Here is a 57,671-nt window from a genome sequence, read left to right as displayed (position 1 = left end):
GAAATGGCAGCTGCCGCTCTTCCCGACTACAACGATCGGAAGCTTCCCGCAAACGTCTGAAGTACGGAAAGCACGCCAGCAATGGCGTAAAAACGAACTGAGCAATGAACAGTATGCTTCCTTTATCCGTGATCAGATTGACAGCTGGATTAACATCCAAGAAGAAATCGGCATTGACGTGTTGGTTCATGGTGAGTTCGAGCGTACCGACATGGTTGAGTTTTTCGGAGAGAAGCTCGCAGGGTTTGCCTTTACGCAATATGGCTGGGTGCAGTCCTATGGATCACGCTGCGTGAAACCGCCGGTTATTTTCGGGGATGTCGAATTTATAGGTGAAATGACGGTGGAGGAAACCAAATATGCACAGTCGAAAACAGATCGTCCTGTAAAAGGCATGCTGACCGGACCGATCACCATCATGAACTGGTCTTTTGTACGGGAAGATGTTGAACGGGAGACGATCGCTTATCAGCTGGCTTATGCACTTAGACAAGAGGTTGAAGCTCTTGAAAAAGCAGGCATCGGCATGATTCAAGTCGATGAACCTGCCGTTCGGGAAGGCCTGCCGCTTAAGGAGCATAAACAAGCTGATTATCTGGATTGGGCTGTCAAAGCATTCCGCATCTCGACATGCACCGTACAGGAAACAACCCAAATTCATACGCATATGTGCTATTGCGAATTCCACGATATGATTGATTCCATTGAAGCGATGGATGCAGACGTTATCTCGATCGAAACATCCCGCAGCCACGGTGAGCTGATTCACAGCTTCGAGGAGAATACCTATGAGCTCGGTATTGGACTTGGCGTATATGACATCCACAGCCCGCGTGTGCCAAGCGTGGAAGAAATGAGCAGCATGATCGACCGTGCGCTGCGTGTGCTTGATCCGAAACTGTTCTGGATCAATCCGGACTGCGGTTTGAAAACCCGTGGACAGGAAGAAACCGTTGCTTCCCTGAAAAATATGGTCGAGGCTGCACGGATTGCGCGAGCAAAGAATGCTGCGGCTCCGGTACTGAAATAACCTGGAGAATCACCTGTCATACATTAAGCAGAATTGTTTTAAAAAGCCGGAATCCTGGTATCATGCAGGATTCCGGCCTTTTTGTTCACTTTATTTTATAAGCGATCCCATCACATGCTCTCTTTCAGCCATTGCTGCAGGGGAATGTCCTCTGTCAGTTCACCGAGCAAAATATGGCGGAACTGCCCCGAGCGATCAATGACCATTGTGGCTGGCAGACCCGTAATACGATACAGACTCGATACCTTACCCGCTGCATCAATGATTACCGGGAAATCGAACTGATGGCTTTTCATAAACTCGTTGATGGTACCTTTGCTCTCCCCCACATTGACAAATAGTGTCTCTACGTTATTTGCGTTCTGCTGTGCTAAATCATGAACTAGCGGCATTTCTCTTACACAAGGTGTGCACCAGGATGCCCAGAAGTTGATCATCACGGCTCGGCCCCGGTAATCGGATAACCGTACCTGCTCTCCTTTGGAATTCACCGCTGTAAAATCAGGAGCTTCGGCTCCTGTCCGGATGGGATTGCTGCGTTTCGACTCGGAATCGGACCAATTCGTCGTAACGGCCCATATGCCAGCCGACAATGCTGCAATTATAGTCACAATCGTTAATATACGTTTGACTTGAAATCCACGCTTTTTCCTGATCACTGGCTCATTCTGCTGCGATTTGTTTTCCATAACTTCACCTTCACTTTATTCCGAGACTCTGATGAAAAGCAGCATGAAGCGAACCATACTGCTCCCGAATGGCATCCGCAGTACCTTCCCCGACATTCCGTCCCTGATTCATAAACAGCACCTGATCTGCGATGTCATTGGCCACTTCCAACTGATGTGTGGAGAACACGACCATGTGCCCTTCCTGCTTGATATCTCGCAGCAAATGCACAAACTCCTGCATCCAGAAGGGATCTAACCCATTGGTAGGCTCGTCCATGATCAGCAGCGCAGGCCTCGCAAGCATCGCCTGAGCAAACAGCACACGCTGCCGCATCCCTTTGGAGAAAGTCGTAACGCGTTTATGTTTTTGCTGGTCGAGTCCAACCATAACTAACACTTCCCGCACCCTCTCTCGAGGAAGTTTGCGCAGAGAAGCCCAAAATAATAAAGCTTCCTCGGCTGTCAGTCCTTGGCTGAATTGATAATCATCCGGCATATAACCGATCTGGTTCGCATACCGTTTTCGATCCTGTGACCAGCTCACGTTATTCACCATAATCTCCCCTGAGGTTGGCCTCAGAATGCCTGCAAGCATACGCAGCAGGGTACTTTTGCCTGCACCGTTCCCGCCGCATACGGCGAGCACATGACCAGATCCCAGACGAAAGGTGATATCATCCACAATGGTTTGATTTTTAATTCGTTTGCCCAGTTCGTTCACGCTTACTTCCGGTTTATGCACGAGAGCGCCCCCTTTCCCATATTGCGTAAACCACGAGGATGGAGAGGCTTATCCATAACAGACATATCCCGATAAATATGACGCTGCCGCTCGGCTGCTGCACCCAGGTCACCCATTGATAATACTCCGGTCCCAGGATAGAACCTCCGCCAAGCTTGATTACAACATACAGACGCACAAGTTCCGCCGGGTTCAGAAAGGTCAGTACGACAAGAAGCGGTTTGATCCACAGATAAGGCATGAGTCCTAATACCGCAAGTAATAATGCAGGCCAGCCAATAATGGCGAAGAACCAGATCGATACGGAAATCGTCAAAGCCTGCCAGCGATTGCGTGATAACGAGCCAACGAGCAGCGCTATACTTAGAAATAACAGGACAAGTCCGCAGGAAAAAGCCAGGAACAGAACATAGGTCAGCAGATCCATCGGATTGCCAAGCAGCCCGCTGATCAATCCCATCAGTCCGTACCCAAAGGCCACAATCGTCAGCAGTACGGCTGCCAGTCCAACATATTTACCTGTAATGAAGGATAACGTACCTATGGAATAAGTCGATAGAAGCTGCCAGCTGCCGTCTTCCTTCTCAGAGGTCAAAGAGAATGAACCCAGGAACAGCGTCATCAGCGGTAAAAGATAAAGAATGAGATTCAGCATGGAACCCGTTGCACCCGAATAACCTTCAACCGGATTCTGTGCATTGAGGAGCAATAAACTTAGACTGAATGTGCAAAAAAGAACTAAAAATGAATACGCCCAAGGATTGCGAAATCCCATTTTCAACTCTCTTCTGGCGATGTGTATCATATCAGACATTGGCTTCACCATTCCTTATCCGCATCAGTGGCTGCCTGATCCTTCTTCCGATTCACCTTCTTGATGCATGCCTTCGCCCATATCATGATCCGAACCTTGATCCGCCTCATCTTGATCGTGGCCATGCCCATGTCCTTCCATATTCATGTTATCCATATTCTGAGTCCACTCATGAGAGGCAAGTTCATCTGCGTTCATCATTTTGCCTACTCCCTGCTCCGTCACGAATGCTTCAGCAGATGCCTTATCCTTGAAGTTCACTATGCCGTAGGCCATAGGTGTTCTCAGCGAAGAATCGTACACATAGGTTGCTTTGTTAAATTCGATCCATTCTTTATCGTTATAATCACGCACATAATCCATACCAATATTGTCGGTGCCATTTTCTTTTTTCCATTGGTTCATACAGCCGAGGTCATCGAATTTGAGCGTTTTACCGTCCTTCGTTATGAGCTGTGTGGCAAACGCATCATCCTTCACCTGCATGTTACAAACAGCACAGATATCCACGTCCTCGTTAATCGGCACCGCCGCATACTTTTGGCCGCAAGCCGTTAACATTACTGTACCTAACAGAAGTATCATCGCCAAAATCCATCGTTTATTCCTCATTTTCTCCATACCCCCATATAAATCATCGTACCTGCAGATAAACCGAGTAAAAGTACACCGATCATTGAAACCAGACTTGAACCGTTTGTCCCGGCTGATCCAGATGATGCAGGCTGCTCCTGCCCGAGATTCATCTGCGGTGATTCATCCGTTGTCCAGCTGCTCTTCCCTTCCGAATGCAGATCACTCAGAAAAACCATGCCTGGTGATTGAAAAAACAGCTGATATGCAGCGTTGCGGCTCACCAGTTGTTCATAAAACGGATTGATCGCATAGGAAATATCGCTTACACCATCCCGATTCAGATCCAGTCCCTGAAACGAATCCCAGTAGTTTTGCTTCAACCTGTTATCCTTACTGTCCACGGCAGAAGCATCAATGACGTTAGAAATAAAGCGATTATGCGTAAATTCATTTCCCTCTGCCAGCACCATCTGGATTCCAACGAAATTACGAAGCAATTCGTTATCAGCGATCTCGTTGTCCGAGGATTCGGCGATATTCATGCCCACACGGTTGCCTTCAACCGTATTGCTGTGAATCCTGGACTCATGCACGTCATATAACAACATACCTTGGGAATGAACATTCGTGCTTTGTTTGCGAAAGGTATTGCCGGATACTGTGGTCTTTTTGACCCCCATGATCATGGCACCTGTCATATTCTCTTCCCCCGTGTTATTCAACACTGACGATCCATCAATATACATACAGTGAATGCCGTACCTTGTCCGAATCATGCGGTTATCGTTCACCGCAGCATTGCGGCTGTTCTCCAGATAAATTCCGTCGAGTACTCCCTGAATTCTATTGCCTTCAATTCGGCTGTTATCGGAATTGTAGAGATCGATGCCATTGCCTTTCTGACTGCTGGAGGCGGTGCTGGCTCCTGCCCACTCAACCGTGTTACGACGAATCACTGCGGCGGCTGCTTCACGCAGGAGCAATCCGGCTCCTTTGGTGTGAATGGTAAGCCCCGATATTTCGTTATCCCTTCCTGTGACCTGCACGGCTGCACTTGGCTGGCTGCCGTTATGCTCAATTGTAAATCCGCTCAGCTTCACATTTTCGCTCTGGATCGATACTGCAGCTTGATCCTGCTCATTCACAATCGTCACTGACTTATCCCCAACCAATGTTAACGGCTGCGTAATCACAACAGGACCTGAGTAGCTTCCAGCTTCTAGATCAATGACCGCTCCAGCAGGCGCCTGGTCTATAATCGGCTGCAGCGGTACATTCTCCCGAATTCCAGCTGCGGCCCCGGCGGTATGAAGCGCAGTCAGCAGTCCCAGTATGAACGTAAACAAACCGACGAGCGCAAGCCAGATATTTTTTATTTGCTTGGTTTCACTACCATGTTGGTTGGGATTGCTCTCCCTCCCATGACTTACATTCAGAATGTGTACGCCCCCAATTCCTGTACATTTTTCGTCCATATTCTTTTCATTTCCCTCCTTTCCTGCTCTATGGCGTTACAGGAAAGCGTTATCCCAGTCCTTCACACAGTGTATCGAAAATGAACAATTTCCCATATAGCCCCATCAGGCTATAGCTTGATTGCTTTTGTGTCCAATTTGTGATTGAATCAAAAAAACCGCCAATTTGGCGGTTTTAAGAACACGCGTGCCGGGAACGGCAAACGGTGCGAAAATTCAGTATGTGAAAATCGTTATGCCAACGGATAGGTCCAGAACCGCTCACGGCCAAAACGAGACTGAAGCTCTTCATCGTTCAGTTTGCGATTACCAAGCAGCTCAGCTGCCTGGAACTGCGAACGATGAGCGCGAATGGAAGCCAGCTTTTGCTCCAAAAACTCGCTTACGTCTACGGTTACATCTGGCTTGCCAATATGCTGCTCATGATTATTAGAAAAAGCTACGCAGTGAACGACAGGACGCTCTTCCAGCGGAAGACGACTGACCGCTCTGATCACGGCAGCTCCAGTCGCATCATGATCAGGGTGTACGCTGAATCCAGGATAGAACGTAAAGACCAGTGAAGGCTTAATCTCTTCCAGAAGAGCCATAATGCTGCCATCCAGCAATTGAGGATCTTCAAACTCTACCATTTTATCATGAAAACCCAGCATCCTTAGATCCTGAATACCTATTGCACTAGCTGCTTCAATAAGCTCTTCTTTGCGGATCGATGGCAGGGTCACACGGTTTGCAAATGGCGGAATACCCATGTTGCGTCCCATCTCACCCAAGGTCAGACAAGCATATGTAACATGTGCTCCACCATTAATGTATTTGGCTAACGTGCCTGATACCGAGAATGCTTCGTCGTCCGGATGGGGATAAACCACCAGGATGCGCTGATGCTCATCATGTGCATTCTTTGTCATATGTTGTTCCTCCACTTCCATTAGAACTTCTCCCGGCTCAGCTGCAGCGCAACAACCAGTTTGCCTTGGCTGTCATGGCCGGCCATAATCAGTCTTTCTTGTTCCTGCTCATCAATATGGGTAAGCCCTTCTGCATATACCCAGCCATCTGTCGTCTTCAGACCGACTCGGTATGGTCCTTCACCTGAAATGGAGCCTTGTGTATATCGAATGGCCGCATTGGTGATAAATGCCGAAGCCGGATGCCGTGAACTATCGTAATGTTGAGCATAAGCGCCCGTCGTCATTTCAAGATGCATATATATATCCTGATTGACAAGGCGATCGAGCCGAAGCTGGATATCTTGTGGTTGTATCAGTTGCATGACGGCCTCCCTGTTTCTTGTAAAGTGTGAACTCTATTTTAGCATATGCAAGAAAGAATATACATTCAAAGCTCTGCAGTGCGTCGAATGAGGGCAATAACAGGAACTTTCTTCGGCGATTTTTTCTCTTTTTCAATGTAGAGCTGATATATTACATTATATATCATACCGCATAATCAAACTTACTTATGAATCGTTGTCTTAAAGGAGATGCTCTCGATGAAACCGATCATCCAACTATTACACTTCGGCTATCACCAAGCCATGAGCTGCATCTTTCCTGTGGCCATATTTGGTACACTGGCTCTTTCAAGTGTCTTCCAATTCCCTTATATCTATCGTTATGATGCGATCCTGTTCATCCTGCTCGCCATCCAATGTATAATGCTGCGCAGCGGACTGGAGACATGGGACGAAATCAAGGTGATCTGCCTGTTTCACTTGATCGGTCTGATGTTGGAAATCTACAAAGTACATATGGGATCTTGGTCTTACCCTGAACCGGGATATACTAAAATACTTGGCGTCCCGCTCTACAGCGGATTTATGTATGCCAGTGTAGCGAGCTTCATGTGTCAAATCTGGCGCAGGCTGCGTATGGATATGACCGGCTGGCCTGGCATGGTTCCGTCTTTTCTGCTCGGCGGAGCCATCTATCTTAATTTTTTCACTCATCACTTTATTCCGGATTTTCGCTGGTGGCTGACAGCGCTCGTATTTATTGTCTTCTGGAAAACATGGATTATCTACCGGGTACGCTCTGCGACATACCGGATGCCGCTGTCCCTTGCTTTCATTATAGTCGGTTTCTTTATCTGGCTGGCGGAGAACATCGCCACCTTCTTTAATGGCTGGAAATATCCGGATCAGCATGACAGCTGGCAGCTCGTGAGCTTCAGCAAGATCAGTTCCTGGTTCTTGCTGGTCATTATCAGTGTGATTATCGTGGCTCAGCTCAAATATGTGAAAGCGAACCGCGCAGTGAAATAGCTTGGCGTTATCGAGTTGGGGCATACCGAGTATACACGGATCACATGGAGGCTGGTCTTTTTCCCAGCGTTAGTGATCCGGTATCACTCGCCATTTCAACTCGTTTCCTGCCCACCTGTTTACCTTCTTCATCATATACTTTGATTGTGTAGGGTGCATCCTCCGAGACCGGCAGCATCGCAAACCAGATATACTCTTCGATATCCACTTTAATCAGCTTGGCTTCCGCTGCATTGATAGAGCCATTCTGTTCTGTTTCAGCGATGACACGCTGGATTGCCGGGTGTTCAATCGTACCAAACACCATTGGAAACGGGGTCTTGATCTCCTCCAGCTTAGGCATGTTCATATAATACAAAGCAAACTCCGACGGATCAATTTCATCAGTTCCGTAACCTCCGCCCCATACCCATTTCCAGCCAAACCAATTTTTACGTACATACTCCAGCTGCAGATTACTGGATGTTTCACTGTTTGTTCGTTGTGCAAATAAGATCATTCCGCCATCAACAGGCTCTTGATGAACAATTTGGGTCGCCTCGGATGGGCCTCTGAACTGCTCAAGGGCTTCCTCAGGTGTGCTGGCGTTAGGAATACGTAATATGCTGTCCTGCATGCCTAATGCTTTCGACATCATGCGATCAGCAAGACCGCCAGGGCTTTCTTTTACATAGATATATGCAAAAAATGTTAAGACAGCGAGTGTTAAGAATATTACCGACATAGTCATAATCTTGAGCATGTTCCTTTTTTTCTTATGCATCTGTCGACTCCCCCTCTTGAAGATAGATGAACTGCATAAACGAAGTTCACAAACACATCTAATATTACCATAATTATGGTATTCGTTCTTTTGTTTCAGTAATTCGTTATTCCACTTCGATAATTCATCGCCAAAAAAGCCGCCATACGGCGGCTTCATCTTGTTTGCGGTGACTGGTCATGCTCTATGCATGCACCATGCTCCACTGTTATATATCCTATTCAACATTAATATTCTCCAAGGAATATTACTTCGGTTTCCAATTCAACCTGGAACGTGTCCCACACTTTTTTCTGAATAAACTGAATCAGGTCCTCGTAGTCTTTGGCTGTGGCATGGTCCACATTAACGATAAACCCTGCATGCTTCATGGAGATTTCAGCTCCTCCGATACGCGTGCCCTGCAGCTGACAGTCCTGAATCAGTTTACCGGCAAAATATCCTTCCGGACGTTTGAACACACTACCGCAAGAAGGGTATTCCAGCGGCTGTTTCGATTCTCTAAGGAAAGTTAGCTCCTTCATCTTGCTGGAGATCTGCTCCTTGTCACCGATGTTAAGCGTAAATTCGGCATCCAGAATAATATAATGATCCATCTTGAAGAGACTGTTGCGATAGCTCAGCTTCATCTCTTCACGAGGGATCACTGCAATGCTGCCATCACGCGTAATGACCGTTGCTTTTTCGATAACATCAGCGATCTGCCCGCCATAGGCACCGGCATTCATATATAGAGCGCCTCCCGTGCTGCCAGGGATGCCGCAGGCGAACTCCAGCCCGGTCAAACTGTAATCCAAAGCAGTTCTGGATACGTCAATAATATCGGAACCGCTCTGAGCCATGATGCGGGTACCATCAACCTTGATTTGGTCAAAACGACTGAGCGATATCGTTACCCCCCGGATGCCTCCATCTTTGATAATGACGTTAGAGCCTTTGCCAATGACAGTCAGCGGAAGCTGATGGCTGTTTGCAATTTCAACGACTTTGGTGATCTCCTCCACCGTGGTCGGATGAACGAGAATATCCGCTTTGCCTCCAATTTGAATAAACGTATGGTTTTTTAGCGGTTCATTAAATTTCACTTTTTCCTCAGGTATGTGGTTCTCAAAAATGTTCATGATTTTCTCTCCCTGCGTTCTTCAAAAAGAACATGATTCCTACATTGTAAATCGAAACACACTCCAATGACAATCTATCCTCATAATTCCCTCTATAGATCGATGAAATTCACCCTATACTCCATGATATTCGCCTGTTTGCCGAATAGGCACTCGGGTACAAGCCAAAATCAATCCATCAGCATATTTATACTCTGTTTAGAAGAGCAAAACGAAAAAACACTGCGGAGGCAGTGTCCGCAGCGCTGAATTTACATTGAGTATATTTTGCAATTTTCCCGATTCCATAAAATAAGTTTCAACTTACTCCCGCCCGCTTACCGGAATATCCGTGTTAGTCAGTTCGGCAGATAATGCCCATAGGCGCTCCGCCTGCTCTGCATCAATAGCGTAAGGTTTCACACCGTAAAATCCACCGTCTTCGGGAGCCATTTCACTGATGTTACAGTCTTCACAGTACACACCGCCGAAGCCTTCAAGCTCGGGAGATGCGGCAGCCCAGACTTGGGTTGCCGCACCCTGCTCAGGTGATTTGAATGCCGGATTCGCCACGCTGCCCGATTCATCAATCCATCCGAGAGCAACCATCTCCTCCTTGGGCATATGGCGCTGCAGCGGAGTCATAATTCCGCCCGGATGTACGGCAAACGCACGAACTCCATACGGCTTGCCAAGTCTGTCGAGTTCCACCGTAAACAAGCTGACCGCTGTTTTGGACTGACCGTAGGCGGGGAACTTCTCGTATCCCTGTTCAAAATGAATATCATGCCAGCGGATCGGTGAGAAATGATGCCCTGCCGAGGAAAGGGAAACGACACGAGCGCCGCCTTCGTGAACCAAAGCAGGCCATAACAGATTCGTGAGTGCAAAATGTCCAAGATGGTTTACAGCAAATTGGGCTTCCCATCCCGGACCGACACGAGTTTCTGGACAAGCCATAATGCCTGCATTCAAGATTAACATGTCGATACTGCGACCGGCTGCCAGAAAACGTGCAGCAAAGGCACGAATACTGGATAGATCAGCAAGGTCCAGCTCGTCCACTTCGACATGTTCAAGATCGGCCAAAGCTTCACGCGCTGCGTCTGGTCTGCGTGCAGTGACGACAACATGTGCTCCTGCACGAACCAGAGCACGCGTGGTCTCGAGTCCCAGACCGGAATAACCACCTGTCACGACAGCGAGACGCCCGGACAAATCTAATCCATGCAGGACCTCATCCGCCGTACTGTTCTTATCAAAACCTGAATCAATCCCATGCTGCTGCGTTCTTGTTTCATGATCAATGTTCATATGATTCAGCTCCTTCGTACTCTCACTGTAACTGCTTATACTATTAAGCCCTGATGGGACTCTTATAATCAGTCTACACCTTAGAGCAAACTCGAAGTCAAATCATTTCGGCTTGACCGGACCTTCCAATAAATATTTTTTCACAGCAGTCTGCCAGGTCCAGCGATAACTGATCTAAGTTTATTCAGATGCACAAAAAGCCGCCATGCGGCAGCCCTTTGCTTTGGAACGCTATACCCAAACCGTGTCTCTTTATTTTAGATGAATTTGAAAAATGTCACCAGCGCTGCCGCCAAACACGATAAACCCGTTCTTCGGAAGTTTGGTCGTCTGCTCGCCAGTTGCGATGGAGAAATGCAATACTTCACCTTTGTCACTATATACCGCATACCCTCCTTGCGCAGGAGAATCCACTGTGATCGTCTTTTCAGCCGATTTTCCGCCAACAGCATACCAGCGCGCTTGGCCACTCGCCGGGATGGTTGCAATTCCTGATTTTCCGCCAAATATAGGCTTGATATTCTTTTCAGAGATGTATTCCAGTCCGTTCTGGGTGAGAATTTCAGCCCCTTGTTTCTTCATCAATTGCAAATCAAAAGCGTCTCGGCCGTTCATAATCGGGATTTCGGCCACATTAACGGCATGATTCTCGTCTGTAATTTTCGTCCCGTTCACATAACCGTGCTCTGTGCTGACGTTAAAGTTTTTAATCAGCTGCGATGGAACCAGATAGAAAATGGATGTGATTTTTTCGTCCAGTGCAAAATAATTCACGCCGTTCCGTGCAGACCACTTCTCCTGGGTAACCGCATCCAGCTTGTTATGTTCCAGCTTCTGATAATCATACGTGCTCATCCCCATCTGTCCAAGTCCCGGCAGGTTAAGATATCCTTGAACTTTCACATAGGTCTTGGCATTGCGTTCCTTCACAAAACTCACTTTCACGCTTCCGTCCTTGCTTGTGAAGTACCCGTCACCTGTATACACATAAGGTTGTTCAGCGATCAGTCCGCCCAGCATAGCTGGCAGTGTGAATACTCCATTCTGAATATCAATTTTTGTAACTGCACCAACGGTTCCATACAATCCGGAGTAATTTTTCATCTCAGCAGGCATCTTGGTCTGGACTGGTGCGGAGAAGGTGCGATCCGGTTTAATGCTGTCAATAATGCCCTGCTCCTTCAATACCTCCAGCAATACTTTAGCGGCAAACATCTGGTCAAAAACGGAAGATCCGCCTGAAGATAACACTGCCATGGATATGTCGTGCTCCGGGATTGCGATCAACGAGGCGTGATACATCATGGTATCTCCGCCTTTGGTCAGTGCCTTGATCCCATATTCGCTGAACGGAGCAAGCTCTACGGCATCCCAGCCGAGTCCATAGTTAAATGAATTGATCTCATCAGTCACCCATATACCTTTGCGATACTCTGGACGCTGCATAGCCTGGACGGAAGCTTCCGACAGGATATCCGGATGATTGCCCATCAGCACTTCGGCAAATGCAGCTAACTCCTCGGAAGTGGAATAAATGCCGCCAGTACCGATAATATTCGCATTTTCAACAGGCATCTTCGGTTTAAACGTTGGCCAATAGGTCTCAGCTAACCTGTCTCTATCAAAAGAATCCATTGGCGTCTTCGTTGAATTCAGCTGCAGCGGCTTGCTGATGAATTGTTCCACATATTTGCTGTAACTTTGTCCGCTCATGCGTTCCACCAAAATCTCCAGCAGTTGAAACCCATCGTTACAATAAACGGAGTATTCACCAGGCTCAGACTTAAGACGTTCAGCCTGGAGTTTGATCAGCAGTTCATCATGATTGCGTGTGTCGTTATCATCAAACAGCATGCTGTTTCCGTACTGCGAACCATACAAGCCGGATGAATGATTCATTAACATGCGCGGCGTGATTTGCTTATAGCGGGGATCTGCCATTTTGAAATCGGTAATATATGTGGTAAGCGGCTGATCCAGATCAACCTTACCCTTATCCACGAGCATCATCACTGCAGATGTCACCACCATTTTGCTTACGGAGCCTATGCCGTACATGGTGTCTTTATCCACGGCTTTCTGGCTTGCTTTGTCGTGGAATCCTGCACCGTCCGATATAACCACTTTTCCTTTGTCCATAACGGCATACTGCACACTCGTAACACCATAATTTTGAACCAGCATTTCAGCTAATTGTTTGGCTTTTCCTTCGATCGTCTGCTTCTCATTCGCCTGGGCTTTAACATCTGTTACAGGCATAATAACAAGCATGAGGGCACATAGAACGGTGATTATTCTTTTCATTCAGACTTCCTCCTTGTGATGGATATACATGAATGCATTCATCATATCCGGTAAAGGCGCTGCCTGCGGTAAAGAACCCTGAGTGGAAAAAAACAACCCCTGAACGACAGTTCAGACGTTGTCTGTATTGAATGGAAGAACAACCATGTTATTAAACGAGCCCTGTCCCTGCTCAATCGTCATATGTCCTCCATATTTGCTGCAGATCCTCGATATGTTGGTTAGACCAAAGCCATGAAATTCCGAATCCGACTTATCACTCCTCAAGCCCGGTGCGGGTTGTACTGCGTGATTCATAACCTGAATTACCAGAGCTGAAGCTGTAGAATGGATAGATATTAACATATAGCGATCTTCGGCAATTCGCACTTTCTTGGATGCTTCAACAGCATTGTCCAGGATGTTTCCAAGCACAACACACAGGTCGTATCGTTCAATGCCTACATGCTGGGAATGGAGCTGAATGCGCGTATCGACTCGAATTCCGTTTGCCTGTCCAACAGCCAGTGTATTGGTAACCAAAGCATCAATAACCAGATTACCACTATTCACGCGTTGGTAAGCATGCTCGATGGTGTTCAAGGTAACGTGCATATGCTCTGTTGCTGCTGCCAATTCATTACGCTGCACACATTCTTCAATATATAGAAACTGCTGATTGATATCGTGAATAATGCTTTTAATACTCTTGAAACTGTGTACGGTCTTCTCATAATTGGCATCCTGATAATCCATCTGCCGCTGCAGTTGTTCATTCTCGTGCGCAAGCTGGGCTTTCTCTACGATATTATCGAATACATAGACAATGAATACATTGAGAAAGAGCGAGCCCAACACTGAAAAAATGTAATAAATATTTTTCTCGCTGTAGATCGAAATGACATTAATCTGGTACACCGTAATCGCCGTTACGATTAGAAACAACAAATATGACCGATAATGCACCGCAAAGCTCATGCGTTTGGCAATCAGATGAACAATGGGAATAACAATAAACATGATACTGCATCCGAGCAGTAGAACTTTGGAGAACAGCCATATAGCTTCCGTGCCATAGACAGCCTCTTTCAGGTAATCAATGCCGTCAATCACGCTGAAAACATAAATTGAAATGATATTCACCGTGGTCAGCAGTGCTGCATACATCACCGTAAACATGATCTTCAATTTTAATTCTGCCCGGTAGGATTGCGCCAAAGTAAAGATAAAGATCAATGCTATTACAGTCGAAAAAACAGAAGGTAATCGCACAGCCAAATAAAAGAAATCCAGCAGCATAAACACAGTGAAATAGATCGTTCTGCGAGGTTTGCGCCGGGACTTCCCCAGTACAGAATCAAAATAATAATTCGCTTGAAAGGTCATGAGCAGCGTCAACAAAAGGACGGGCACCAGATGCAGGAAGTTCATCTTACTGCACCCTCATAATCATATATTTGGTGTACGTATCCTTAACTTCTTTGATTTTGGAACGACCTATGGGTAATGAGGTCCCATCCAGCATCGTGACTTGTGTACCCGTGAACTTGTGTACATGCATCAGATTGATCAGGACGGATCGGTGAATCTGCATAAAACCGTGCTCTTTCAGCGCTGCAGCGTAGGCCGATATAATACCTTTTGTTTCATAAGAGTTATCATGAGTGATCACCTTTAGCTTATTTTTAACCGTAAGGCTTTTGATGACCTCAATCCATAAAATATCTTCATATTTCAGCATCAAATCATCGTAATCCGATTTAATTACCATATACTTTTTATCCATAGCTTGAAAATACTGATGGAGCTTGATCAGCTTCTCTTCCAGGATGCTTGTCTGGATCGGCTTAATCAAATATTGAAACGTCATGACATCAAAACTTTGAACCATATACTCGGGATAACTAGTTAGAAACATGATCTGTACATCCAAGATCTTTAATTTTCTGATTTCATTGGCCGTCTGTATCCCATTTAACCCACCCATCTCTACATCCAGAATGATGAGGTGAAACGCCTCTCTCTGATCCTCATAGTGTGCCAAAAGTTGTTCTCCTGAACTGAACATGGTGATCTGAAACTCGATATTGGTTTTGAGCGAGAACGAAGTCAGCATATGCCTTACCAATTCTCGCTGCTGCTCGTCGTCATCACATATCGCTGCATGATACATCCCATCCCGCCTTTCCTGCGCGCAAGCCTTTATTTATTTTTCTAATATACTATCTTATCAAGTAAAGCTGTATAGAAATGGGTTGAAATGCTCTTACAGCGCCTTGAAATGCATCCAAATCTGTTATCCTATCCACTGGATGTTTTGAATGGACCCAACTTTCTGGAAATGTGAAGACCGATTGATGCTGATTCAAGCATCTCCTGTAATTCAAAAAAACGACTGACCAAGAATGGTCAGTCGTTTCATAAGTGTAGATTCTCTACAGCTATTCTATTAGTGCCGCTTTGATCAACGCATTTACTCTGGAGTTAAACAGCAGCCCAATATGCGTTACCAGATTAACAGAAATATTGTTTGCCCCGTCTAAACGGGACAAAACCGGTAAGACAATGGTATCACTTGTTGAATAGATCGAAGTAACTGTAACGCCGCTCGGCGCTCTGCTTGTTGTCAAGCGATTAGCCCCACCCAGCGTAATGAGCTTATCTACTTTGTCAGCGCCTCCACGGTTCAATATGTAATACAGGCTGTTCGCACCGCCCATACTGTGTGCGACGATATGGACTTTGGAATGACCCGTTTGGCGAAGTACATCATCCACAAAGCGACTGATCGCTGCGGAATTCAACAGTTGATTCCCTGCCTTGCTTGGAAGATCGATGGCGAACAACTCTTCCCTTGACCATCCCTCACCGCGCAGATATCTCTCAATGGCCAAAAAATTGCTGTCCGAACCTGTTAATCCATGAACAAATACGATTGGAGTGCGTGCCGTTGCAGCAGAAGCCTTCATATTCTGCCCAATGCCAGGTAAAGTAAAAGCAAGGATCATACTCATGAAAACCATCAGCAGCAGCCTAGACTTTCTCAAATCAAATCATCCTCCTGTAAAATGAGATATCCATATTCTACAAGGTATAATTTGGAAATAAAATGGAGCTTTAGTCTCATTTTCCCAGAAGAATCATTTGGAGTAATTATTATTATTGTGACAGTCTAAATCGATTCCGCCTTCTTTTCTTCATGCCTTCTGAAGGCTGCCTATCCCTCCACGATATCGCCATGCAGGTGAGAAGCTGCTTCCATCATCACTGGAACGATGGCCTCATTTGAAATCGCAGCGTATAACTCTCCCATATATAAACGAAACGGAAATTGCTGTCCTTCATGCTCCCACATAAAGAAATCTCCTTGAATGGTCATCGTACTCTCCGCTCTAACGATATGAAGTTCCGTGGAATACGTAAAATCTGGTCTGGATGTAAAATAAGCTTTGCATTCCTCTAATGAAATGCTCTGTTCGGGGTTATTCTCCTGCATGGATCTGGTAATTTTGAAGCGCTGATTCATTTTTCAAACCTCCAACATCGATTGTTTAGTACTCTTCATGCTGCGACAACATATTTTCTCATTCCATCCCCCTCATGTCAAAGGACTGAAACTCAACCTGCTCTCTGATGCAGTCTCTTAATTTTTTCTGTGCTAAGCGCTCGTCCATGCGAACCAGTGAATGTTGAATATAGTATCCTATCTGATCGCTTAGGAGGGATTTATATGACCAAGCTTCTTGATGCAAGGGTATCGCTGAATGCCGCTCTGTTCAATTCCATTGCTATCCCTATTCCAGTCATTAATACACCTCAATTATTTGCTCAGATCGGGTTAATCACTGCGGGTGCAGGCCCTAATCCGAGAGTGTCTTTGAAAGGCACAATTACGGTGCAGCTTCCACTGGCTCTTTTCCAAGTCAGAATTACGATTGTAAGAGGTACACTCCCGACTGATCCACTCGTTTATTCCGCCAACCATACTTATGGTCTGGGCGGATTGCTTGTACCGGAAGTCATCATGTTTTCTGCCAATGATTATAATCCGCCTGTAACTCCGCAGATAACCTATACTGCATTTATCACCACCAATCTGCTGGGTACCGTCCGGGTCGGTCCTGAAAGTTTCGACGGATTTATCGTTTCGGATTAAACAAATGCGTACACGGCCTAATCCCCATACCTGTGACCCGTACTTTGAACAAGAACAGGTATGGGGTTAGTTCGTTAGTAGGGATGATGTTAATTCCCGAAATAAACATCCAGCTTGCCCGTCGGTGGCGTGGTTGCCATCCATACCGCAGCCAGATTATCCGGAGCATATGTAGCGGCTGTAATGTAATCGCCAATGAGAACGGTCGGCACTGGAGATATACCGTTAGGATTGAAGGACGTCGTTGTTAGACGCCGGTTGCTGAAGCTCGCCCCTCCATCAAAGGACTCTGCAGCGAATACATCCAACAGAAACCCGTCAATTCGATTGCTGTAATAGATTACCCGAATCGTTCCCGCGAATGGAGAAACGGTGATGGCCGGAAAAAAGTTCTGCGTACCTGGCGGTGCTGCCGTAATGCTTATCGGATCAGACCACAGAAGCCCATCGGGAGATTCACACAGAAGTACGTCGGTATACCCAGCGCGAGCGTCATTCCACACCGCATACAAAGTTCCGCTGTTTGGACCAATGGATATATCGGCAGCCAAACTCAGATTGGTCTGCACTCGGAAATTATAATTAGGCACAGGCAGAGGTGATGGCGAAGGCACAACGGAGCTAATAAAGGTGGACTGTCGTTCGATCGGCGGCTGATAATTGATTCCTCCATCGTAAGATATACGCAGTAATGCTGAAGGGCTGGCTGGTCCTGTAATGATATAACCCGCATAGACCTCGCCAGAGAAACCAACCGCCAAGGCTGCGCGATCATGGATACCTCGGGGATTCGATTGTCGATCGGGGGGTTCCCACGTGATTCCTTGATCTACAGATCTTTGAGTGAAAATAGCAGAAGAAGTTGTAGCAAGCGGGGTATAGCCTACATACGCATGACCCCGATATGGACTGCCAGGGGAGCGGTCTACAGCAATGAAAGGTTCATCATTATGCACGATGGTTCCAAACCCCAGCTGCACAATGACCGGAGGCTGAAACGTAGCCCCATCATCGAAGGAAGTATAGCTCACAATCGTTCCGTCATTGATTCCGTTAAATGCATGGACTGTAACGATAAATGTACTTGGAAACGTATAGTCGATGGTAGGAGCTTCCGCTCCTGAATAGCCTGCGGGTTGAGGAAGAACAGTAGTTGACCAGCTATTCCCCCCGTCGATAGAACGATAAAAACCTGTTAATGTTGGTCCGGTGCTTGTATCCACAGCAACAACACACATGATATTCGGATTTAAAATATTGACTGCGATAGAAGGTTCGAATTGATTGCCACCCAAAGCACCGGTAATATTCACAACGACCAAACGACTTCACCTCTATTCTTTTATGGAATGTTTGTGAAACGGTCTATTAATGTCATCTCTGATTGAAGAACTCGCTGTATAATCTGGCCTGTAGAATCCACGCCATAAACATGAATCACGGTACTGGTCGCACTGAAATAATCACTCTGCACCTCGAAAAATGCAGCATTAACCAGTGGATAGATGAGCGTTCTCGTGGCTTGCGGTAAAATCTCAAATAAATCATGACCTATTGGAACTCGAGTCAATTGGGTTGTATCCCACCTGAAAACCTCCAACTCTACACTGACAGGAGCATTGAGCGAATCGTTAATGCAGGTGACAATAAGCTGCGTAGATTGTGTCGGACCCGAAGTCGGGTTGTAAATAAAACCGGTGGAGTTCGGCAAAAAGACACACTCCTTTCGCACAATATACTCCACTATATTTAAGATTAAGCTTGTGTTATGCCTACTCTCTGCTTTCTCGTATTGGAACAATATGAAAATTTTGTTATGATAGATTTGCTTTATTTTGAATGATAGATTACTAGATTTCTGGAGGTAACTTACGATGTTCATACAGCGTACTGGAAAAATCGCGGCAGCGGCCGTCATGGCATTGTCCATGATGAGCAGCATGCCTGCAGCCCAAACAAGCAGTCTATATGCAGCGCCTGCCATCTCCGTGCAGTTGGATCATGTTCCCCTAAAGTTTGATGCAGAACCGCGAATCGATCAGGGCGTCACCTATGTTCCCTTCCGTACCGTCGGAGAAGCACTTGGCATTGATATCAGCTGGAACAGCAAGACACAGACCGTAACCGCAGTTCATACGTCCATGGGAAAAACAACGAAAGTAACGCTTCAGGTGGGGAGTACAACAGCGACTGTCAATGGTGCCAAAGTAAAGCTTGCTGCGGCTCCGGTACAGCGGGAAGGACGTGTGCTCATTCCTCTCAGTTCGTTCAGCAGCCAGTTTGGTGTACGCACCGGATGGGATCAAAACTCCAAGACAGTCTCCATGGTGTCACCACAACGGGAGATGCATCTCCGTGCATTCTATGCGGTAAAAGCCTATCACGAGATTGATCTGCTGCCCTCGATGAATTCCGTTGCTTTTGGCTGGAGCCGGATTGATCGGGACGGTCGATTCACGCTTGAAGGAAAAGAATACCAGGTTCCAGCTGCCGCTGGTGAAGTAACGCCCAAATCCATCGTGGCTGACGCGGCCAGTCAGCACATCCAGCCCAGTCTGATGGTGTATGCTCTGGATGGCAATGGCGAATTAACCAAAGTGCTTAGTGACGGCAGTTTACGACAACAATCCATAGAGGGGATTAAAGCGGCCGTTCAGGATTACGGTTTTGGCGGTGTGGTGCTTGACTTTGAAGGACTCGGTTTCAAACTGGATGCGGCACAGCAGCAGCAGCAGCTGAATCAGTATGTGAGACAGCTTCGGGAATCACTGCCTCAACAGATTCAAATCTCACTAGCGGTTCCTCCGCTCAACAGCGCATACAAAGGATATGATTACAAAACACTTTCTTCCATAGCGGACGATCTTATTATTATGGCCTACCAGTATAATCCGGCAGGAACGAAAGCGCAGAATGCCGAACCAAACAGCTTGGTTGATCAGGCTGTTCAGCTTGCGCTGCAGACAGGTGCACCCAAAGAGAAATTACTGCTTGGCATCAGCATAAATAGTGAGACCCCTGCATCAGTCGGGGACAAGCTCGGACTTGCTAAACGATACGATCTGAAGGGAGCAGCCTTCTGGCGGCTGGGTCTGTTCCGTACGTACACCAACGAAATGGAGTCCGCTGTACGTGCATCGGTAGTGAAGGAATAAGAGGCAGGTTCATCTCTGTTCGCTTTTTCTGAGTCTTGAATATGTATGCGGCAGGTGAATATGTATTCGGCCAATAGACATGTAATGAACATGTGTAGATGAAAATCAAGCACGTGCCCTTAACCATATGGGGTACGTGCTTGTTTGGTCCTGCCAGGATTTATATCATCCTCTTCATCTGTCTATTGTCTAATGTAACGTTACGATATCTACTGTAACTCCTCGTATTTTCTTACGTTTTCTTCACGATTTGTATTTCTACTCCTTGGTCTTCTTTCCCCTGCTGCCCTGATTCTCGCTACTTCATGACTTTATCGACACTGCCAAACAGAAGCTTGATCAGCTCACTTGGTCCTGGCAAACTGGGATCAATCAGCAGTAAGATGCCGATGACTGCACTTGCTGCGGTAATTCCGGCCAAGATGATCCGAGTTTTCTTCTCTCTGTACTGCTTCCATTCTACATATATGATCGCTGCAGCAAGCATCAGAATCCCCAGCATAGACGCTATTTTCACGACTTATGACCTTCCTTCTATTCATCATTCCATCTCTGTTCTCCCCAGACTATAAAATGGAATTTGCATCCTGACCTTTCACTTCATCCGGTGATGGGTTACTTCCCCTGCTCATCCGGGATTCCTTGAGGTCCCGCCGACTTGCCTGTACGCACAACCTGCGCATGAACCTGAACGTCCACGTCCAGTTCCGAATACAGCTGCTCCCAATTTTTTTCTTGTGCCTTCCACTGTTTCGGATAGTATCTGCGAAACTCCACGCCAAACTTAAACAAGTCTGTACGCATCTCTTGTTGGGACAGGTGAAGTGCTGATTTTGCCATATGCAGCAGCTGTGCTGCCCAGGCCTCCTCCAGCTTTTTCATCACAACCGGGTCGGTGAGATCTAGGTCTGTTGTATTTAACATGACCTCCCCCCGAGTCTGTACATCCACCTTCATTCTCCAATGTCCTCCCGAAATATTCGGCTTCAGATTCGTCTTCACCTCAAGCGGCTGAATGGAGAATGAACCTTTTTCCGGCTCCACATCGACAGGCATAATAATGTTATTCAGCTCGTTGGCGAGCATCAAAATACCCACAGTTAACGGTTCCTGCACACTACGAATGTAAGTATCGCCTTTATAGAGACTCAACCCTTTCACATAAGGTGTCGTGGTCAATTGGTCCTGACCTTCATCCGGCGGAAGTGTCAGCATGCGGGACAGAATCACCGACTGGTTAGGCCCTTCAATAGATTGCGCGAGTTCCAGGACGGTAGTCCGTGTTCCGAGCTTCATATTGGCCATCTCACGCAAAGACTCGGCAGAGCTTCTTTCCAATGGATCAAGCAGGTCAAGAATGTTTTTGGCAGGCTCAGGCGTGGAGAAAATGTAGGCATGTTCCCTGATCTGAGGATATCGGAGGAAAAAATCGATATATTCACGTATGCCTTTTTTTCCGGCATCTTCACTTATTACAATCACTTCACAGTGTCCCCAGAACATGTTCCGCGGAACTTTGCGCTGCAAACGATTAAGAGCCTCTGCGATGGTACGCCCTTCTGCTGATCGTGTCAGTGTTACTCCGCTCGGGCTGCCTCCACTGCCAGCGCTGTCGCCTCCTCCTGCCTTACGAGGAACAAATATTTGCGATGTCAGTTCGACTTGATCATTGTGGTAGTCCACTCCGGTAGCCAGCACGATGGCGAGATCATTAATCTCGATTCGATCCCAGCATCCACTGAGCAGTATGCAGCATAAGAAACTCAGGAGTAATGTTCTGCATCCTGAAGTCCTTTTTGTTTTCATGGAATCAGGCATCCGCACGTTTTTTCCGCACATAAGCCCACCCCTTCTTCGCCCACGCAATGCCATAGGTTAACCCTGGGAGAATGAGCAAAATGGTAATCGTATAAAAGTTAGCCGAAGGACTCACAAGGCTGGATAACCCCGACCCGCCCGAGGCTACCCAGAACGAAAAGACCATGCATAGAAAGGAAAGCGGACTAACCAGAGGTTTGTAGTCGTTCAAGCCGCACCATTCTGCTGTAGAAGTCACAAATATATAGAAAAACACTGAAATCTTCACAAAAATCCCGAAGATCCACACGGCAATGATAATGGCTTCAATATGCTGTAAAAAGTCCGCGATTGTTATATACCTTGCCGCAATCATGACCGGAAATACAAACGTGTCTGTCAAATCTCCGATTAAAAACAAACAAACGACGTTAATCACGGTCATGACAATCGTAGTCGTAAACAAGGAACCCAGCATCACACGTGCGGTACGCCTCTTCCGATTCACATAAGGCAGCAGAAATGCAATCACGATATATTCACTGAACCACGCCGCAGGCGCGAGTGCTCCTTTGACGGCAGGCATCGGGCCATCTTCCATAAAAGGAAACAGCTCGGGCGGATGCAGATCCCCAATAAGCAGCACAAAGACGAGACCCAGCATAACCATCACTAGTGTCACAAAAATCTGAGCGGTTCTTCCGACGACTTCAATGCCAAGTCTGACATTAATCGCACACACCAGCATCATCGTACCCATGATTATGAACATCGGTGTACGAGGCAGCGCGTTGTTCGCAATAAATTCTCCATATTCTCGAATAACCAGCCCGGTGAGATGAGGCATGAAAAAAATATAGACAAGTCCCAATATTTTGCCCGGTATACGGCCAGTAACGAGGACACTGGATTGGATGAGTGATTTCCCCGGGTACATACGCCCCAGTCCAAGTGATATACCAATCGTCGCAAGTCCAATCACCGATCCAATAATTGGAGATAACCACATGTCATGACCGGCATAATGCATCGTAATTCCAGGTACAGACAGGATCGCAGTGGCAATGACGGCCGGGAAGATCATGAACGCCAGCTGTGTCTCGGATATTCGTCCTTGGTCAGTTAACATGAATTGCGACTCCCCTTTCCCGGATCATGAATGCATTGACTTCTTAACGCGGCTTATTCCAAGGTGCTGGACGCCACCATAAATCTTTGAGACCTTTGGCATTGGTTGGTGCAGCTGGAGACAGATATGGCGCCCCGAAGGAGCGAAGACTGCTTAGATGAATGACGATCAGGATGACGCCAAGCATGACCCCGATCAACCCCAACGTTCCAGCCAGAATCATAATGGGAAAACGGAGCAGGCGCGTTGCAATGCTGGCGGAGTAACGCGGAATCATAAAAGACGCGATCCCTGTAATCGCAACGATAATAATCATCGGCGCAGAGACGATGCCGGCAGTCGTAGCAGCTTGTCCTATGATCAGCGCACCGACGATGCTGACAGCGGAACCCACCTGCTTGGGCAGGCGAACACCGGCTTCCCGAAGTGCTTCAAACGCAATCTCCATAATCAGTGCTTCGACGAGTGCAGGAAAAGGAATTTCCTCTCTTGCTCTGGCTATGCTCAGAAGCAGCACCGTAGGAATCATCTCCTGGTGATACGTTGTGATAGCGACATAGGCAGACGGCAGGAGCAGGGACAGCACATAGAACACGTATCGCAGCCAGCGCAGAAATACGCTCATAAACACATATTGATAATAATCCTCTGGAGACTGCAGCATTGAAACCAGCGTTACAGGTGCCACCAGCGTGAATGGTGTACCATCGACCAGTATGGCAAATCGTCCTTCCATCAGATTGGAAGCCACAACGTCTGGGCGTTCTGTCGCAATCATCTGTGGAAAAGGAGAGAAACGCTGATCAATGATATCCTCCTCAATGTATTGACTTTCCAGAATGTCACGAACTCTTAGCCGATCGAGCCGCTGTTCAACTTCTTTCAGCAGTGAAGCATCCGTGATACCTTCCATATAAGCAAGTACAATACTGGTATTCGAGCTTTCACCAACGGTGCGTGTACGAAACTTCAGCGCTGGTGTTTTGAGACGTTTGCGGACTAAAGAAAGATTAGTTGCGAGCGACTCGGTGAAGCCGTCTCTTGCGCCGCGCACAGTGGATTCTGCCAAAGGTTCTTCCGTTGAACGGTTGGCGGCTTTGTAGAGCGGATACGCTGTCGCAACATTAGATCCTTCTAGGAACAGAAGGGCTTCGCCTTCAAGTATGGCTTCTGCCGCCTGTTTGGACGTTTCCACCGTTTTCACAGAAGATAAGGGAACTTGAGCCGCTTCGATCCCAATCTCCTGAACAGGCGTTAATACCTGGCGTTCGAGCCGTTCTGTGTCACATAAACCAAGACAGTATATACAAAGAGCCGAAGTGAAGCCCGCTGTCTCAAAGGAATGAAACACTACATCAGAGCAGTCGGTAAATACGGCACGCAGCGTCGCTTCATCCGTGACCAGGCTGCCTGTCAACGGCAGATCTTGATGTTCTCCAGCTGAGTCCTGACCGGATTGCTTCGGGTCTTCTTTCTTTTTTGAATCCTGTTTTGTACTTTTTTTCACATCTTGATCTTTCTGATCTTGTTTTGTGTCTTGTTTTGTGTCCTGTTCAGTATCCTGTTTCGCAATTGACTCCGCTGCATGTTCTGTACTCTGCTTCGATTCCTGCTTCTCCGCTGCGCTTGAATCGGCGTTCTCATTGCTCTCTTTCACGGGCTTCGCCTCCCCTCTTCCGCGGTGTCCAAGTATTCTCAGTAAAAGATATCATTTGCTTGCTTCACCTGAAATATGCAGCAGAAACGACAAAAAGAGCCGCTTTGCGAGCGGCTCTGCTCAAGCGGCATATATGCGTCAAACTATCCTTTGACTGCCCCCAAAGCGACACTTCCGATGATCTGTTTGGAAAACACAGCGAACACAACAATAATCGGCAAAATCGAAATAGCGACTCCTAAATAAAGCAGTCCGTAGTCCATGCCGTAATAACCCTGAACTAGAGCGACCAGCACGGGAAGCGGATATTTATCCAGGGAGAAGAACAGCACGAGCGGTGTCAGGAAGTTATTCCATGATCCGATGAAAGTAAAGATCCCTAGTGCAGAGATGGCTGGCCCAAGAATCGGCAGTACAATCTGATTAAACGTCCTGAACTCATTTGCACCGTCCACGCGGGACGATTCAATAATCTCATCCGGGATACTGCTCTCCATAAATTGTTTGATAAAAAAGACGTTAAAGGCATTGGCCGCTGCAGGTAAAATAATTGCCGCATAACTGTCAAGCAGACCAAGTGTACTGAACAGCCGATAAACCCCGATCAATGCAAGCTGGCCCGGAACCATCATGGTCGCAAGCAGAAACAGAAAGAGTCCGGTGCGGCCTTTAAAATTAAACTTGGCAAAGCCATAGGCCGTTAAAGCCCCAATATAAAGTGAGAGCACTGTAGAGCTTCCGGCGATAAAGAAACTGTTGGCGAAACCTCGCCAGATATTGATTTTGGAAGCCATATTCACGTAATTGTCCACCAGAAACGTTCCTGGAAGAAACGTAAAGCTGGATGCAATCGACGCATTGTTATGTGTGGAATAGATCAGCATCAGGTAGAACGGAATGACACACAAGACAGCGAGGGCGATCAGAAACAGATAAATGAGGATTTTCCCCAATGTCAGCCGCTGGCGGAGCGCATGATGTTGGAGCACGGCATCTCGCTGAACGGCAGCCTTAGCAGTTTGCATACAATCTCTCCCTCCCTATGAACGGCTCTTCCGTTTGGTCATGATGAAGGATGCCACGGATAACAAAATAATGATGATGAACAGGCAGAACGCAATCGCTGCTCCGTAACCAAAACGTGTACTCTGGAACGCCACATTATACAGGTACATAATGCTGGTCATTGCCGCACGGTCCGGACCGCCATTACCATTGGTCAATGTAAACGGCTGGTCGAAAATCTGAATGCCGCCAATGATGGACGTAATGATCTGGAACAAAATAATAGGTTTAAGCATCGGTACGATAATGTGCAGGAAGATATGTTTTTTCTTGGCGCCATCAATCTGGGCGGCTTCCTGCAGTGCGGGATCAATTCCCTGCAGACCGGCCAGATATATAACCATCGAGTAACCAAAGTACTGAAAGAACAGGATAGATGAGACGATCAGCCTCATAAACCAAGGGTCGTTTTTCCAGTTGATTGGATCTTGAATCAAACCTACCTGCATGAGGAAATGGTTCAGTCCCCCCGACTGCCAATCAAATATCAGACTAACCAGCAAACCGAGCGAAGCTGCTGTGACGATATTCGGGAAAAAGTAAACCGCCCGGAATATATCCCGCCCTTTTAACAATTTGTCGTTCAGAATAAAAGCCAGCACAAGGGATACGGTCAGCTGGGGTACAACTGACACGCCCCAGATAAAGAGTGTATTAAACAGTGTTTTGTAGAACAGCGGGTCCTGCAGCACGGCGACGTAGTTACCGATCCCCACAAACTCCGGCGTCGTAATCCCGTCAAAATTCGTGAAGCTGATATACAGCGAGTACAGGATGGGATACAGTCCAAAGATGGCGAACACGATAAAAAAAGGAGCGATAAAGTAGTAGCCGTAATGGTCCTTGCGAATCGTTTTGGCAAACATGCGCTGTCCTCCATTCATCAATATGACCTAAAGTAAACCACGAGGGTTACACAAGCACTCCGATGACAGAACAACCTTTCAATCGCTGTTATCCCCGGATTTCTCTGATTCCCTTTTTAAAAGGGAGAATCCGGTGATAAAGGCGCAGCGTATGCTTTCGATGCAGCTTTCTTTCAGAAAACGTTTAGCTCCGCTTTTCTAGGTTTTTTCTGTCCTCTTCGTTTTTGGTGTAAACGCTTAGTTAACTTCGTAGATTGTTGAGCAATAAACTTACTCCTGCTCAACATCTAGTTCGGGGAATCTTAGGCGCACATCACGTTTGATGCGTTTCACTACATCCTCTTTTGTTTCGATATCACCGTTTAGATACAGCTGCAGCAGATTTCGGTAGATATCCGTGTTGATAATGCCGTCATATTTGGTGCGTTCGTACACGGGAACCTGCTTCGCGGCCTCCGAGAAAAATTCAAAATGCTTCTGTCCGCCTAGATAGGCCGAAGTGAGCGAATCTGCAAGCTGATCATTCACCACCATGTTGCTCGTAAAATAATCCTGATCTTTGGCCAGGCCCGTTAGAAACTCATGATTAAAGTTATAAAATTCAATGAACTTCCAGGCTGCATCTTTCCGGTCACTTTGATTATACATCGCAATGTAAGTTCCCCCTGAACTGAAGGATGAAGGTCCGTGGGCCAAGCCCCATAATCCCTCGGTATCAGGTGCATTCGCTTTGAATGTAAACTGCAGTCCCCAAGTTGCAGCCGGGTAAAACATCACTTCACCTTTTTGCATCGATGCTGCATAACCCGCACTTCCGTCCTCGTATTCAGCCAGCACACGCCGCTGCCTTGCCTCACGCACCAGATCAAGCACCTTCATATAAGTAGGATCAATAACCAGCTTCCCGTCCTTCACCCAGGGAATGCCATCGTACGAGTTGGCGATTCCATTCCAGTTCGCCAGAGCATGCACCTTGTTACCGCTTTGCTCCTGCACCTTCTCTCCTATTGCGAAAATTTTCTCCCATGTATCAATCTGGGCACTCACTTTCTCCGGATCGTCTGTGCCCAGATATTCCTTCGCCAGATCGCGGCGATAATAGATACCGCCCGGCGTACCTTGATAACCGATTGCCCTGACGTTCCCCTCGCTATCCTTCTCATTGGCCTGTACAAACGGATACTGCTCCTTAATTAACTCGTCGGCGTTATACGGCGGAGGTGACAGATTTTCCAGATAGGGCACATCAATCATTTCCCTGATATTTGCGTTCTCGATCATGAACACATCGGGTGCTTTCGAACGGGTCTGAAGTGCTGATTTGAGCTTGGTGAGGTAGAAGTTACCCGGAATATTAACGAAATTCACCTTGATATCCGGATACTTCTCTTCGAATTTCTCAATGGCGTAGCCTGCCTCATCCGTGAAACTCCAGACTGTAATTTCCTGCTGTTTGGACCCATTGGACGTTCCTGTCTGGCAACCTGTCAACAGCATGACTGAGCTTGCAAGCACCATCATTGGTACAGCACATCGCTTAAACCATTTCTTCATAAGTACCCTCCCCAAAAAGGAAACGCTTACAATTTATTTGAGTATATGAATTTGAGCGATCGCTTTCTCCACAAATATTGTCAATCATCCTTGATATTTTGCGATATTGGAACGATGACGTTTGCGAAATTCAGACGGCGTGCAGTTGTTATACTTCTTAAAAAGACGATTATAAGAGTTCACATTGTTGAATCCGTGACTGATGGCAATCTCCAGAATGGAGTCCTGACGAAACAGCAGCGCCCACTCGGACTTGATAATGCGAAAGTGATTCAGGTATTCCATCAGCGTGATGCCTTTGACCTCTTTAAAGAGCTTGCAGATATGGAATTTGCTGAATTTCATATGCTCTGCGACCTGCTCCAGCTTGATCGGCTCGGCATAGTGTTCTTCCAGATATTCGCAGACCGATTCAAGAAATTCGAACTTTTTGGAAGATACGCAGGGCCAGCAGGGTGACATTTTCTCGGATCGTGGTGGTGCGGTGCGCAGCAGCAGAACGATCAGATCATATAACCGGGATACCATCAACCAGCGGTAACCGGGTTTCTGATTTTTTTTCTCAGCAGCAATAGCCTCAATGTAAGGACCGGGATTGTAATCACTGCTGGACGGAATGATTGTTGTTTGATTAAAAAGTGCGCCCAGTTCCTGCATCTCTGCTTCATTCGTGAAGCTTCCGGTAAGCAATTCGAGCCGAAACAGCAGAATCGTCAAACGTTCGGTCCCCGGCATAAAATAATGAACATCCCCTGGCTTGATCAGAATGATATCCCCCTGATTCAGATCAAAAATCTGATCGTTGATACCAATCCGTGCCTGCTTTCCATTCACAACAACAAGTTCTACCTCGTCATGCCAATGTGCGGCATAATTGAATTGTGCACCTGTATAAATCAACCGAATGGGAAACCCGTCGGCCATGTGACCTGTTTCCAGAAAAGTAGGTACGCCCATATCATTCGCCTCCTCTTTTTTCCACACACATCTGCCTCTTGTTTCTATATCTTATGCCTGAATGGACTCACCCTTTTCTCATATTCTAACTAAAATTGGACCAAACATCCAAATAACCGACTCTCTTCAATTAGGGATATCTGAGGCGGACGTGTTAATATAAGCTGTGGACATTCAATGAATCGGAGTGGGATGATATGAAATTCAGCGATTTTGAAGTAGGACAGCGTTATGAAACGAAGTCAGTCATTTTAACGAAGGATGATATCATTCGTTTTGCCGAAATGTATGATCCGCAATATATGCATCTGGACGAGGAAAAAGCCAAGCAGGGGCGTTTCGGAAGCCTGATCGCATCAGGAATGCAGACATTGAACGTCTCATTCAAACTGTGGATCGATGTTGGCGTGTACGGGGACCATATCATCGCTGGAACAGGCATGAACCAGCTTCAATTTCTCAAACCTGTGTATCCGGAGGATGAGCTGCATGTGATAGCCGAGGTTATTGAACTACGGCCCAGACGAGTAGGCAACGGTACGGTAACCGTGCTGCTGAGCACCTACAATCAGAAGGGACAGAATGTATTTCGGGCAGAGCTGAGTGCACTGGTGGGTAATTAAGCCTATAAGTAAAGAAGATAATTAAAGAAGTTTACATGAGGAAACAACGAAAAAGGCCGCCCGAGGGCGGCTTTCGCTAACTTAGATATGAACTATATGATAAAAGCCTTTTAGGAAAACGAAGTCCGTAACACTTGTCCGAGAACCTCTACACCTTTGACAATCTGCTCGTCGGACGGAGTCGAGAAATTCAGCCTAATCGCGTTACATGGGTCCTGCTCATTCACAAGGAACGCATTGCCTGGTACCACAGCTACACCCTGCGCAGCTGCCGTTTTGGCATAATCCATCATCGGTACATGAGCGGGAAGATCACACCACAGAAATAATCCGCCATCCGGCCGGGTATAGGTTACAGCATCGCCCAGATGTTCCTGCAGCTTGTCCATCATCAGTGTGGCCTTTCGGAGGTAAACCTCGCGAATATGGTTAATATGACCTTCATAATCATACTGTGTCATAAACCGATGGGCCAAAATCTGTGGAAGCATTGCCGTATGCACGTCTTCCCCCTGCTTCGCAACAACCATCTTCTCTACCACTTCATGCGGAGCCTGTACAAAGCCAACGCGCAGACCGGCTGACAAAATTTTGGAGAAAGAACCAACATAGATGACCAAGCCTTCCTCGTCCATGGATTTAATCGTTGGCACGTCCTCGCCATTAAATCGAAGCTCCCCGTACGGATTGTCCTCCAAAATCATAACATTATACTTCTTAGCAAGTGTATAGATCGCTTTGCGTTTCTCCAGACTGGTAGTTACACCTGTCGGATTTTGGAAACTAGGAATCACATAGATCATCTTTACATTCTGTTCCGTCTGCAGCGTATGTTCTAACTTATCAATGTCCATGCCATCCATCTCCATCGGCACACCAGCCAGCTTCGCACCGGAAGCACGGAATGAATTCAGGGAACCGATAAAGCTTGGACTCTCGCAAATAATCGTGTCTCCTTCGTTGCACAGCACTTTACATGCAAGCTCAATCCCCTGTTGTGCACCAGACACAATAAAGAGCTGGTCGGATGGCCTGCCTGTGTTGAAATTTTGCTCCAGATGCTGCTGAAGTGCTTCACGCAGCGGAACATAACCTTCCGTAATCCCGTACTGCAGCGCCGTAACCGGGTCCTGTTCCAGGATCGCTTGTGTGAATGTGCGAATAGCTTCAATCGGGAACGTTTCCGGCGCGGGATTACCCGCAGCGAACGGAATGACATTTTGACCTGAGGAAGCCTTCAGAATTTCGCGGATAATGGACGGCTGCAGTGATGCAATCCGGTTGGAAAAGGTATAATTCATCTCTAATACATCCTCTCGGCATCTGATCTCACATCTATCTTTAATCATACAGTAGACTCTATTATACGGACATTTCTTTATTTGCCAAAGAGTCCTGTGAAAATTTGCATTCCGAATGTTATAAACATTCTGTCATACCGGCCCTGAAATCACAAAAAAGCTGCCGTTGGCAGCCTTTTTCTTATCTTATTTCATCTCCGACAGTCTCGTAGCTTTCACCACATATGCCGCCAACCCGGGAAACATTCGAACCAGAGCCGGATAAAAGCGATTTGTTTTGGCAAAAGCGAGATTCTGAATCGTTCTGGCTCTTCGAAGCAGCTGCGCGAACTCGCGATTGGCTTCCAGCGTATACTCGCTCTGCCACGCGGCATAGTCAATCTCGTCTTTCAAGTAAGCACCGCTCCACCGGGCGCACAGGATTGAAGATCGAAGGGCAATAGACATTCCGTCTCCGCACAGAGGCGGGATCATCATCATCGCATCGCCAATATGCGGATAGTCCGACCAGGGTTCGGGGATATTGGACAGCTGCAGCGGAGCAGCAGATACCTGAGTTCCCTCAACAGGCTCACCTGATGCCAGAATGGCTGCAAGACCCGTATTTGTCGCAGCTGCCGCCTTCAAAATCTCCGGTACGGATTTCCCGCTTCCCTGTACCGAATCCAGTGTCAACAATGCCGCCACGTTAACCGTATCCTTTTCAATCGGAGAGATTCCGACGTAGCCGCCATGACAAAAGTACAATTCTACTCTCGCTGGTACGCTGATCCCCTTGTAATGAGATTTGACACCGACATAGATCGTCTCATCTCGAAGCCCTTCTGCACTGCTGGTTCCTCGCAGTTTTTTGGTGCCGTGGGCCGCAATGAGCACCTTGGCCTGATAACGCATCTCCTCATTTTCCCGCTTAATCTCGACATCATAACGATGGTTATCAAGCTGCTGGATGTTCGTTATATTCACCTTGGTCATGATTTCGGCACCGGCAGTCTGCGCCTGCCGATGGAGCAGTTGATCCAGTTCGTATCGACTTATACCGTACGCCGATCCAGGTAGAGGTGCTTCAATCTCCCCCCCGTCCGACATCGTAATTCTGGCATGATCCATGGTGCTTGGTTCCACCTCATGATCAAGCAGATGAATACCCAGATGCTCCAGCATCTCCCTTGTTTCGGGTGACATGAACTCCCCGCATGTTTTGTGCCGCGGAAACTGCTGACGATCCAGCAGCAGCGTTCGATAGCCCTGCCGAGCCAGCTCAATTGCACAGGCGCTTCCTGCAATTCCTGCTCCAATGATGATGACATCCATTGATATTGTCACCTTACTGCACCTCCCATCTGTGGAATTACCACAGAGTAGCGGAATAACGGTTTCCATTCATATGTCATGGTGTCATGATTGAGCTGCCGTTTGAGTTCCTGCCAATCTTGATCCGTAAATCCCTTGGCAACCGACAGCGGCCCATCATGACGAATATAGCGGTTGCGTGAAATTAATCTTGTTGTAATCCACACTGCCTTATAAGACACCGTATGACGATGAATATCATTAATTACGACGCCGTATCGGGAAACTCGAAGCATATGAGTAACCATATCCACAAGCTGCTCGCCTTCAAAATGGTGAATGAACTGTGAGCCCGTCACAATATCCGCAGACGCATCGGGCAGTGAAGTGAGATCCGCTCGCACCACCTGTACACGCGGCTCGTTCCGAAACAGCTGTCTGGCCTCTTCGCAAGCTTCTTCGGTCAGATCTACCAGTGTAATCTGCATCTCAATCCCCTGCTTCGCCGCCCACTGCAGCAGTTTCTGATTTACATCTCCAGATCCGGCGCCGACATCCAAAAGTGAAAGCACAGACGGTCTGCCGATGGAATGCCATAATTTCGCTACACCTGATACGGTAGGACCCGGCGCAGCAAATATTTTGTTCAGCCGCCGCAGATGCCGCAGCGCTTCACGCAATTCCTCCCCGCCCATCGAGAAGTCATCCATCAGCTCATCTTCCTTCGCTCGGCTGCCCAGCGTTCTAAAGAAGGACATGATCCTGATCCTCCGTTACTGGTGTTAAAGCCGGAACATACGTGAATTTCATAAGTTCGGCAGTAAGTCCGGGACCAAAGGCCATCGCTACACCTGATGCGGATGATTCTTCACGTTTTTTCATATCCTGCCGTATCGCCTGAAGCACGAACAGAATGGTATTGGAAGACAAATTACCGTAATCTCTCAAAATATCCCGGCTGTACTTGGTCTGTTCCTGTTTCAGATTCATCACTTCCTGAACAGAGTCTACAATTCCTCTGCCGCCCGGGTGTATCGCCCACAGTTCGGGGAACGGATCACCCTGCAGCAGAAGTCGTAATTCTTCCTCCAAATGTACACCAAGCAGCTTCGGAATTCGGGGAGACAGATACAGATCATAACCGTAATCGGCTACTTCCCAAGTCATATCCTCCGTCGAATCCGGCAGGAGCACGGAATATCCGGTTCCCAGACTCAAGTAGTCTCTATGCTTCGCTTCAGGGGTACCTACTATGGATGCGGATGCCGCATCCCCAAAGAAAGATGCGGCAAACAACGCCTCCCGATCCTGAACCGGCTGGAAATGGAGTGTACATAATTCAACGCAGACGATTAAGACCTGAGATCCCGGAGCACCCTGAACGACATCCCGCGCCATCTGGATTGCTTTCAGTCCTGCTGCACAGCCTTGAAAAATCAGCGGCAGTCGGTTCACTCGTGCAGGTAATCCTAAATGACGAATCAGCTGCACATCCAGTCCCGGCAAGTATTGTCCGGTACAGCTGACGGTAATCATATGTGTGATCCCTTCCGGCGATATTCCCGCATCCTGTATCGCCTGCTCCGCAGCCTTGACCGCCAGCGGAAATGCTTCCCGCTGATATGTATCCATCCGTTCACGGGTTGTCGGAATATTCGTATGTTCAGCGGAGGGCAGATAACGGCATTCCTCCAGTGTACCAAGGTAACTCGGCTCTACCGTGTAACGTGTCTCTACGCCGCAGGATCTGAAAATACGCTTGGCAAAGCGGGCCAAGTCCGGGCGGTCCTGCAGTGAAGCAGCTATAAGCTCTGCGATATCAGGCTGATTGACTGCATGTGCAGGCAGCGCTGTTCCCATGCCAAGAATGGCGATATCACTCGAAAGGTTGTTTGAATTCATATGAACCTCCTGATTTTTGGTTAGGATTTCCTCTAATTAACACCTCTTACCCTTTATGAAAAGGTTGTAATCCTCAAAATGATATTGGTCCATATAAAAAATTCACGTCCTGTTTCTTGATAACGAGCTCTCTCACTGGATTGTATATTTTATTATATTTTATTAAGACGGCTGCGTACTCAGAAGCCCCGTTTGAGGAACTTTTTATAACTTCATAGAAAAAAACACCTTAGGAGATGAATCATTCCGCTGCATGCTGGCGGCTTTCATCCTCCGAAGGTGTTTCATTATATCTTCTATATTTCTGCTGATTGAGCGTACTAAAAATCGATGCTGACCTGATTAATGCTAACTCGATGATGTGAAAACGGTCTGCTAGCGGCTTTCACATGATCGTTCCATGTCAGATACCTGCACGACTAAAAGCGTCCTTCAGCTTGTCGCTCATCAGATACCATGCGTCCTCAGCGATCTGAATATCGCCCTGATGTGTAAAACCGTGTGCTGCACCTTCGTACTCTTTGTGGGTTACCTTCACCCCGCTCGCCTCCAGCTTCGCAGCATATGTACGTGCTTCTTGAGCAAGCGAATCCCTGCCTGCAGTTATAATCAAGGCTTCTGGCAGTCCCGAGAAAGTCTCAGCAAGGATTGGCGAAGCTAGCGGATTCCGGGCATCCTCCGGTTGGTTCAGATACATCGCGTTAAATGTTCTGGCAACCTCTGCTGGAATCGCTTCTGGAAAATCAGGTTTCTCCGCCGGGTCTGAAGCCAGATCGAGCACGGCGTAATCAATAATTTGAAGCCGGATTGGAAGCTGATCTCCACGATCCCGGTTAAGCAAACATACCGCTGCAGCCAGATTTCCTCCCGCACTGTGGCCCCCAACTGCAAACAGATCAGCATTTGCGGAGAACTGACCTGCATGGGTGTGAACCCATTTCACCACGTCATAACACTCATGGACTGCCGTCGGGAATTTGTGCTCAGGAGCCAGCTTATAATCAATATTCACAACCAGACATCCTGCGCGATCTGCAATCAAACGGCACCACGAGTCGTCCCCGTCAGCTTGTCCCAGTACGAATCCGCCCCCATGCATGTTAAAAAAAACAGGCAGCGCTGAAGCTTGTTCCTGCTTCCGGTTAGGCTGATAAATCAGTATCCGCGTCTCTCCAGCGGAGGTAGTGATGTACTGCTCGTTAACGGTCACATCATATGTACTGCTTGGTTGAAGGGATTGATTTCCCCCTGAACTGTGCTGTCGCATTTGTTGAACCATGGCGATCTGCTGCTGTTGGTCCATTCCGAATCACTCCTTTGTCGTTGTTTCCACATGGTAGAAAGCAGCGCTGCTCCATATGCTGCAGGTCTCCCTTATCTTTATTCGCTCAGCGTCTCCTGAATCCTCTTCGGCAGCTTCTGTACGACAAGGTTGTAGGAATGGTCAATCATCGCATAGATATCCTCGCTTGACAGCGTATCGTCCAGCATCACGGTATTCCAGTGCTTTTTGTTCATATGGTAACCCGGCTTAACCGCCTCATGCTGTTCTCTCAGATTTTCGGCTATCACCGGATCACACTTCAGATTCAAGCGGCTGTTCTCTCCATTTCCTTCAAACAGAAGAGCAAACATCTTGTCTGCTACCTTGATGACCGTCGTTTCTGGTCCGAACGGATATTCTTTAACGGCACCTTTTTTGGCAAGGCAGTAGTTCATCATCGTTTCTACCAACTTCTCTCCCCCTTTCAGCCTTTCTCCTCTATCCTCTATATTATCGAATGTATGTTTGTATGTAAATGCAGTTCATTACATAGCAAAAAAACCTTCCCCAAAGATTGGGGAAGGCAGGTTTTTGAAGTACCCATCTGCTTCGCTATATTCATATTACAGCTCTATTGGTCTCTGTAGTTATTGTGATTTTATTAAAATGTATTGAAAATGTTGTCGTCTGACTCCTCTGTTAATTGGCTTGATCACGCTGCGATTTTGCACGGCGCTGCTGGCCCTGATACGAAGAGCGATTGCTGGTTTGGCTGTGATCCGATGTACGCGCTGTACCAGATAAAGGTCGATTTTTGGCATGAGACTGCTCACTTCGTGCCCGGCTTGAACCATTCGTATGGCGATCTCCAGATTTACCAGCAGATGCCGGTTTGTCCCGCTTAGTGAACCACTCCGACTTTGGCTTGCGCGCCGGGTTTTTCTTGGATTTGCCCGGTTTGTCCGCAGCAGGACGATTAAATCCTGAATTTCCGCCGGATGCCGACTTCGAACTCATCTGCGCATACACGGGAGTATTGGTCATCGGGTAAGGATGATCCTTCACTTCAGGAATCGATTTCTTGATAACTTTCTCGATATCTTTCAAGAATGGAAGCTCGTCCTTTTCACAGAACGAAATCGCCATCCCGCTTTTCCCGGCCCGCCCCGTGCGGCCAATACGGTGAACATACGTCTCCGGAATGTTAGGCAGATTGAAGTTAATGACGTGTGTCAGTTCCTCAACATCAATGCCTCTCGCCGCTATATCGGTTGCTACCAGTACACGAGTCACACCACTTTTAAAATTGTTCAGTGCCCGCTGGCGTTCATTTTGCGATTTGTTACCATGGATGGCCTGTGCCGTTACGTTTATTTTCGCCAAATCCCGCGTAACCCGATCAGCTCCACGTTTCGTACGTGTGAACACCAGTGCAGTAGCAATTGAGGTATCCTGCAAAATGTGATTCAGCATGCTCTGTTTCTTGCCCTTCTCCAGCAAATATACCGATTGTTTGATGCGATCCACGGTTGAAGATACTGGCGTAATCTCTACTTTGACAGGGTTCACCAGCAGCGTCTGCACCATCTTGACAATTTCCGGCGGCATCGTTGCCGAGAAAAACAAGGTCTGCTTTTTGTTGGGCATCTTGGCAATAATCCGTTTCACATCGTGGATAAAGCCCATATCCAGCATACGGTCGGCTTCATCGAGCACAAGAATCTCCACATTGCTCAGATTAATCTGCTTCTGATTCACAAGGTCCATCAAGCGTCCAGGCGTAGCAATGACAATATCCGCCCCCTGCTGCAGTGCACGCTCCTGTACTCTCTGAGATACGCCGCCCACAATGGCTGTGGAACGAATATCGGTGTACTTGCTGTACATTTTTATGTTATCTGATATTTGAATGGCAAGCTCTCGGGTCGGGGACAAGATAAGCGAGCGAATCGTACGAACGGATTTGGCCTTTTTATCGAGTGGTGTCCCTTGTTTGCGCTGGCTGCCTTCGCTCAATAACTGAATGATCGGTACTGAAAATGCCGCTGTCTTGCCTGTTCCGGTCTGCGCGCAACCAAGTAAATCCCGGCCCGCAAGCACAGCCGGTATGGACTGCTCCTGAATCGGAGTTGGTTTACTGTAATTTGCTTTTTTCAATCCTTCCAGAATCGGAGGGATGATGTTTAATTCCTGAAATGTCATGTTATCTCCTTCATTTACGCTCATCTATACATAAAACGAATATTTATGTCACACGTAACAGTTAAGGATAACATTAAATAAAGGTTCTGTATACGTCTCTGAAATTCATTTGATTATAAGACCCATTAATCCGACAAAAGATGCTGCTTGGTGGGGTGCAATGGCACAACCGGCCAGATCTTCAAGCGTAAGAAGAAGCGCATCGAAATCACAGTCACTCAAGTCCATGCCCTTCATCGCTGTTCCGGTAAAAATTACCTGATCCATCTTGCACAAGCTCAGTGCGATTTTCTGCAATTTCAGATAGGCGAAATCCGCACCAGCCAAGCTGCACTCGGCATATTCCACCTGCTTGAGATGGGCAAACCTAAAGCTGCTGTAGTCACATATGCTCTGCAAAACGCTGACATTCTGCCATCGACTGCCGGAGAAGTCCGTACCCACGAGTTTGCAATTTAACCACTGGGTGCGATGCATAAACGAATCCTGCAAATTTACATTGGAAAAGTCACAGTGTTCAAACCGAACGTCCGTAAATTCACAATGTTCAAGTGTCGACTCCAGTATAGTCACATGCCGGAATAAGACGTTTTCAAACGATACTTTGCTCACTTCCTGCAGGTCCAGTGCAATATTCTCAATCAACCTGTCCTTGTATTCTGTTTTTGATTCCAAGGCATAGACCGGTTCAGCTTCAAGCAGCTGCTGCTGCAGCTTGGGCTTCTCTATTTTCATGATCTTCTCCTTCGTGCTTGTTTCTGACTTGTTTATGAGTTATTTCAGATTCAAATCGGGACCTTTATCGTCCTTATCTGATTGAGGCGTGTGCAGTCATGCGGCAGCGTCGATCTTTTTTATCATTTGTTATCTATCCTATGAACCCTCTGTAGATTAAACCTTAATCGCAACTGCTCGTAGTCTGGAAATGTCCAAATTCCACTGCCCTCCATGGAAAAGCTGCGGCGCTGCTTTATTTTCGACAACCTCCATGATCGACTCCTGCTCATTTGCTTCAATATCTCGGAGAAGATACGGAGCAAAGCCGCGGAGCCATTGACGGACCCCTTGTTTCAACGGCCTAAGCGAGTCGGTATGCTGTATAAATAACACTCGGAATCCATGCTGCTCCAGCAAACTGGAGAATTCACCCACACTGGGATGATACCACGGGCTCCGACCTTCCCATGTGTATCCCCGAGTAAGCAGCTCATCCCGAAGCGCATGAAGAATGATGGATGTATTACCGTTACCGGCAAATTCGGTGACTAAACGTCCTCCTTGTCTTAATGCCAATTGTATCGTTTTCATGACAGCTGGGGCATCCGCCATCCAATGCAGTGAAGCATGAGAAAAAACAGCATCATAACGCTGCTGCGGGCGATAATGAGCGGCATCTGCTGTCTGAAAATCCAGCTCCGGATATTTTTCTACAGCTTGCACGATGCTTTCTTTTGAAATATCAATTCCGGTGGTCATCGCTCCGGCTGCTGCAATTTTAGCCGTTAGTACGCCATTCCCACATCCCAAATCCAGAATACGTTCTCCTGGAGATGGCTGCAGCAGGGATAAGAGCGGTATGGATGGTGAGGGGAGCATCGCTTGTATGGAATAAATAGATTGTGCGGATTGGATCGTTTGTGAAGTTTTCTTCGGGAAGGGTTGTTCTTCCGTGCTCATAACATCTCTCCTTTATATTAGAGACATAAAGTGTCTATAATAACTTAAATTACTTTGAGCATGATGTCAATCCATGATCTAATAGCCCATTCCGACAACCGCTATTAAGGGACATTTGCTGCTTACTTTTGACGCAAAAATAAAAGGCGTGCCCTACAGGCCGGATATCCCCTGCAAAACACACCTAGATTCTAACCGCATACATCTTCCAGCACGCAGTGCGCTCCTCTTCAATCAGAATTATCGCGAAAGCTGTCATACTCTCCTGCGCTGATCTTGGATAGGATTAGTACTTTTAGCATTTAAACCATCGCCGCTGTCTGTAACTCCGCAAACGGTTCAGCAGCTTCAGCGATTTGAACCTGATTATCATTTTTTTGCAGCAGCTTCACGATATCATGAGTCAGGGCATCCACATTTTCTTGACGGGTCGCCCAACTGGTGCAAAAACGAACTGCACTGCGGGAGTCATCCACCTTTTCCCAGAATGTAAACGTATAGTGCTCGCGAAGCTGTTCCAGCAAGCCGTTAGGCAGGACAGGGAACTGCTGATTCGTTGGAGAAGCGTACAGGAATTCCACCCCTTGCTGCTCAAGGGTATCGTGAATTCTTAAAGCCATATCCACAGCATGACGCGAAATATCCAGATACAGACCATCTTCAAATAACGTCTCAAACTGAATACCAAGCAATCTGCCTTTAGCCAGCAGACCGCCCTTTTGCTTGATAATATAACGGAAATCACGCTTCAGCGCATCTTTCAAAATGACAACCGCCTCGCCCATTAACGCACCAATCTTGGTCCCGCCAATGTAGAACACATCGCACAGGCGTGCGAGATCAGCCATCGTCATATCACAATCTCTAGATGCAAGGGCATAACCCAGGCGTGCTCCATCGATAAAAAATGGCAAATCACATGCTTGACTCACCGCATACAGCGCTTCAAGTTCAGCTTTGCTGTACATCGTACCATTTTCGGTGGGTTGAGATATGTAAACCATGCCGGGTTGAACACTGTGCTCTGGTGATGATTCCTGCGCATGTGCATCATAGACCGCTCTAACCTGTGTTGCGGTGATTTTGCCGTCCAGGCTTGGAACCGTAAGCACTTTATGCCCCGCTGCTTCAATCGCGCCTGTCTCATGAACAGCAATGTGACCGGATACCGCTGCAATGACCCCTTGATGAGGCCGGAGAATGGATGCAATAACCGTTGTATTGGTCTGCGTACCTCCAACGAGAAAATGTACATCCGCCTCTTCATGATCACAAGCCTGTCGAATCAGCATTCGTGCACGCTCGCAATGAGCATCCGTGCCATAACCGCTGGTCTGCTCCAGATTTGTCTCCATCAAACGCTGCAAAATTCGTTCGTGTGCACCTTCATTATAATCACATTCAAATCGTATCATCGTGTTGTCTCTCCTGCCTTCTTGTTCAGCTTCTCTTGGATGTTCATCATGGAGGTATAGACCTCATGAATCTCTTCTTCACTCAGGTTCTGCATTAATTTCAATATCTGCTGATCGGATCGATCATTCAGTTCGGCAAACAGCACCTGTCCTTTGTCCGTCAGACGAATCAGACTAGCCCGGCTGTCCTCAGCAGAATCAGATTTGATCAGCAGCCCTTCTTTGGTCAATTTGTTTACAATTCGGCTCATATAGCTGCGGTCAATCGTGAGTGTATCAACCAGATTGTTCGCGATACTCTCTCCGCGCATGCCAATCTCGATAATGACCCGTGCTTCGGCAAAAGAATACCCTGTCCCGAGAATATGCTTATCAAGCACACCAAGAATATTCGTATAAAAACGGTTAAACCGCCGCATGTCAGCCAATACTTCCGGTTGAATATGCTGAGAGTTCATCGCAAGACCTCCCCTTTAGTGGACATTGTCAACATTATATTAATCAGGATTGTGGACACTGTCAACATTATTTACCTCACAACCTGGAATGCAAAAAAAGCCGCGCAGCTGCGCGGCTCTATACCTTTAATAAAAAAAACCGGAACGAATGAAGTGAAACATTCATCTGACCCATTTCATAGAAGCTTTATCAGACTGAAAGTCAACCTTCTTCCATCACCTGATGTGTCCTGATCACTCAACCATGAATCTTTCCCGCTTGACCTACGAGTGATTATACTGCACTTGATGCAGGCGGCTGTAGATACCTCCGGCAGCAACCAGTTCCTCGTGGTTACCTTGTTCCGCGATTCCATCGGCGTTCACCACAATAATGCGATCCGCATTTTTAATTGTGGTCAGCCGGTGAGCAATCACCAAAGTTGTTCTGCCAACAGACAATTCAGCGAGAGATTGTTGAATCAGCGCTTCGGTCTCGGTATCCAGCGCAGAAGTCGCTTCATCCAGAATCAGAATTGGTGGGTTTTTGAGGAACATACGGGCGATGGACAGCCGCTGCTTTTGCCCACCAGACAGCTTCACTCCTCGTTCCCCAATGATCGTATCCATGCCGTCCGGCAGGCTCAGAATCAGCTCTTCCAACGAAGCGCGGCGGGCCGCTTCCCAGATCTGGTCCTCGGTTGCGGTCAGGTCACCATATGCGATATTTTCTTTAATCGTCCCCGAGAACAGGAACACATCCTGCTGTACGATTCCGATCTGCTTACGCAGCGAATGCAGCTTAATGTCGCGGATGTCCACACCATCTACCGTGATTCTTCCTTCCTGCACCTCATAAAAGCGCGGCAGCAGGCTGCAAATGGTTGTTTTCCCTGCACCGGAAGGCCCCACAAAAGCTACCGTTTCCCCCGGACGAACCGACAAACTGATCTGATTCAGGATGCGCCGACTTGATTCGTAACCAAACGAAACATTTTCGAAGCGGATATCTCCCTTCACCTCATGCAGTTCAACCGCATCTTTGCGGTCCGCAATCTCAGGTTCTGTGTCAATAATCTCCAGATAACGTTTGAAGCCGGCGATGCCCTTCGGGTAGCTCTCAATCACGGCGTTAATTTTCTCGATGGGACGGAAGAAGATATTTGACAGGAGCAGGAACGCCATGAAATCGCCCATGTTGATTCTGCCGTCAATGTAGAACCATGCCCCGCTGATCATCACAAATACGGTTACCAGGCGCATCATCATATAACTGACCGAGATGCTTTTCGCCATCGTTTTGTAAGCGAGCAGCTTGGTAAGACGGAAATTGGCGTTATCTACAGCAAACAGCTTTTTCTCATGTTCTTCGTTGGCAAAAGACTGCACGACACGCATGCCGCCTACGTTGTCTTCAATACGAGCATTGAAGTTACCCACGTCGCCGAAAAGCCTCCGGTACGTCTTGGTCATCCGGCCCCCGAACACAATAATAACCCAGGCCATAATCGGAATGATGATAAAGGTCAGTAAAGCCAGCTCCAGATTAATATTGGCCATCAGCCAGAACGATCCGATCAGTGTCATTACGGCAATGAACACATCCTCGGGTCCATGGTGAGCCACCTCGCCAATATCGTTAAGGTCATTCGTGAGATGACCGATCAGATGCCCTGTTTTGCGGTTATCAAAGAACCGGAAGGAAAGTTTCTGCAGGTGGGCGAACATTTTCTCCCGCATATTCGTTTCGATGTTGATTCCCAGCATATGTCCCCAGTAGGTAACGACATAGTTTAATACCGTATTCAGCGCATAGATGGACAGCAGCACGATACATGCGAGCAGAATCAGCGGCCAATCTTGTCCTGGCAGCAGTTCATTAATAAATTTACTTACGGCGAGCGGGAATGCGAGCTCCAGCAGACCTGCGAATACAGCGCAGCCAAAGTCGATCAGAAACAATTTTTTGTAAGGTCGATAATACGAAAAAAAACGACGAAGCATTCCTATTCACTCTCTCTCTACATTCATATTTAGTTGTGTATGTTCGCTCTGCAGCGTATAGGACATCAATGTTTACAATTGTATACATCCTTCCAAAAGATGTAAACCTGTTATTTCCTTCTTATCAAGAAGAACATTTGCAGCAGCAGCATATCGAATTTGATCATTCTACAGCATCGCGAGAATAAATTTTCAAAATAAATACCCCAAAAGCCTTCTCTAATAATATAGAGAAAGCTTTGAGGTATTTTTTTCAATCTGACTCAATGGCCTCGAGTTAACATTGGCTGAGGTTCTTTTTGAATAACGTTGGTTGAGGATCTATCGTTCAGCGTTTGTTAAAAAAATTTCAAATGCAGCGCCAGAATCTCCTGCAAATGTCACGTGTCCGTTTTCAGGCAAGACCACCTCATTTTTACCACTAACCACCGTATGATTTATACAAACCCCTGTCTGGTCATATACCGCAAAGGCAGCGTTTGCAGGCATCTTTACCGTCATAACTTTACCTTTGGCTGCTGCGGGTACCGAAAACCACCGAGCATAACCATCAGGCTGCACCGTGACCCTCGATTGTTTGCCGCCATACATCGCTTGAACTGTCTCTTCGCTGGCGTATACATGACCTCCTGCTTCGATATACTCGATTCCGTTCTGCCTGGAGAAATGCATATCCATCGTGTCTCTACCTGCCAGACCAGGGATTTGGACTTGGTTCACTGCACGACTGGCTCCAACTATCCGGCTGCTTCCCACATATCCAGGAACCTCCTTGTCTATATGGAAAGGAATGATGGTTGAGGCATGCAGGTATGCTGTGGAAGTATACTTCTCATTGATCAAGTAATACCTATTCCCTTCGCGCTGATCCCACACCGCCTGAATCTCGCTGGACAACTCGTTGTTTTCAAGCTTCTGTGCCGTATATTCGGAGAAAGCGAGCTGTCCTACCTCAGGTATAGACAGATACGATCGAGACCATAAGTAGACATGTCCGTTTGATTCTTCAACAAACTTTAATTTTTTCGTGCCTTCCTTGTTTACAAATGTTCCATCCGATGTGTAGATGTACTCATCAGAAGAACGACCGGAATCGGAAGAAATCAGCAATTGTCCGGCTGCATTCATCTCCACCTTCATTACAGGTTTATTACCACCATAATTCCCGTGTATTTCAATGTCCGCCTTCACGGGTGTGCCAAAGGATTTTGCCGGCTTGCGTTCTTTAATGATATCTTTGGCTTCAAATGCGCTGAGTAATAACTCGCTGGCTATAGTCTGATCGAGTACACTCGTGCCTCCCGAAGAAGTGACAGCTGCGGCCAGATTATATTCTGGAAGAATAACCAAGGAAGAATGGTATGATACCGTATCTCCACCTTTTGTAACCGCCTTGACGCCGTAATCACTGAATGGGTACAGGCTCACACTATCCCATCCTAATCCATAAGATATTGAGGTATCGCTATCCTCCGGCCACAAGACTCGTTTGTATTCGTTTTGCTCCATGGCTTGTGCGGATTGGCTTGAAAGAATCCCCTTAACTTCTCCTGTAAAGATTTGCGAAAATTTCACAAGATCCTCAGCGGTAGAATAGATGCCTCCTGAGGCAATAATATTATAATTCTCTTGTGGAAGCTGCCCTTCAAACAGCGGTGAATAGGTTCCCGCCATGTCTGCCGGGCTGACCCTATCCTGTGGTGTTCTCGTATGCTCCATTTTCAACGGCTCTGTAAAGTGTTTATGGATAAATGCTGTAAAACTCATGCCGCTGACTCTTTCTACCAGAAGTTCAGCTAAAGTAAACCCATCGTTAGTGTACACAGAATAATCACCTGGTTCCGCCTTCAGATGCTGCCCAGCCAATTGTTCCAGAAAGGTATCCTGTGCAAATGTATCATTATCCCGATACAGGGTTGCATTGTGACCTGAAGTACCCAGAAGACCAGCAGAATGATTAAGCAGCATGCGTGGTGTAATTTGCTGGTAACGATGATCTTTCATCTTAAACTCGGGAATATAGTTCGTCACAGGCAGATCCAGATTCACCCTCCCTTCATCAACCAGTTTCATTACTGAAGCTGTAACAACCATTTTGCTGGTCGTCCCGATGCCATAGATTGTATCCGATGTCAGCGGGACCTCTCCCTTCTGATCATTCCTGCCTGTCTGACCCGAAACTACTATTTCCCCATGATCAATGAGACCATACTGCATACTTGTTATCCCATATGTATCGGTAAGCAGACGAGCCTTCTCCATCACCGTTTTCTTGGTTGGTTCATACATCCGCTCACTGCTATTAAGAACAGCTGGTGCGGCGATGGCTGTCCAAGGTGTTAACAAGGTGATCACCAGACTCAACGTTGCGATTGATTCATGACCTTGTTCATGTTCATTCTCAGCTTCTTTTGTGGTCCCATTCACATCTTCTCCTGATTGGTTGTTAGACCCATACCTTTGGATCTTAAGCAAACATAATCAATCAGGATGTACTGTTCATGACGTCTATATGAACAGTACATGAACAAGTAAAATATATTTCGGTGTTAACGATCCGTCAGACAGACTTGATTACAGATCCCCTGGTTCCACAAATTTCACCTCAGGATACATATCACTCGGACCTTGAACAAGGTTTCCACCCGTTCCTTTCAGATGCTTATTGAAAAAATCAAGTACATATTGATCTACGATCCATGAGCCTCTTTTTCCATCGATATCTCCCGTGATTCCCGTCAGTTTAATCAATGGAGAATAGAATTGAAGATCTGTGAAATTGAAATGCTCAGTTCCTTCTACATAAATCACATTTCCCTGATGATGGATTACATTTTTCAGTATGTGCAGCTCATCTGTAAGTTGTTTAATCACTTCGTTATCCGAATCTGTATTGCTTTTAAAGTCTTCCAACCATCCCTTGAAAACTCCTGATCTTATGAACATAAACGGCTTGTTGATAACGTCTCGATTCTCCACTTCATACAGTGACCCATCCATATTAATTCCAGCCTTAATTCTATTGTCTAAATAAGCTGTATTAAACGCTGCAGCACCCCCAAAGGAATGTCCCATTACGCCTAAATGATTTAAATCTATTTTTCCTTTGAATTGACTCTCGATTGCACCTGAATTCAACTTTTCTATCTGATCGATTACAAACTCAACGTCTTGTGTCCATATCTTCCCGATTTCTCTGCGCTCGTCAATTGTTGTCATCTTGGTTTTATAATCCGTCACACGTCCATCTGGAAAAATAGTAGCAAAGGTGCTGTACGTATGATCGATGGTTACCACGATATAACCATGACTGGCCAGATTCTCGGCCTGTGATGCATGTAAAACCCTGCTGGTTCCCATTCCATGTGATAACAGGATTACGGGATAAGGACTTGTTGAGGGTAATATCGCTGTATTTTCATATGTGTTGGTTTTACTATACTTCCAATAATCAAACACAAAGTCAGGCAGGTTCAAAGAATTAGAGTATGTCTGAATATACTTCTTGAACATCTCTTTATCTTTAGGGAAAAGAAGTTCACTCTTGTTGTTATTTTTATTTTCAGTTGGATACCAAATCTGAATCATAAGCTCTCTTTTATCACTCTGTTCCTCAGTTAAAACTTCATCTCTGCCTAGATCTGTCAAATGAAAGGTTTGAGTACCCACTTTCTCTGGTCCATCAGGTTTAGGCAGGTGAAAGACAGGCATATATACTAACAAAAAAAGTGATACAACCATGATCACAACGGTGACGGCGGCCAAACTATATTTCAGCGGCTTCCCTAATTTTGTTTCCATATTCTTTTGTAAATGCTTGGATGAAACGATGATGATGAACAGACCTGTCATGATATATACCAAAAGCATCTGCCACCTATAACCTTCGATTAGCAAGTGAATTACCAAGATTACAATGCTTCCAATGCTTAGAGCCATGCCTGTTTTCACTGCAGCTCTTTTAACAAACAATACATCTGCAAGTAAAGAAAAACAGGATAAAACTAAAAGTACTTCAAATAATCTCATCTTGAACCCTCTCTTTTCTTATATAGAGCCCACTTGATCGAGTGTTAGATCTGTATATTGATCTGGCTGCTAAAAAAATTATAATCACTAAACATGTACTGCCCGTGACATCTACATGAACACCATATGAACAACGCAAAAAAGCTGCATTCACATACAAGCGAACTTGTACACGAACACAGTTATAGGGAACGTCATAATCATTAATCCATAGTCTTACCAAGAGGAACTGACGATCCTGCCGAGGATGAACTGATGGAAGAAATGATGGGAAGCGTAATGATAAACGTCGTTCCTTGATCTATTTTACTTTCCACCTGGATATCCCCTTGATGCAGCGACACAATCTGTTTGGTGATCGCAAGACCCATTCCGCTGCCGTCATATTTACGGCTGTGGGAACGATCGGCCTTAAAGAAGCGCTCAAATATACGTTTCTGATCCTCCAAAGGAATGCCAATGCCATGATCCGATATCCGTACGGTTACATTTCTACTATCCCGTTCCATCCTGACGAGAATCGACCCTTTATCCTCTGAAAACTTGATACCATTGCTGATTATATTGGTCCACACCTGGTTCAATTGATCATGGTCTGCGAGGACCTGCACCTTCTGCAATTCCAGCTCAAACCGAATATCCCGGGCAGACCATTGAGGTTGTAACGCAACGATAACCCGCCTAATCTGCTCATCCAGATCACGTGTGACAAGCTGCAGTTGATGTGACTGTGATTCGAGCAAGCTAAGCTTGAGCAGGCTGTCGCTCATTTTAGACAACCGTTTCGCCTCTGAAATAATAATGTCAAGATACCGTCCTCGTTCCTGATCCGGCAGTTCTACATTTTTCAAGGCTTGGGCATATCCTGAGATAGATGTGAGCGGTGATTGGACTTCGTGCGAGACATTGGCTACAAACTCTCTTCTCATGTGCTCGAGCTGCTGCAAATCATTCATCATCTCTTCAAAGCTCCGGGCGAGTGTGCCCAGTTCACTGGTTTGCTTGATATTCAGCTTGACATTGAAATCACCTGCTGCGATACGTTTTGTTGCCTGAGTCAATTTTTTGATCGGTCTTACCAGAAACATGGAAGCAATCAGAATGATCAGACTTCCGGCAGCCAAGGATGAGGAGGCAAAAATCGTGCCCCACTGTATTACAGCCGCCGCCGCGGGCGGAGACAGGGTTTCAAGAAACATGGCTCGAGTCCCGCTCGCAGTCTGAACCGGCAATCCCAGCAGCACCGTACCGAGACCATTCGGTGTCAATTCCAATACGGTTCCTTCCAACACCTTCTGAACCTGCTCCTGCGTTACTGAAATTGGCTCGTGGCCTTTATCTTTTCCGAACGTGTGGATCTGTCCTGAAGGCTCGACCATTCGAATGTAATACAAATCGAGCTGCTTCATCTTGTTGACGAATTCATCCGCTTCGGATAACGGCAGCGTTTTATACATCTCTACAACATCCTGACCAAAATTACGGATGTTGATATGGGCATTATCGTTAAGCTGATCTTTAAATATCCAGGTGGACAAAAAAAATGCGATCACAGTCCCTGCAATGACAGATACCAGAAAAGTCACAACGACCCGGATATACAGAGATTTAATCATGCTTGACCTCTAGCCGGTACCCCAACCCCCGAACGGTTTCAATCTGAAAATCGGGAGTCGCCGCAAAACGTTCACGCAGACGTTTGATATGTACATCCACCGTTCGATCATCCCCCGTATAATCCAGCCCCCAGATCTGATCGATTAACTGCTCCCGCGTATAGACCTGTCCCGGCGTTCCGGCCAGCTTGTACAGCAATTCGAATTCCTTGAGCGGCAGTGTCAGCGACTCTTCGCCAAGCATGACCTTGTAGCTCTGCCGGTCCAGCGTGACATTGCCAAACTGAATCATATGGGTGGAGCCAATCTTGTATCGTTTCAGCAGAGCTTTCACACGAACAGTCAGTTCCAGAGGGTCAAACGGTTTCGTCAAATAATCATCCGTTCCCAGTTCAAATCCTTTTACTTTCTCCCAAGTTTCACCTCTTGCAGTCAGCATCAGAAGAGGCAGCTCGGCGTTCAGCCGCCTTAATTCCCTGCACAAGGCCCAGCCATCCATAACAGGCATCATAATATCCAGCACAACCAGGTCAACAGGAGTTTCCTGATAGACAGCGAGTGCTTGCTTGCCGTCCACGGCCTCAACTGTGGTGAAACCGTCATTTCTGAGAAACAGGCAGACCAGTTCGCGAATATTCGCATCATCGTCTGCGACTAATATAGTAGGCATATGGTTCTCCTTCTAGGATAATATTCTAATCTACAAGTTCATCCAAGGCAGCCTCCAGCTCTTCAAGCCGTGTCGTCAGCGAATTCACTTGAGTTCGTGCGTCTGCAAGCTTTGCTTGTAAAACCTGGGCTTCGCCAATCTCTGCTGCCTCTACCTCTTGCTGTTCCCTCTCATTTCGAATGCATTCTTGTTCGTATCGCTTCAGCCTGTTGGCCGCTTCTACTCGCTCTTGCTTTACTTTTTCGATCTCATACTCCAGATGCAGCACATCAGACAGGCTTGCTCCGCCTGATAGACGCTGTGAATATGTCACAAAATCACCTCTTTGCTCAGTTCTTATCCCGCCTATGTCTCCATCTGCATCGCTTTACTTACATCATAGGCTTCCACATTTATTTCCGATACCCCATCGATCGCTAATTTGGCCAGCTGACTGCCAATATAAGGACCCATGGTCAAACCGGAGGCACCGAGTCCATTCGCTGTAATCAGACCTGACCATCCAGGGACATGCCCCATAACGGGCAGAAAACCAGGCGTAAACGGACGAAAGCCAACACGAACCTCTTCAAGTGTACTATTGGAGAGGTCAGGTGCAAGTTCAAGTCCTTTGTTCAGCACTTCCTGCATACCCCCTGCAGTAATTCGTGTGTCGTAACCTGCCGCATCATTTTCATGTGTAGCCCCAATAACGATTTTCTGTTCTGCAAACGCCAGCAAATACTGGTCGGAAGGAGGCATAATCACAGGCCAGCTGTCTGTATCTTCTTCACTTGATGTGCGCAAATGCACAATCTGAGCCTTTTGATAATGGACTTTAAAATGAATCCCCAGCGGCTTCATCAATTCATTCGCCCATGCTCCGGCACAAACGACGACCGTATCCGCGGAATACCGCTCGGTCTGCACTTCTATTCCAGTCACTTGTTCGTGGTTATAGATTATCCGGGCCTCCCCCTGAATAAAGCGAGCACCATGCCGCTGTGCAGAGCGAATCAGTGCATCACGCAGTGCTCTGCCATCAACCCGGGCTGCTCCGCTGATGTGTACAGATGCATAACCTTCCCCTAGTAAAGGGAACTGTTCACGGGTTTCTTTTTCATCCAGGCATGTAATCGTTCCAATCTCTGGAGCATCCACTCTGCGCAGCTTGGCTCGTTCCACCATCTTATTGATTTTGTCCACATCCGTATGGATGCTTAGTGCACCTGTTTGCGCATATCCTGTCTCCGTTTCTCCATCACGTTCCAGCTCGGCAATAAGCGCAGGGTAATAACGCGCACCCGCCTTGGCAAGCTGATACCAGTCCTGATTCCGCCGCTGGGATAACCAAGGACAGATGATGCCGGCTGCCGCATCAGTGGCCTGTCCGGCATCTTTTCGATCGATAAGCAGCACCTTCGCTCCTGATTTCGCTAAATGATAAGCGGTTGATGCGCCCAATATGCCCGCCCCGATGACAATAACTTTTTTCATGCCAGCATCCCTTTCTTCTCTATCTCTCTCTTTCATACTTTCACCGTTTACATTTCCGCCCGCGCAGGCAGCCAATCGGATTCTCTGGCACCCAGATTCGTGATAAACTGCTGCAGTGCATGAGATATCCATTTTCGCGTATGAATCACCAGTTGAATCTCCATGGTAAATTCGGTATGAACCAGCGGCAGCACTGTGAGCTTCTGTCTCTCAATCTCATCCAGAGCAATCATCTGCGGCAAAAGTGAAATGCCTGGTCCAGCCATAATACTCCGTTTAATCGCCTCAGGACTTCCAAGCTCCAGACCCACTTTGTATGGAATTCCGTTCGTTCTCAGCACTCTCTCCAGAAGCTGCCTGTAGTTGCAGGAATCCTCCGGCATAATCCATTCTTCATCTGCCAAATCACTCAATGCAACCTTGGATCTGGCCGTGAGTGGATGGTCCGAGTTCACGATGAGCACCAGCGGCTCCTCGCGGATTGTAATCCATTGCAAACCCGATTCGGGCGAGGCATTCGCCAGAATGAGACCGACATCCGCCTCTCCTTCTCTTACCTTTTGCAGAATCAGATCTTCTCGATCTGTCTGAAGCCGAATGCCAAGCTCAGGATATTGTTTCCGTGTCGTTTGAATGGGCTCAGGCAGATAATAGGAAGCAAGCGAGTCCATTGTTGCGATGGTAAGCGAACCCCCGCCCTGCTTGGTCAATTTCTCCTGAGAATGCTCGAATATCTCCAGCAGCTGTCCTGACAGTTTAAATAACTCTTCGCCAGCTGATGTCAGCCGAATTTTATTGTTATTATATCGTTCAAACAGTTTGACCTGATAGATTTTCTCCAGCTTTTGAATCTGGGTTGTGACACTCGACTGTGCATACCCAAGTTCTTCAGCTGCTTTGGTGAAGCTCTGCCGCAGTGCAACCTCCCGAAAGGTTTGAAAATAATTCAAATCCATCTTATGTTCCCTCTCATCATCAAAATTATTGATAACACCCATCATCTATTATAGCTAACTATGATACCTTTTCCCATGGTAAAGTGAATGAAATGGAATTCCAACATACATTTGGGGGTCATACGATGTTAACCGAACAACAGATTCAAGGTATTTATATACCTGTGATCACACCTTTTACCAAAGAACGCGAACTCGATCTTCCTTCGTTCCAAAACTACATCAAAGTTATGGCAAGCAGCGGTATTCATGGCTTGGTGATCAATGGTACGACAGGAGAATCACCTACCGTGACTTGGGATGAAGTGGAACAGCTTGTGAAGGCCGCGAAGGAAACACTGAGCAGCATCAACTCGTCCGTACCCATTATGGTTGGAACGGGAACCAATAACACGGCTTCGACGGTGGCGAGAACGAAGAAAGCCGCAGCACTCGGAGCTGACGCTGTTCTTGTTGTTACGCCATATTATAATAGACCAACCGAAGAAGGCATTTATGAGCACTTCCGCATGGCAGCCGGCGTAGGCATCCCTGTGATGGTATACGAAATCCCGGCCCGTACAGGTGTTAGAGTTTCTATCGATATGATGAAGAAAATTATGAACATCGATGGCGTTATTGGCCTTAAGGATAGCACAAATAACCTCGACCTCATGACTGAACTGGTACGCTGCGGCTCCAAGCCCATTTTGTGCGGAGATGATACATTCTTCTACGAAATGTTAACGAAAGGCGCAGCCGGCGGCATGATGGCATCGGCCAGTATTAATCCAGAGCGTTTCCTGGAAGTATACAACCGTTTTGCAGCCGGTGAAAAAGAAGAGGCTTACCGTCTCTATACGCAGCTGCTTCCATTCATTAAAAATCTCTTTGAAGAGCCTGCTCCCGCTATGCTGAAACATCTGCTTGCCAAGCAGGGCATTATTGCTTCCGATCAGCTGCGTCTGCCTTTGATGCCAGCATCAGAGCAGTTGAAAGCAAAGATTGCACTATAAAGTAAAGCCGCAGATTCTTCTGCGGCTTTACCTGTGCAAATCTGTTTCACGTGCAGCTTCTATTTTGCAGCAAAACCGTGATAGAACGTATCCACCACAAGAGCAGGTGCTGCATTTCTGGCGATATTACCGGTGATCACCTGCTGCCATGTCAGGAAGAGAATAGAATACAGCACTTCAACCATCCACATTTTATCCATATCCGAACGGAAAAACCCTTTCTCTTGAAGCACCCCGATGGCGTGCAGCACCGGCTCTCTGAGCTTCAGATAAGCCTCTTCAATGTCCGCGCTGTAGTTAACAGCGGCATCATGTCCCAGAAAATAAATCTTGTCCCCCAGCGGTATTAGCGCTTCAATCAGCTCGGGGATATATTGTTCTACACGATCCTCATCCAGCTTAACCTGCTGCAGCGTCTCGTTCACAACATCAATTGCACGCATCGCCAGATGGATCATCAGCTGTTCACGGCTTTCGACATATCTATGTAATGTGGCAATTCCGATGTTCGCTGCCTCAGCAATATCATTCATCGATGCATTCGGCTTCACGATAAGAAGCTTGGTTGCTTCATCCAATATGGTATACATTCGATTTTGCTTGAATGTTAACTTCTCTTTTTTCATAGCGAACTGCACCTCTACTTAGGTATTTGTTTTAGTATCACTTTCTCTATTTGATCAGAATATATATCATATGATCTTCTTTGTATCATCTAACTATATCATATTTCTTCACAAAACCAATGTGAGAGCTGCATAATGTTAAGTCCTTGTCTATTTCATAGTAAAAAGCCGCCCAAAGGCGGCTTCAGATTGCTGAGAACCCAGTCTTCCAAACCCGAAAGACTGGGTTTCTTACTTATCTCGTGCTGTGTTACAGTTCGATCACTTTGGTGGCTATATTTGTGCAGAACTCACTGTCATGCTCCACAAAAAGCAGGGTTGGTGCAAAGTTCAGAAGCAATTCTTCGATCTGCATCCGTGAAATAACGTCGATATAATTCAGCGGTTCATCCCAGATGTACAGATGAGCCTGCTCGCTGAGACTTTTGGCTATGAGTACTTTCTTCTTTTGTCCTGCGCTGAAGGTCAAGATATCTTTCTCCAGCTGCAGTCCGGATAGATCCAACTTTCTCAAAATTGATTTGAACAAAGTCTCGTCTATCCCCTCGCTGACAGCATAGTCAGACAGATTACCGCTGAGATTCGATGTATCCTGTGATACATATGATATTTTCAGCTGTTGATCCTTGAGAACAGCACCCGTATGGGAAATATCTTCATCACAGATTAATTTAAGCAGACTTGATTTGCCTGATCCGTTTGCACCATAAAGTGCAATACGATCGCCCTTTTCCAACTTGAAATTTATATCCTTGCACACCAGATTGGAATCATAATAGATCGATACATGGTCACATTCGACCAGCTCATTTTTGTGATAAGACAGTGGATGAATTTGTAAACGATCGGCGATTTCGATGTTTTTCAGGAGTTTGGATTTCTCCTGAATGGCAGACTGCTGCCTCTGCTCGATATTTTTGGAACGCTTCATCATCTTTGCAGCCTTGTGCCCAATGTAACCTTTATCCACTTTGGACCCGGAATTTCGGGTTCCATTTTTGCTTGTCTCGACCAAATCAGACCATCTCCCGGTCCGCTTAGCCGAGTCTGATAGTCGTTTGATATCCTTAATCAGCTTTTCATTGCTTGCGAGTTGATACTGATCCTGTCTTCTTTTGTTTTCCCACCAAGCTGAAAAATTACCTTTCTGAATCTCAATGTTTGTTTTGTTAATAGACAGAATGTGGTCTACACAATGATCCAGAAAAGAGCGATCGTGAGAAACCAGTATGAATCCGCTCTTGCTGCGGAGATACTCACTAACCAGCTTTCTCGCATGCAGATCCAGATGGTTGGTGGGCTCATCGATGAGCAAAAATTGATTATCCTTCAGGAACAACGCAGCCAGCATCACTTTGGTTTGTTCTCCATTCGATAGTGAATCGAATGGTCGGTAAAGGACCTCTTCAGACAGTTGAAGCAGGTTACATTCTTTTATCAATTGCCATTGGAGAAAATCAGGAACAATCTGGGCAACGATATCAACCGTCACAGCTCCCTTATCCTGCACATGAAAGGGAAAATAATCAAAGCTGACATTGGCCGAAATATGACCACTGTATTCATATTTGCCCAACAATAGATTTAGAAATGTCGTTTTTCCGCGACCATTCCTCCCGGTAAACCCTAATTTCCAATCCGAGTCGAGCTGAAAACTTACATTCTCGAATATATTATCGTAACTGCCTTCATAAGCAAAGGTCAGATTGGTAACGTTGATTATAGACATATTGATCATCCTTTTTATGTGAAATATAAAAGTTGTCGGGCAGTGTACAACCTGACATGGTCTGAATCACTTTCATATTTGAACATAATCAGGACAACGCAAAAAATTTCATTACAATGTTTATCGCGCACTAACATGTCCGGATTCTGTTTTATTATGTTTTGTGAACCATGCCATAATTTGCGTTTAATGACAGGTTCACAATTACATCCACAATCTCCAGTTCATTCAACACTTTCTCACCTCCTTTTTAGATTAGCCCTGTTCATGCTGAAGCATAATTCGGAAGCCTATGTACAAATTGGTTAGAAGCAAACACGGCTAGTCCACTTTTGCTCCGAGCGAGCGGGCAATCAGAACGGACTGTTCACGATCGATACGTACTCCCTTGAAATCCAGTGATTTCAGATCTATTCCATCCAGAATGGCACCTCGCAGATCAGCTCCCTGCAGTTTCACTTTGCTCATAGATACTCTCGTCAGATCACAATCACGCAGGTCCGCTTTGCTCAGATCGCTCTCAGCAAGGTCTGCTTCCAAGAAACGAATCCCCCGCAGATCCTGTTTTCCGAGCCGTGTATATCTCAGATTCGTATAAGACCAGTCCCCTTTAAAAAGGGTTATACCGTCCATTTGGGCACCGGAAAAATCCGACCCCGTCATTTTGCATGCTGTGAATTTGGACGCAAACAGGTTCGCCCCACCAAATAAACAATTCTCAAATGCAGACTCCGTATGCATCGATCCATTCATCAACGCGCCCTTGAAATCACATTCGATAAAACGGCAGTGGCTGGTTTCAATCTCTTCCATAGAAGCATTCATGAACGTACAGTGTTTGAACACGCAGCTGATCAGCTCGCCATATCGCAGATCACGTCCTTCAAAATGAACGCCCTCGTATTCCTGGTCTTTATACTGATACATATATTACACCTCATTTGGTATAGTGTTAACGTCAACTTTGTTATTCAAAACGACTTATTCTACTATACCATATGAATATCAACGTCATTTATATAAGTGTCTTTGACATCCTGAACATGGATACGGCGGGTTTGTTAATCTCTCCAACCGTTTTGTACCCCAGCCGCTCGTACAATTTGATCGCACCCGCATTTTCCTGCTTGACGGTTAATGAAGATTTCGCAAAACCGTTCAGAACTGCCTGCTTTTCCGCATGATAGATCAACTCCGTGCCGACTCCAAGTCCTCTGCTCTCTGGAAGTGTCGCAATCGTACCGATATGATATTCATCATCCTCGGCTTCCTTCAGCGTTACCATGGTATAGAACTCTTTCCAGTTGCGCAGGTTGTATCCAATCAGTTTCCAACTGTTTAGATTGAACAGCTGTGTAAAAGTAGGCAGTGCAAGTTTGTTCATCAAAGGGGTTGGATAACACATTATCATACCGAGTGTTTTGCCACCCCGCACGGCTTCATAAGCATACTCGTGACTAAAACGATTGTTGCGGGCTTTCCAAAGCTTTTGAAATGTTTGATCTACAACTGCGGGCTCTCTTGAGCCCGCCAGGGAAAACTTCATATAATCCAGCGCCATTTCTGTTAATTTCCCGCCAACGACGGTATGCGGCCTTGCTTTTACAATCGATACTTTGCTCATAACGGTCACTCCTCAAATATACGTATTATTGCGGATTGTGAATTTTTTACTACTGCGCTGGCAGCGGGACAGGAGCGATGCCTTCCACGGTGACATTCACCGCATGAATGGATAACCCGGTAAGATGCTCTACCTGCTCAATGACTTTATGCTGCAATTCTCTGCAAACTTCATGTACTTTACTGCCGTAATGCACGATGATTTTAACGTTAATCTCCAAATGATGATCTTCTCTATGGATAGTAACTCCCTGCTGCAGGCTGCGGCCGCTCCATATTTTGCCGATACGTTCTGCCAATCCCGCTGACATTGAGGCAATTCCACGGGTGGCTGTTGTTATTTTACCGACCATTTTGGAGATGACATCATCCGATATTTCGATAAGACCTGTCGTTTTTTGAATCAGCATATGAATCGCCTCCGTAATTTTGATAGATAATTATATCATTTGATTAAAATATA

At 46.6% G+C, this 57,671-nt stretch carries 55 protein-coding genes (1 of these 55 running past the window's edge); 6 read left to right on the top strand and 49 right to left on the bottom strand.

Features of this window, described 5'->3' with window-relative positions; all coding sequences use genetic code 11:
* Nucleotides 1-1,030, top strand: the end of a protein-coding gene (gene metE, locus MKY97_RS13705) for a 5-methyltetrahydropteroyltriglutamate--homocysteine S-methyltransferase (RefSeq protein WP_342555954.1). Its footprint begins 1,268 nt before the window's first position; the window shows 1,030 of its 2,298 coding nt (coding positions 1,269-2,298); its start codon lies off the left edge, out of view; it ends in the stop codon at nucleotides 1,028-1,030.
* A 110-nt stretch (nucleotides 1,031-1,140) separates the two neighbouring features.
* Here metE and MKY97_RS13700 read toward each other — a convergent pair whose 3' ends face one another.
* The 7 genes from MKY97_RS13700 to MKY97_RS13670 form a co-directional block, all read right to left on the bottom strand.
* Complete coding sequence (locus MKY97_RS13700; RefSeq protein ID WP_342555953.1) at nucleotides 1,141-1,719, bottom strand: redoxin domain-containing protein; 579 nt, start codon at nucleotides 1,717-1,719, stop codon at nucleotides 1,141-1,143.
* A 10-nt stretch (nucleotides 1,720-1,729) separates the two neighbouring features.
* Entirely contained in the window at nucleotides 1,730-2,443 is a 714-nt protein-coding gene (ccmA, locus tag MKY97_RS13695) for a heme ABC exporter ATP-binding protein CcmA (RefSeq protein ID WP_342555952.1), read from the bottom strand.
* On the bottom strand, nucleotides 2,436-3,257 hold the full coding sequence (locus MKY97_RS13690) for an ABC transporter permease (protein WP_342555951.1): 822 nt from the start codon (nucleotides 3,255-3,257) through the stop codon (nucleotides 2,436-2,438). Before MKY97_RS13690 ends, ccmA begins: the two co-directional genes overlap by 8 nt.
* Before the next feature lie 24 nt (nucleotides 3,258-3,281).
* On the bottom strand, nucleotides 3,282-3,869 hold the full coding sequence (locus tag MKY97_RS13685) for a nitrous oxide reductase accessory protein NosL (protein WP_342555950.1): 588 nt from the start codon (nucleotides 3,867-3,869) through the stop codon (nucleotides 3,282-3,284).
* Nucleotides 3,866-5,308: a NosD domain-containing protein gene (locus tag MKY97_RS13680; protein ID WP_342555949.1), complete on the bottom strand. Its 1,443-nt coding sequence runs from the start codon at nucleotides 5,306-5,308 to the stop codon at nucleotides 3,866-3,868. Before MKY97_RS13680 ends, MKY97_RS13685 begins: the two co-directional genes overlap by 4 nt.
* Before the next feature lie 233 nt (nucleotides 5,309-5,541).
* Nucleotides 5,542-6,219, bottom strand: coding sequence for a bacillithiol biosynthesis deacetylase BshB2 (gene bshB2, locus MKY97_RS13675; RefSeq protein ID WP_342555948.1), 678 nt, complete (start codon nucleotides 6,217-6,219; stop codon nucleotides 5,542-5,544).
* Nucleotides 6,220-6,239: 20 nt separating this feature from the next.
* The gene (locus tag MKY97_RS13670) at nucleotides 6,240-6,584 is read right to left on the bottom strand and encodes a YojF family protein (RefSeq protein WP_342555947.1); all 345 of its coding nucleotides are present in this window, start codon (nucleotides 6,582-6,584) and stop codon (nucleotides 6,240-6,242) included.
* Nucleotides 6,585-6,803: 219 nt separating this feature from the next.
* Here MKY97_RS13670 and MKY97_RS13665 point away from each other — a divergent pair, with 219 nt between their 5' ends.
* Nucleotides 6,804-7,574 (top strand): DUF817 domain-containing protein, encoded by a 771-nt coding sequence (locus tag MKY97_RS13665; protein WP_342555946.1) that lies wholly within the window; start codon nucleotides 6,804-6,806, stop codon nucleotides 7,572-7,574.
* 40 nt (nucleotides 7,575-7,614) lie between these two features.
* Here the strand turns inward: MKY97_RS13665 and MKY97_RS13660 are convergent, their stop codons facing one another.
* From MKY97_RS13660 to MKY97_RS13625, 8 genes are all read right to left on the bottom strand, one after another.
* A complete protein-coding gene (locus MKY97_RS13660) occupies nucleotides 7,615-8,337 on the bottom strand; it encodes a hypothetical protein (protein WP_342555945.1) in 723 nt (240 codons plus the stop codon).
* Nucleotides 8,338-8,564: 227 nt separating this feature from the next.
* Nucleotides 8,565-9,458 (bottom strand): UDP-N-acetylmuramate dehydrogenase, encoded by an 894-nt coding sequence (gene murB / locus MKY97_RS13655; RefSeq protein ID WP_342555944.1) that lies wholly within the window; start codon nucleotides 9,456-9,458, stop codon nucleotides 8,565-8,567.
* Nucleotides 9,459-9,761: 303 nt separating this feature from the next.
* Nucleotides 9,762-10,751: an SDR family NAD(P)-dependent oxidoreductase gene (locus tag MKY97_RS13650; protein ID WP_342555943.1), complete on the bottom strand. Its 990-nt coding sequence runs from the start codon at nucleotides 10,749-10,751 to the stop codon at nucleotides 9,762-9,764.
* Nucleotides 10,752-11,003: 252 nt separating this feature from the next.
* On the bottom strand, nucleotides 11,004-13,055 hold the full coding sequence (locus tag MKY97_RS13645) for a serine hydrolase domain-containing protein (protein WP_342555942.1): 2,052 nt from the start codon (nucleotides 13,053-13,055) through the stop codon (nucleotides 11,004-11,006).
* Nucleotides 13,056-13,166: 111 nt separating this feature from the next.
* Nucleotides 13,167-14,465 carry a GHKL domain-containing protein gene (locus MKY97_RS13640; protein ID WP_342555941.1) on the bottom strand — a complete coding sequence of 433 codons (1,299 nt, stop codon included), beginning with the start codon at nucleotides 14,463-14,465 and terminating at the stop codon, nucleotides 13,167-13,169.
* A 1-nt stretch (nucleotide 14,466) separates the two neighbouring features.
* Nucleotides 14,467-15,207, bottom strand: a complete 741-nt coding sequence (locus MKY97_RS13635) for a LytTR family DNA-binding domain-containing protein (RefSeq protein ID WP_342555940.1) — start codon at nucleotides 15,205-15,207, stop codon at nucleotides 14,467-14,469.
* A 268-nt stretch (nucleotides 15,208-15,475) separates the two neighbouring features.
* The gene (locus MKY97_RS13630) at nucleotides 15,476-16,081 is read right to left on the bottom strand and encodes an alpha/beta fold hydrolase (protein ID WP_342555939.1); all 606 of its coding nucleotides are present in this window, start codon (nucleotides 16,079-16,081) and stop codon (nucleotides 15,476-15,478) included.
* 170 nt (nucleotides 16,082-16,251) lie between these two features.
* Complete coding sequence (locus MKY97_RS13625; protein ID WP_342555938.1) at nucleotides 16,252-16,560, bottom strand: hypothetical protein; 309 nt, start codon at nucleotides 16,558-16,560, stop codon at nucleotides 16,252-16,254.
* Between the two features lie 204 nt (nucleotides 16,561-16,764).
* On the opposite strand from MKY97_RS13625, the gene MKY97_RS13620 reads away from it, so the two are divergent.
* On the top strand, nucleotides 16,765-17,190 hold the full coding sequence (locus MKY97_RS13620) for a hypothetical protein (RefSeq protein ID WP_342555937.1): 426 nt from the start codon (nucleotides 16,765-16,767) through the stop codon (nucleotides 17,188-17,190).
* A gap of 89 nt (nucleotides 17,191-17,279) precedes the next feature.
* On the opposite strand, the gene MKY97_RS13615 is transcribed toward MKY97_RS13620, so the two are convergent.
* Complete coding sequence (locus MKY97_RS13615; protein ID WP_342556324.1) at nucleotides 17,280-18,503, bottom strand: sialidase family protein; 1,224 nt, start codon at nucleotides 18,501-18,503, stop codon at nucleotides 17,280-17,282.
* A gap of 29 nt (nucleotides 18,504-18,532) precedes the next feature.
* Entirely contained in the window at nucleotides 18,533-18,901 is a 369-nt protein-coding gene (locus MKY97_RS13610; protein WP_342555936.1) for a hypothetical protein, read from the bottom strand.
* A gap of 163 nt (nucleotides 18,902-19,064) precedes the next feature.
* Between MKY97_RS13610 and MKY97_RS13605 the strand changes: the two genes are divergently transcribed.
* Nucleotides 19,065-20,345 (top strand): stalk domain-containing protein, encoded by a 1,281-nt coding sequence (locus tag MKY97_RS13605; RefSeq protein ID WP_342555935.1) that lies wholly within the window; start codon nucleotides 19,065-19,067, stop codon nucleotides 20,343-20,345.
* A 298-nt stretch (nucleotides 20,346-20,643) separates the two neighbouring features.
* Here the strand turns inward: MKY97_RS13605 and MKY97_RS13600 are convergent, their stop codons facing one another.
* From MKY97_RS13600 to MKY97_RS13565, 8 genes are all read right to left on the bottom strand, one after another.
* Nucleotides 20,644-20,862, bottom strand: coding sequence for a hypothetical protein (locus MKY97_RS13600; protein ID WP_342555934.1), 219 nt, complete (start codon nucleotides 20,860-20,862; stop codon nucleotides 20,644-20,646).
* Between the two features lie 98 nt (nucleotides 20,863-20,960).
* On the bottom strand, nucleotides 20,961-22,151 hold the full coding sequence (locus MKY97_RS13595) for a Ger(x)C family spore germination protein (protein ID WP_342555933.1): 1,191 nt from the start codon (nucleotides 22,149-22,151) through the stop codon (nucleotides 20,961-20,963).
* A gap of 4 nt (nucleotides 22,152-22,155) precedes the next feature.
* The gene (locus tag MKY97_RS13590) at nucleotides 22,156-23,271 is read right to left on the bottom strand and encodes an endospore germination permease (RefSeq protein WP_342555932.1); all 1,116 of its coding nucleotides are present in this window, start codon (nucleotides 23,269-23,271) and stop codon (nucleotides 22,156-22,158) included.
* 43 nt (nucleotides 23,272-23,314) lie between these two features.
* Nucleotides 23,315-24,928 carry a spore germination protein gene (locus tag MKY97_RS13585; protein WP_342555931.1) on the bottom strand — a complete coding sequence of 538 codons (1,614 nt, stop codon included), beginning with the start codon at nucleotides 24,926-24,928 and terminating at the stop codon, nucleotides 23,315-23,317.
* Nucleotides 24,929-25,071: 143 nt separating this feature from the next.
* Nucleotides 25,072-25,953 (bottom strand): carbohydrate ABC transporter permease, encoded by an 882-nt coding sequence (locus tag MKY97_RS13580; protein ID WP_342555930.1) that lies wholly within the window; start codon nucleotides 25,951-25,953, stop codon nucleotides 25,072-25,074.
* 15 nt (nucleotides 25,954-25,968) lie between these two features.
* Entirely contained in the window at nucleotides 25,969-26,859 is an 891-nt protein-coding gene (locus MKY97_RS13575) for a sugar ABC transporter permease (RefSeq protein ID WP_342555929.1), read from the bottom strand.
* A gap of 270 nt (nucleotides 26,860-27,129) precedes the next feature.
* The gene (locus tag MKY97_RS13570) at nucleotides 27,130-28,413 is read right to left on the bottom strand and encodes an extracellular solute-binding protein (RefSeq protein WP_342555928.1); all 1,284 of its coding nucleotides are present in this window, start codon (nucleotides 28,411-28,413) and stop codon (nucleotides 27,130-27,132) included.
* Nucleotides 28,414-28,497: 84 nt separating this feature from the next.
* On the bottom strand, nucleotides 28,498-29,370 hold the full coding sequence (locus MKY97_RS13565) for an AraC family transcriptional regulator (protein ID WP_342555927.1): 873 nt from the start codon (nucleotides 29,368-29,370) through the stop codon (nucleotides 28,498-28,500).
* 197 nt (nucleotides 29,371-29,567) lie between these two features.
* Between MKY97_RS13565 and MKY97_RS13560 the strand changes: the two genes are divergently transcribed.
* A complete protein-coding gene (locus tag MKY97_RS13560; protein WP_342555926.1) occupies nucleotides 29,568-29,993 on the top strand; it encodes a MaoC family dehydratase in 426 nt (141 codons plus the stop codon).
* A 110-nt stretch (nucleotides 29,994-30,103) separates the two neighbouring features.
* Here the strand turns inward: MKY97_RS13560 and MKY97_RS13555 are convergent, their stop codons facing one another.
* The 19 genes from MKY97_RS13555 to MKY97_RS13465 all read right to left on the bottom strand — a co-directional run bounded on the left by MKY97_RS13555 (nucleotide 30,104) and on the right by MKY97_RS13465 (nucleotide 52,235).
* On the bottom strand, nucleotides 30,104-31,294 hold the full coding sequence (locus tag MKY97_RS13555) for a PLP-dependent aminotransferase family protein (RefSeq protein ID WP_342555925.1): 1,191 nt from the start codon (nucleotides 31,292-31,294) through the stop codon (nucleotides 30,104-30,106).
* 186 nt (nucleotides 31,295-31,480) lie between these two features.
* A complete protein-coding gene (locus MKY97_RS13550; protein ID WP_342555924.1) occupies nucleotides 31,481-32,620 on the bottom strand; it encodes an NAD(P)/FAD-dependent oxidoreductase in 1,140 nt (379 codons plus the stop codon).
* The gene (locus tag MKY97_RS13545) at nucleotides 32,617-33,345 is read right to left on the bottom strand and encodes an SAM-dependent methyltransferase (protein ID WP_342555923.1); all 729 of its coding nucleotides are present in this window, start codon (nucleotides 33,343-33,345) and stop codon (nucleotides 32,617-32,619) included. The genes MKY97_RS13550 and MKY97_RS13545 overlap by 4 nt, the downstream gene beginning before the upstream one ends.
* Nucleotides 33,332-34,489: a type III polyketide synthase gene (locus MKY97_RS13540; protein ID WP_342555922.1), complete on the bottom strand. Its 1,158-nt coding sequence runs from the start codon at nucleotides 34,487-34,489 to the stop codon at nucleotides 33,332-33,334. Before MKY97_RS13540 ends, MKY97_RS13545 begins: the two co-directional genes overlap by 14 nt.
* 403 nt (nucleotides 34,490-34,892) lie before the next feature.
* Entirely contained in the window at nucleotides 34,893-35,792 is a 900-nt protein-coding gene (locus tag MKY97_RS13535; RefSeq protein ID WP_342555921.1) for an alpha/beta hydrolase, read from the bottom strand.
* Between the two features lie 77 nt (nucleotides 35,793-35,869).
* The gene (locus tag MKY97_RS13530; RefSeq protein ID WP_342555920.1) at nucleotides 35,870-36,223 is read right to left on the bottom strand and encodes an MmcQ/YjbR family DNA-binding protein; all 354 of its coding nucleotides are present in this window, start codon (nucleotides 36,221-36,223) and stop codon (nucleotides 35,870-35,872) included.
* 229 nt (nucleotides 36,224-36,452) lie between these two features.
* Nucleotides 36,453-37,955, bottom strand: a complete 1,503-nt coding sequence (locus tag MKY97_RS13525; RefSeq protein WP_342555919.1) for a DEAD/DEAH box helicase — start codon at nucleotides 37,953-37,955, stop codon at nucleotides 36,453-36,455.
* A gap of 105 nt (nucleotides 37,956-38,060) precedes the next feature.
* Entirely contained in the window at nucleotides 38,061-38,690 is a 630-nt protein-coding gene (locus MKY97_RS13520) for a pentapeptide repeat-containing protein (RefSeq protein WP_342555918.1), read from the bottom strand.
* Between the two features lie 156 nt (nucleotides 38,691-38,846).
* Nucleotides 38,847-39,632 carry a methyltransferase domain-containing protein gene (locus MKY97_RS13515; RefSeq protein ID WP_342555917.1) on the bottom strand — a complete coding sequence of 262 codons (786 nt, stop codon included), beginning with the start codon at nucleotides 39,630-39,632 and terminating at the stop codon, nucleotides 38,847-38,849.
* A 302-nt stretch (nucleotides 39,633-39,934) separates the two neighbouring features.
* Entirely contained in the window at nucleotides 39,935-41,047 is a 1,113-nt protein-coding gene (locus MKY97_RS13510; RefSeq protein ID WP_342555916.1) for a beta-eliminating lyase-related protein, read from the bottom strand.
* Nucleotides 41,044-41,505 (bottom strand): MarR family winged helix-turn-helix transcriptional regulator, encoded by a 462-nt coding sequence (locus tag MKY97_RS13505; RefSeq protein ID WP_342555915.1) that lies wholly within the window; start codon nucleotides 41,503-41,505, stop codon nucleotides 41,044-41,046. The genes MKY97_RS13510 and MKY97_RS13505 overlap by 4 nt, the downstream gene beginning before the upstream one ends.
* Before the next feature lie 264 nt (nucleotides 41,506-41,769).
* On the bottom strand, nucleotides 41,770-43,488 hold the full coding sequence (locus MKY97_RS13500) for an ABC transporter ATP-binding protein (protein ID WP_342555914.1): 1,719 nt from the start codon (nucleotides 43,486-43,488) through the stop codon (nucleotides 41,770-41,772).
* A 321-nt stretch (nucleotides 43,489-43,809) separates the two neighbouring features.
* Entirely contained in the window at nucleotides 43,810-45,777 is a 1,968-nt protein-coding gene (locus MKY97_RS13495) for a serine hydrolase domain-containing protein (protein WP_342556323.1), read from the bottom strand.
* Between the two features lie 285 nt (nucleotides 45,778-46,062).
* Nucleotides 46,063-47,517: an alpha/beta fold hydrolase gene (locus tag MKY97_RS13490; RefSeq protein ID WP_342555913.1), complete on the bottom strand. Its 1,455-nt coding sequence runs from the start codon at nucleotides 47,515-47,517 to the stop codon at nucleotides 46,063-46,065.
* A 203-nt stretch (nucleotides 47,518-47,720) separates the two neighbouring features.
* Nucleotides 47,721-49,133 carry a HAMP domain-containing sensor histidine kinase gene (locus MKY97_RS13485; protein WP_342555912.1) on the bottom strand — a complete coding sequence of 471 codons (1,413 nt, stop codon included), beginning with the start codon at nucleotides 49,131-49,133 and terminating at the stop codon, nucleotides 47,721-47,723.
* Nucleotides 49,126-49,803, bottom strand: coding sequence for a response regulator transcription factor (locus MKY97_RS13480; protein ID WP_342555911.1), 678 nt, complete (start codon nucleotides 49,801-49,803; stop codon nucleotides 49,126-49,128). Before MKY97_RS13480 ends, MKY97_RS13485 begins: the two co-directional genes overlap by 8 nt.
* Nucleotides 49,804-49,828: 25 nt before the next feature.
* Nucleotides 49,829-50,116, bottom strand: a complete 288-nt coding sequence (locus tag MKY97_RS13475) for a hypothetical protein (RefSeq protein ID WP_342555910.1) — start codon at nucleotides 50,114-50,116, stop codon at nucleotides 49,829-49,831.
* A 32-nt stretch (nucleotides 50,117-50,148) separates the two neighbouring features.
* Nucleotides 50,149-51,279 carry an FAD-dependent oxidoreductase gene (locus MKY97_RS13470; protein WP_342555909.1) on the bottom strand — a complete coding sequence of 377 codons (1,131 nt, stop codon included), beginning with the start codon at nucleotides 51,277-51,279 and terminating at the stop codon, nucleotides 50,149-50,151.
* Between the two features lie 47 nt (nucleotides 51,280-51,326).
* On the bottom strand, nucleotides 51,327-52,235 hold the full coding sequence (locus tag MKY97_RS13465) for a LysR family transcriptional regulator (protein ID WP_342555908.1): 909 nt from the start codon (nucleotides 52,233-52,235) through the stop codon (nucleotides 51,327-51,329).
* A 125-nt stretch (nucleotides 52,236-52,360) separates the two neighbouring features.
* On the opposite strand from MKY97_RS13465, the gene dapA reads away from it, so the two are divergent.
* On the top strand, nucleotides 52,361-53,230 hold the full coding sequence (gene dapA / locus MKY97_RS13460) for a 4-hydroxy-tetrahydrodipicolinate synthase (RefSeq protein WP_342555907.1): 870 nt from the start codon (nucleotides 52,361-52,363) through the stop codon (nucleotides 53,228-53,230).
* 59 nt (nucleotides 53,231-53,289) lie between these two features.
* Here dapA and MKY97_RS13455 read toward each other — a convergent pair whose 3' ends face one another.
* The 5 genes from MKY97_RS13455 to MKY97_RS13435 all read right to left on the bottom strand — a co-directional run bounded on the left by MKY97_RS13455 (nucleotide 53,290) and on the right by MKY97_RS13435 (nucleotide 57,618).
* Entirely contained in the window at nucleotides 53,290-53,856 is a 567-nt protein-coding gene (locus MKY97_RS13455) for a helix-turn-helix domain-containing protein (RefSeq protein WP_342555906.1), read from the bottom strand.
* Between the two features lie 250 nt (nucleotides 53,857-54,106).
* A complete protein-coding gene (gene abc-f, locus MKY97_RS13450) occupies nucleotides 54,107-55,585 on the bottom strand; it encodes an ABC-F type ribosomal protection protein (RefSeq protein ID WP_342555905.1) in 1,479 nt (492 codons plus the stop codon).
* A 321-nt stretch (nucleotides 55,586-55,906) separates the two neighbouring features.
* Nucleotides 55,907-56,512 carry a pentapeptide repeat-containing protein gene (locus MKY97_RS13445; RefSeq protein ID WP_342555904.1) on the bottom strand — a complete coding sequence of 202 codons (606 nt, stop codon included), beginning with the start codon at nucleotides 56,510-56,512 and terminating at the stop codon, nucleotides 55,907-55,909.
* Nucleotides 56,513-56,600: 88 nt separating this feature from the next.
* Nucleotides 56,601-57,209, bottom strand: coding sequence for an N-acetyltransferase (locus MKY97_RS13440; RefSeq protein WP_342555903.1), 609 nt, complete (start codon nucleotides 57,207-57,209; stop codon nucleotides 56,601-56,603).
* A 49-nt stretch (nucleotides 57,210-57,258) separates the two neighbouring features.
* Nucleotides 57,259-57,618, bottom strand: a complete 360-nt coding sequence (locus tag MKY97_RS13435; protein ID WP_342555902.1) for an Asp23/Gls24 family envelope stress response protein — start codon at nucleotides 57,616-57,618, stop codon at nucleotides 57,259-57,261.
* Between the last annotated feature and the right edge of the window lie 53 nt (nucleotides 57,619-57,671).

This window comes from Paenibacillus sp. FSL R7-0652 (assembly GCF_038595045.1).
Taxonomy (GTDB): domain Bacteria; phylum Bacillota; class Bacilli; order Paenibacillales; family Paenibacillaceae; genus Paenibacillus.
This window is presented reverse-complemented; position numbering and strand designations above follow the sequence as displayed.

What these genes read in the sequence shown, in the direction of transcription:
- MKY97_RS13535 (WP_342555921.1), bottom strand. Translation starts at nt 35,792, where the DNA reads ATGGACCAACAGCAGCAGATCGCCATGGTTCAACAAATGCGACAGCAC.
- MKY97_RS13440 (WP_342555903.1), bottom strand. Translation starts at nt 57,209, where the DNA reads ATGAGCAAAGTATCGATTGTAAAAGCAAGGCCGCATACCGTCGTTGGC.
- MKY97_RS13640 (WP_342555941.1), bottom strand. Translation starts at nt 14,465, where the DNA reads ATGAACTTCCTGCATCTGGTGCCCGTCCTTTTGTTGACGCTGCTCATG.
- MKY97_RS13605 (WP_342555935.1), top strand. Translation starts at nt 19,065, where the DNA reads ATGTTCATACAGCGTACTGGAAAAATCGCGGCAGCGGCCGTCATGGCA.
- MKY97_RS13590 (WP_342555932.1), bottom strand. Translation starts at nt 23,271, where the DNA reads ATGTTAACTGACCAAGGACGAATATCCGAGACACAGCTGGCGTTCATG.
- bshB2 (WP_342555948.1), bottom strand. Translation starts at nt 6,219, where the DNA reads ATGACAAAGAATGCACATGATGAGCATCAGCGCATCCTGGTGGTTTAT.
- MKY97_RS13665 (WP_342555946.1), top strand. Translation starts at nt 6,804, where the DNA reads ATGAAACCGATCATCCAACTATTACACTTCGGCTATCACCAAGCCATG.
- MKY97_RS13580 (WP_342555930.1), bottom strand. Translation starts at nt 25,953, where the DNA reads ATGCAAACTGCTAAGGCTGCCGTTCAGCGAGATGCCGTGCTCCAACAT.
- MKY97_RS13510 (WP_342555916.1), bottom strand. Translation starts at nt 41,047, where the DNA reads ATGATACGATTTGAATGTGATTATAATGAAGGTGCACACGAACGAATT.
- MKY97_RS13670 (WP_342555947.1), bottom strand. Translation starts at nt 6,584, where the DNA reads ATGCAACTGATACAACCACAAGATATCCAGCTTCGGCTCGATCGCCTT.
- MKY97_RS13505 (WP_342555915.1), bottom strand. Translation starts at nt 41,505, where the DNA reads ATGAACTCTCAGCATATTCAACCGGAAGTATTGGCTGACATGCGGCGG.
- MKY97_RS13595 (WP_342555933.1), bottom strand. Translation starts at nt 22,151, where the DNA reads ATGAAAACAAAAAGGACTTCAGGATGCAGAACATTACTCCTGAGTTTC.
- MKY97_RS13660 (WP_342555945.1), bottom strand. Translation starts at nt 8,337, where the DNA reads ATGCATAAGAAAAAAAGGAACATGCTCAAGATTATGACTATGTCGGTA.
- MKY97_RS13435 (WP_342555902.1), bottom strand. Translation starts at nt 57,618, where the DNA reads ATGCTGATTCAAAAAACGACAGGTCTTATCGAAATATCGGATGATGTC.
- MKY97_RS13650 (WP_342555943.1), bottom strand. Translation starts at nt 10,751, where the DNA reads ATGAACATTGATCATGAAACAAGAACGCAGCAGCATGGGATTGATTCA.
- murB (WP_342555944.1), bottom strand. Translation starts at nt 9,458, where the DNA reads ATGAACATTTTTGAGAACCACATACCTGAGGAAAAAGTGAAATTTAAT.
- MKY97_RS13625 (WP_342555938.1), bottom strand. Translation starts at nt 16,560, where the DNA reads ATGAATCAGCGCTTCAAAATTACCAGATCCATGCAGGAGAATAACCCC.
- MKY97_RS13560 (WP_342555926.1), top strand. Translation starts at nt 29,568, where the DNA reads ATGAAATTCAGCGATTTTGAAGTAGGACAGCGTTATGAAACGAAGTCA.
- MKY97_RS13645 (WP_342555942.1), bottom strand. Translation starts at nt 13,055, where the DNA reads ATGAAAAGAATAATCACCGTTCTATGTGCCCTCATGCTTGTTATTATG.
- MKY97_RS13685 (WP_342555950.1), bottom strand. Translation starts at nt 3,869, where the DNA reads ATGAGGAATAAACGATGGATTTTGGCGATGATACTTCTGTTAGGTACA.
- abc-f (WP_342555905.1), bottom strand. Translation starts at nt 55,585, where the DNA reads ATGTCTATAATCAACGTTACCAATCTGACCTTTGCTTATGAAGGCAGT.
- MKY97_RS13635 (WP_342555940.1), bottom strand. Translation starts at nt 15,207, where the DNA reads ATGTATCATGCAGCGATATGTGATGACGACGAGCAGCAGCGAGAATTG.
- MKY97_RS13490 (WP_342555913.1), bottom strand. Translation starts at nt 47,517, where the DNA reads ATGAGATTATTTGAAGTACTTTTAGTTTTATCCTGTTTTTCTTTACTT.
- MKY97_RS13620 (WP_342555937.1), top strand. Translation starts at nt 16,765, where the DNA reads ATGACCAAGCTTCTTGATGCAAGGGTATCGCTGAATGCCGCTCTGTTC.
- MKY97_RS13445 (WP_342555904.1), bottom strand. Translation starts at nt 56,512, where the DNA reads ATGTATCAGTATAAAGACCAGGAATACGAGGGCGTTCATTTTGAAGGA.
- MKY97_RS13485 (WP_342555912.1), bottom strand. Translation starts at nt 49,133, where the DNA reads ATGATTAAATCTCTGTATATCCGGGTCGTTGTGACTTTTCTGGTATCT.
- MKY97_RS13480 (WP_342555911.1), bottom strand. Translation starts at nt 49,803, where the DNA reads ATGCCTACTATATTAGTCGCAGACGATGATGCGAATATTCGCGAACTG.
- MKY97_RS13455 (WP_342555906.1), bottom strand. Translation starts at nt 53,856, where the DNA reads ATGAAAAAAGAGAAGTTAACATTCAAGCAAAATCGAATGTATACCATA.
- MKY97_RS13470 (WP_342555909.1), bottom strand. Translation starts at nt 51,279, where the DNA reads ATGAAAAAAGTTATTGTCATCGGGGCGGGCATATTGGGCGCATCAACC.
- MKY97_RS13540 (WP_342555922.1), bottom strand. Translation starts at nt 34,489, where the DNA reads ATGAATTCAAACAACCTTTCGAGTGATATCGCCATTCTTGGCATGGGA.
- MKY97_RS13680 (WP_342555949.1), bottom strand. Translation starts at nt 5,308, where the DNA reads ATGGACGAAAAATGTACAGGAATTGGGGGCGTACACATTCTGAATGTA.
- MKY97_RS13555 (WP_342555925.1), bottom strand. Translation starts at nt 31,294, where the DNA reads ATGAATTATACCTTTTCCAACCGGATTGCATCACTGCAGCCGTCCATT.
- MKY97_RS13575 (WP_342555929.1), bottom strand. Translation starts at nt 26,859, where the DNA reads ATGTTTGCCAAAACGATTCGCAAGGACCATTACGGCTACTACTTTATC.
- MKY97_RS13525 (WP_342555919.1), bottom strand. Translation starts at nt 37,955, where the DNA reads ATGACATTTCAGGAATTAAACATCATCCCTCCGATTCTGGAAGGATTG.
- MKY97_RS13700 (WP_342555953.1), bottom strand. Translation starts at nt 1,719, where the DNA reads ATGGAAAACAAATCGCAGCAGAATGAGCCAGTGATCAGGAAAAAGCGT.
- MKY97_RS13570 (WP_342555928.1), bottom strand. Translation starts at nt 28,413, where the DNA reads ATGAAGAAATGGTTTAAGCGATGTGCTGTACCAATGATGGTGCTTGCA.
- MKY97_RS13515 (WP_342555917.1), bottom strand. Translation starts at nt 39,632, where the DNA reads ATGAGCACGGAAGAACAACCCTTCCCGAAGAAAACTTCACAAACGATC.
- MKY97_RS13545 (WP_342555923.1), bottom strand. Translation starts at nt 33,345, where the DNA reads ATGTCCTTCTTTAGAACGCTGGGCAGCCGAGCGAAGGAAGATGAGCTG.
- MKY97_RS13565 (WP_342555927.1), bottom strand. Translation starts at nt 29,370, where the DNA reads ATGGGCGTACCTACTTTTCTGGAAACAGGTCACATGGCCGACGGGTTT.
- MKY97_RS13495 (WP_342556323.1), bottom strand. Translation starts at nt 45,777, where the DNA reads ATGTATGAACCAACCAAGAAAACGGTGATGGAGAAGGCTCGTCTGCTT.
- MKY97_RS13690 (WP_342555951.1), bottom strand. Translation starts at nt 3,257, where the DNA reads ATGTCTGATATGATACACATCGCCAGAAGAGAGTTGAAAATGGGATTT.
- dapA (WP_342555907.1), top strand. Translation starts at nt 52,361, where the DNA reads ATGTTAACCGAACAACAGATTCAAGGTATTTATATACCTGTGATCACA.
- MKY97_RS13520 (WP_342555918.1), bottom strand. Translation starts at nt 38,690, where the DNA reads ATGAAAATAGAGAAGCCCAAGCTGCAGCAGCAGCTGCTTGAAGCTGAA.
- MKY97_RS13465 (WP_342555908.1), bottom strand. Translation starts at nt 52,235, where the DNA reads ATGGATTTGAATTATTTTCAAACCTTTCGGGAGGTTGCACTGCGGCAG.
- MKY97_RS13500 (WP_342555914.1), bottom strand. Translation starts at nt 43,488, where the DNA reads ATGCTTCGTCGTTTTTTTTCGTATTATCGACCTTACAAAAAATTGTTT.